The sequence below is a fragment of the Burkholderia sp. 22PA0099 genome, assembly GCF_047497165.1.
In the GTDB taxonomy this organism is placed as follows: Bacteria; Pseudomonadota; Gammaproteobacteria; order Burkholderiales; family Burkholderiaceae; genus Burkholderia.
Genome location: NZ_CP163165.1, coordinates 3,659,136 through 3,715,931 on the forward strand (window position 1 = coordinate 3,659,136; position 56,796 = coordinate 3,715,931).

Sequence of the window (56,796 nt, forward strand, 5' to 3'; positions counted from 1 at the left end):
ACCTGCTGTCCGCGCTGAAGGAGCCGGAGCCGCCCAAGCGCCTCGCCGACGCCGGCAAGCTGCTGTCGCTGGCCAAGGCCGTGTGGGACATGGCGCCGAAAACCGTGTCGTCGCCGCCGTGCCAGGAAATCGTCTGGGAAGGCAACGATGTCGATCTGGCGAAGCTGCCGATCCAGACCTGCTGGCCCGGCGACGCCGGCCCGCTGCTGACGTGGGGGCTGACCGTCACGCGCGGCCCGAACAAGACGCGCCAGAACCTCGGCATTTATCGCCAGCAACTGATCGGACGCAACAAACTGATCATGCGCTGGCTCGCCCATCGCGGCGGCGCGCTCGATTTCCGCGAGTTCGCGCTGGCCAACCCCGGCAAGCCCTACCCGGTCGCCGTCGTGCTCGGCGCGGACCCGGCCACCATGCTTGGCGCCGTCACGCCGGTGCCCGATTCGCTGTCCGAGTATCAATTCGCCGGCCTGCTGCGCGGCGCGCGCACCGAACTGGCGAAGTGCCTGACGCCCGGCGTCGACACGCTGCAGGTGCCCGCCCGCGCCGAGATCGTGCTGGAAGGCTTCATCTACCCGCAACAGGGCGAGCCCGACGCGGCGCCGGCCGGTGCGCCGCCGCGCCCGACCGGCACGCGCGGCGCGGCCGCCTACGAGCACGCGCTCGAAGGCCCGTACGGCGATCACACCGGCTATTACAACGAGCAGGAGTGGTTCCCCGTGTTCACCGTCGAGCGCATCACGATGCGCCGCGATGCCATCTATCACTCGACCTACACCGGCAAGCCGCCCGACGAGCCGGCCGTGCTCGGCGTCGCGCTCAACGAAGTGTTCGTGCCGCTGTTGCAGAAGCAGTTCTCCGAGATCACCGATTTCTATCTGCCGCCCGAGGGATGCAGCTACCGGATGGCGATCGTGCAGATGAAGAAGAGCTACGCCGGCCACGCGAAACGCGTGATGTTCGGCGTCTGGAGCTTCCTGCGGCAGTTCATGTATACGAAGTTCATCGTGGTGGTGGACGAGGACGTCGATATCCGCGACTGGAAGGAAGTGATCTGGGCGATCACGACGCGCGTCGATCCGGTGCGCGACACCGTGCTGGTCGACAACACGCCGATCGATTACCTCGACTTCGCCTCGCCCGTCGCCGGCCTCGGCTCGAAGATGGGCATCGACGCCACCAACAAGTGGCCCGGCGAAACCCAGCGCGAATGGGGCCGCACGATCGAGATGGATGCCGCCGTCAAGGCGCGCGTCGACACGCTCTGGACCGAGATCGGCCTGGGCTGATCGCCCGGTGGGCGGCGCGCGGCCAAGGCCGTGCCGCCCACCGCGTTACGTTTGCATACCAATCCGCCCACGCACTGAACGAAAAAATGGCGCTTCCCTCTGCCTCGATGCTGTCCGACGGCTTTTTCCTGTCGCTGTCGCTGTGTCTCGACATCGGCCTCGTCAACGTCGCGATCCTCTCGCTGACGCTGTCGCACGGTTTCAAGCCGGGCTTCTGGCTCGGCCTCGGCTCCTGCTTCGGCGATCTCGCCTATGCCGCACTCGCGCTGGCCGGCATGGCCGTGCTGCTGCAATTCGAGGCGGTGCGCTGGGTGGTCTGGCTCGGCGGCGGTGCGGTGCTGCTGTTTCTGACCTGGAAGATGGCGCGTGAGGCGCTGTTTCCGCCGAAGCCGGCCGAGGCCGGCGAGGCCGCCGCCGCATCGGGTGCGGCCAAGGCAAGCGCCCCGCGCAGCTTCCTGCGCGGCATGCTGCTGGCGATGTCGTCGCCATCGGCCATTCTGTGGTTCGCCGCCGTTGGCGGCGCGCTGATCGCCAAGGCCGGCGCGACCACGCCGGTCACGGCCTCGGTGTTCCTGAGCGGGTTCTTTCTCGGCGGCCTCGCCTGGACGCTGTTCCTGTGCGGCCTCGCCAGCCAGGGCCGCAAGCGCGCGGGCGCGGGCCTGATGCGCGCCTGCCACGTCGTGTCGGCGCTGCTGTTCGCGTACTTCTCATATAGCGTGATCGTCGGCGGCTATCGCGACCTGATCGTGCACGCGGCCGCCTGAGGCATCCGCCCCGTCTTTCGTTCACGCAAAAACAAACGGCGCGGCACGGTGTTCCGTGTCGCGCCGCGCGTTGGCGCGCGCCGGTCAGGCGCGCGAGCGATGCTTACCAGTGACGGCCGTAGTAGCCGTGATGGTAGTGATGCCAGTATGGGCGGCCATAGTAGCCACCACCGTAGACGACCGGCGGCGGGCCGTAGTAGGCCGGGGCCGGCGCATAGACGACCGGAGGCGGCGGCGCGTAGACAACCGGCGGCGGCGCGGCATAGACCGGATACGCAGGGGCGATCGGCAGGCCGATCCCGACGCCGATCGAAACGTGGGCCTCGGCGGCGCTTGCAACACCCAGGCCGAGCGCGGCGGCAGCGATGAACGGAACGAGTTTTTTCACTTCGGTTCTCCTGGCGGCAGGTTCGATTTGGCCGCCACATGAACAGCGACGAATGCGCTGCGGTACGGGATCCAATGTAGCGAAAACCCCTCCCGCGGGCCAACCGCATTTGTTGCAAATTGCAATTGCCGTGCCGGTTCGTACCACGCCCGGCGCGACATTCCGCGCCCTGCCATGGCCTGCCAGGCACGTGCGCCGGAGCGGATTGCGCGATGAAGCCGGCAAATCGGTCAGGATTTCCGATAGATAAAGCCGAAGATCCGAGCCGCTCGGTAATGATTGATTACAAATTCTGACCTCGGCGACACGGCTTGCGCGCAGGGCCGTCTCATCCGGCTGTACGTTCAAATGCAGGATACTGACGCCCTGCCGACTTTCCGCCCTCTTGCCATGCCGCTCCCGTCCACTCCCCGTCTCGGTTTCATCGGTGCCGGCCGGCTCGCCCGCTGCCTCGCACGCCGTTTCGCGCAGGCCGGCTTTCCGGTCACGGCCATCGCGAGCCGCACGCCGGCTTCGGCCGAAGCGCTGGCCGCCACGATCGACGGCTGTACGGCCGCCGCCACCCCGCAGGCGGTGGTCGAGGCGGCCGACCTGATCTTCGTGACCGTTTCCGACGACGGCATCGGCCCCATCGCCGCATCGTTGCGCTTCGATCCGGCGCGCGCGCCATCGCAGGCGCTCGTGCATTGCAGCGGCGCGTCGAGCGTCGAATTGCTGGCGCCCGCGCGCGACCAGCAGGTGCAGACGGGCGGCTTCCACCCGCTTTATCTGTTCGGTGGCGGCGACGCCGATCTCGAACGGATCACCGGCTGCTCCGTGACGATCGAGGCCGACGGCACGCTGCGCCCCGTGCTCGACGCGCTTGTTGTCGCGCTCGGCTGCCATCCGCTCGCGATTCCGGCCGGCGGCCGCATGCTGTATCACGCCGCCGCCAATTACGCGGCCAGCTTCGCGCTGTGTGGGTTGGCCGAGGCCGTGTCGCTTTGGCGCACGCTCGGCATCGACGAGGCCGATGCGCTGCGCGCGCTGCTGCCGATGCTCGCCGGCACCATCGAGACCGGCCGCGACAAGGGCCTCGCGAACGCGCTGGCCGGGCCGGTGTCGCGCGGCGACGCGGGCATCGTCGCGAAGCAGTTGACGCTGCTCGATGCGCTCGGCGGCGACCACGCCACGCTGTACGCGCTGATGACACGCCGCGCCGTCGAACTCGCCGGCCAGCGTGCCGTGCCGCCGGCCGGGCTCGACGCGGTCGGACGCAGCGTCGAAGCGCTGCTGGCCGCGCGGCTCTCCAAGGCCGCCCCCGATGGCCGCGAGCCGTGATAATGTGACGCCCGATGCAGGTCGCTGCCCGATGGCGGCTGCATGCCACGCTACCCGACTGTCTGACAAGGATTCCAACGATGCTCGGCGAGATCGCCCGCTTTCTGATCAATACACTGTTCACGCTATTCGGCGCCGCCCTGTTGCTGCGCGCCTGGATGCAGGCGGTACGCGTACCGCCGTACAACCCCGTCACGCAGGCCGTCCTGCAGGCGACCAACTGGCTCGTGCTGCCGCTGCGCCGCGTGATCAGCGGCACGCGCGGCATCGACTGGGCCAGCGTGGTGGCCGCGGTCGTCACCGCGTTCGTCTATGTCGTGCTGATGCTGTCGCTGGGCGGCTTCGACGTGATGTCGATCCTGCCCACGCTCGCGATCGTCGCGCTGCTGACCGTCGTGAAATGGGCGCTGAACCTGGTGCTGTGGATGACCATCCTGATGGCGCTGCTGTCCTGGCTGAACCCCCGCTCACCCGCGATGGCGATCCTGTTCCCGCTGACCGCGCCGCTGCTCAACCCGCTGCGCCGCGTGCTGCCGAGCATCGGCGGCATGGATCTGTCGCCGATCCTGCTGTTCGTGATCGTGCAGGTGCTGCTGATGGTCGTGACGCGTGCGACGATTTCGATGACGATGTTGACGCTGTAGGCGTCGATGGTGGTTTTTCGCACGCAAAGAGAAGCGCCGCCCTTGAGCGGCGCTTTTTTATTGCCGCGGCTCAGACCAGCCAGGTGCGGGCGGTCCAGATGCCGAGGAAGGTCAGCGCGAACGAGCCGACCAGATGCACGAAGGCAACCGCTGCCGCCCAGCCGAGCCGCCCGTCGACGACATGCGTGATGACTTCGGCCGAATAGGTCGAGAACGTTGTGAGGCCACCCATGAAGCCGGTAATCACGAACAGCCGCCACTCGGGCGCAAGGCCGGCCTTCGCACCGAAAAAGACGATCGCGACGCCGATCAGATAGCCGCCGATCAGGTTCGAGGCCAGCGTGCCGAGCGGCAGGTTCGGCACGACGAGGTTCAAGGCCAGGCTCAAGCCCCAACGGAGCAAGGCGCCGAGGCCAGCGCCGACGAAGATCGCAACGATCGAGGGGAACACGGGGAATCCTTGGGCGGAGAAGATGACGAGTGGCGTCACTGTAGGCGCTGAGGGGCGGAGGTGGCAATGCATGGCGGGATCGCACCCGGGATCGCGGGCTTGCCCTGCCGGGGCAAATCCCTGTAAAATCTCGCGTTCTGCGGGCGTCGTATAATGGCCATTACCTCAGCTTCCCAAGCTGATGACGTGGGTTCGATTCCCATCGCCCGCTCCAGCATCCCCGTATCGCAATCTCGGCGCCCAGCTTCGGCCCGAACCCCGCGCGAAGCCGCCTCACCGAAGGCGGCTTTTTCGTACCGGCATCCGGGCCACGCCCCATCCGGCCGAACGTGCGGCGCCGCGGTGCTGCGCACCGGCGCGATTCGCCCATTCAGAACACCATGAGCCACACTCCCGACGACACCGGCCTGCCGCAAGACGGCACGCCCGACGATGCCACGCCCGACACGCCGTCCGACGACAACAACCCGCTGCGCCTGCGCCGCATCCGCAGCTTCGTGACGCGCGCCGGCCGCGTGTCGACGGGCCAGCGTCGCGCGCTCGACGAATTCGGCCCGCGCTACGTGGTGCCGTACGCGCCCGAACAGCCCGACTGGGCCGCGGTGTTCAATCGCAATGCGCCACGCATTCTCGAAATCGGCTTCGGCATGGGCGCCTCCACGGCGGAGATCGCCGCGCATCGCCGCGACGACGATTTCCTCGGCGTCGAAGTGCATGAGCCGGGCGTGGGCGCGCTGCTCAAGCTGATCGGCGAGCAGAGCCTGACGAACATCCGCATCATCCAGCACGACGCGGTCGAGGTGCTGGAGAACATGCTCGCGCCGGACAGCCTCGACGGCGTGCATATCTTCTTCCCCGATCCGTGGCACAAGGCGCGTCATCACAAGCGCCGCCTGATCCAGCCGCCGTTCGTCGCGCAACTGGTGTCGCGCCTGAAGCCGGGCGCGTACCTTCACTGCGCGACCGACTGGCAGAACTATGCCGAGCAGATGCTGGACGTGCTGGCCGCCGATCCGCATCTCGAAAACACGGCCGACGGCTACGCGCCGCGCCCCGACTACCGCCCGATCACGAAGTTCGAGCGGCGCGGCCTGCGGCTCGGCCACGGAGTATGGGATCTGGTGTTCCGCAAGCGCATCCGCGCATAACGAACGCGGCGCACGGCAGGATCGCCAGGATTCCGAAACGAATCCGCATGAAAAAACGGCAACGCCTCGTTCGACGCGTTGCCGTTTTTTATCCCGCCAGGCCGCTTCAGCTCCAGTTCAGCCAGCCGCTATATCCCACCAGCAACACCAACAAACCGAACACGATCCGGTACCACGCGAACGCCGTGAAATCGTGCGAGGCCACATAGCGCAGCAGCCAGCGCACACAGGCGAACGCACTGACAAACGCCGCCACGATCCCCACCGCGAACAGCCCGATCGAATCGACCGAGAACGCGTGCCAGTCCTTCACCGTTTCGTAGAACGTGGCGCCGAAGATGATCGGGATCGCGAGGAAGAACGAGAACTCGGTGGCGACGCGCCGGTCGAGCCCGGCCAGCATCCCGCCGATGATGGTCGAGCCCGAGCGCGACACGCCCGGAATCAGCGCGCAGCATTGCGCGATGCCCACCTTCAGCGCATCGAGCGGCGTGAGCGCATCGATCGACATCACGCGCGCCGGCTCGCGGCGTTCGCGCTGCCGCGACTCGGCCCAGAGGATCACGGCGCCGCCGGCCACCAGCGCGAACGCCACCGGCACCGGCGAGAACAGCACGCGCTTGATGGCCTTCTCGAACAGCAGCGCCAGCACGATGGCCGGCAGCGTGGCGATCACCACGTTCAGCGCAAAGCGCCGCGCCTCGGGCCGCGACGGCAGCCCCGCGATCACCGTGCCGATCCGGCGGCGATATTCCCAGCAGACGGCGAGGATCGCGCCGAACTGGATCACGACGTCGAAGGTCTTCGCCTGATCCGCATTGAAATTGAGAAAGCTGCCGGCAACGATCAGGTGGCCGGTGCTCGACACCGGTAGAAATTCGGTCAGTCCTTCGACGACGCCGAGTATCAGCGCCTTGCAGATCAGTATCCAGTCCATCGTGGGCCCGTTCGTCAGAGTTGCAGGAAACGGGCCGCCCCCCATCACGACAACGCGCGGCCCGGCCGGCCGCACGACCGGAATCGTCACTTTTCGACGATTTCGACGCGTATGCCGTTTGTAAGGATCGTAATTGTACCGGGTTCGTAGTGAACCCCGGCAAATTGCAGTTGATCGGGCTTGAACGTGTAGATCGGATAGTTGGTCAGCAACTGCGTGGCGAGCAGGCCGGCGGCTTGTCCGACCTGCGGCGCGTAGGTCTGCGCGTCGCCCGCGAGGTTGACGCTGTCGACGGCCGGCGCGCGCAGCACGACCGACAGGCTGGCCGGATCGTAAGCCAGTTGTGCGGAAATGGTAAACGTGCCGCTGACCGGTTCGCGCAGGAACGGGCTGGTGAAATGCGCGTCGAGTTGCACGGCGATGCGGTTCTGCTCGGGCAGCATGCCCACCGCCGGGTTGGCGAGCGCGACGTCGAACACCTGCGACACGGTGCGCTGATACGGGAATTTGCGCGCCACCGCGCGCTGCACGTCGCCGCGCGAGAACGTGTAGTGATTGGGGATGAACGGAAACGTGGGCGTCGCGGCGCATGCGGCCAGCGACACGGATACGCCCAATGCCGCAAACGCGGCGGTCACGAAGCGGCGACGGCCGCTTGCGCGCGATGGATTCATGCGGATTCTCCTGCGGCCGGCGAGCCGGGCGACCGCGCGCCGCGGCCCCGCCCTCGGATTGCATTGCGGCCCGCCGCGACGTGGTAATGCCGCCGCAGGCCCGGGGGCACAAGCCTAGCATGACGCCCCCCGACGCATCCGCAACGGCCGATCGCCGGAAGGCACGCCGGTCGGTCGGTAGCGCAACGGCTCGACGCGGCGCCCGCGCAGCGCGACAATCGCCACGCCGGCATCTGCGGAGCGGCCGCGCGACACGCATCGCGCGGCGTCACTGGAGGGGACATGACTTATGAAGAAGCGTCGGAACTCGTGCCCTTCACCGCGGAGATCGAAGCCGCGCTCGTCGAACTGGCGCTGAGTCGCGCGCCCGTGCGGCTGGCCAAGCTGGCCAGCGCGGCGTCGGAGGACGAGCGCTTCGACCGCCTGCCGCGTGCGGCGGCCGCCGCGTTCCATCTCGGGCTCTACGCGGAAGCACGGGCGCACGCCGAGGAAAGCCTCGCACTCGCGCCACGCCACCCGGCCGCCTGGAACCACGGCAACGCGGTGCATCTCGGCAATACGGTGCTGGGCCTGCTGGCGCTGCGCGACGACCCGCACCGTCACGGCCTCGCCGTGACCGCACTGCTGGCCTCGGCCGCCACGCCCGGCTCGCCGCAACTCGCCAGCTTCGGGCCGACGATGCAACTGGCCAAGGCGTTGCTGCGCGAAGGCGAGGCCATCCCCGTGCTCGACTATCTGATGCGCTGCCGCGGCTTCTGGCCCGCCGGCGCGGCGTGGCTCGATATCTGGGAGCGCAAGATCGGCGCGGGCCAGGTGCCCAACTTCTTCGAGCACTCGCTGATGTAGCGCCTTGGGCATTCAACGCGGCGCGGTCAGCACCTCGAGTTGCGTGAGCCACGCCATCGCCTCGTGACGGCTTGCACCGCACATCTCGGCCGACGGCTGCAGGCCCGAGCAGCAGGCCGGCCGCTCGGGCTGCCCGAAGATCCGGCAGTTGAGCGCCGCGTCCAGTTGGACGCACGGGGTGCCGGCCGGCTTGCCGTTCGGCATGCCCGGGATCGGGCTCGTGATCGATGGCGCGGTGCAGCACGCGCCGCATCCCGCGCGGCACGCATGTGCGTTGTCCGGCCCTGATTGTCCTGCCGCTTCCACGTTTTCCCGCCTTCCCTGCCAATGCAAACCGGCATTGTGCCATCGCAAACTTCGACGATATCGGCCTATCTCGTTATCACCGGCAGCGACTAGACTGAACCGCGTCGCTCGTCGCCTGTCGGTCTACCTCATGACGTCCTGTTCCCCCGCCCCCTTGTTCCGCCCCGATCTGCTCGCGAAATATGCGGCGAACGGCCCGCGCTACACGTCGTACCCCACCGCGCTGCAGTTCGACGATCGCTTCGACGTCGCCGACTACACGCGCGCCGCAGCCGATCCGGGCGCCTCGAACGCGCTGTCGCTGTACGTCCATATTCCGTTCTGCGCCACCGCCTGCTTCTACTGCGGCTGCAACCGCATCGCCACCCGCAACCACGCGCACGCGCGGCCCTACCTCGACCGGCTCAAGCAGGAGCTGGCGTTGCAGGCGGCCCGCTTCGATCCGTCGCGCACGATCACGCAACTGCACTGGGGCGGCGGCACGCCGACGTTCCTGTCCGAGCCCGAGATCGCCGAACTGATGGCGGCCACGCGCGCGCAGTTCCCGATCGCGCCGGACGACGAAGCCGAAATCTCGATCGAGATCGACCCGCGCACGGCCACCCCGGCCACGCTCGCGCACCTGCGCATGCAGGGCTTCAATCGCCTGAGCCTCGGCGTGCAGGACGTCGACCCCGAGGTGCAGCGCGCCGTGAACCGCGTGCAGCCGATCGAGCGCACCGCGAGCCTGATCACGGCGGCGCGGCTGATCGGCTATCGCTCGGTCAGCGTCGACCTGATCTACGGGCTGCCGAAGCAGACGGTCGCGAGCTTCGCGCACACGCTCGACACCGTGATCGAACTGGCGCCCGACCGCATTTCGGTGTTCGGTTACGCGCACCTGCCGGGCCTGTTCAAGATGCAGCGCCGCATCGACGACGCCACGCTGCCCACGCCGGCCGCGCGCATCGCGCTGCTGGGCCTCGCGATCGAGACGCTGACGCAGGCCGGCTATGTCTATATCGGCATGGATCACTTCGCGCGGCCGACCGACGAACTGGTCGCGGCCCAGCGCAACGGCACGCTGCAACGCAACTTCCAGGGCTACAGCACGTGCGCCGATACCGATCTGATCGGCATCGGCATGTCGTCGATCGGCAAGGTTGGCGATGTCTACGTGCAGAACGAGAAGGACATCGCCGCCTGGAGCGCCGCGATCGACGCGGGGCGGCTGCCGATCGCGCGCGGCGTCAGGCTGAACGCGGACGACCGCCTGCGGCGCGACGTGATCATGCGGCTGATGTGCCATCTCTCGTTGCCGTTCGCCGAACTGGAAACCGTGTACGGCATCCGCTTCGCCGAGCGTTTCGCGCCCGAACTGGCCCGGCTGCGCGATTTCGAGCGCGACGGCCTGCTGTCGATCGAGCCGCGCCGCCTGACGATCCACCCGGCCGGGCGGCTGTTCGTGCGCAACATCGCGATGTGCTTCGACGCTTATCTGTCCGGCGCCACCGCCGGGCGCTGCTCGAAAACCGTCTGACCGTCCGCCCCCGACCGTCGGCGGGCGGAGGCCTTCTGCGCTACAGTGGCGGTTTCCGCCGATCCCCGCCCCGCCACGATGCGCACGACCAAAGCGACCCTCGCGGTCGAACGCCTGAAAACCCGCACGGGCAATGCGCGCTACGCCGCCGTCAGCCTGCCCGGCGACCTGTTCTATCTGACCGACCGCGCCAGCGGCACGGCCGAAAAGCTCTGCGCGCCGCTGCCGCTCGACGAGTTCGTCAAGTTCGTCAACGGCGTGGCGCCGCCCGCGCCGCGCAGGGCCAGCAAGCTCGATGAGGCCTTCGAGGAAAAGATCCGCAACGCCAAGCGCTAAAACCCGCGCCGCAGCAAGGCGCGGGCGTGTTCCGGCGCTCGAATCGCGGCTCGTTTGGTACAATCGCCGAGTTAATTTCCCCGCTGACGGCCGCCTCGCGGCATGACCACCATGAACATCGAAAATGCGCGCTTCAACATGATCGAACAGCAGATCCGGCCGTGGGAAGTGCTGGACCCGGAGGTCCTGAGCCTGCTGTCGGTCGTCAAGCGCGAACACTACGTGCAGGGCGTCTATCGCGACCTCGCGTTCGCCGATCTCGAACTGCCGCTGCCCGGCGGCCAGAAGATGCTGGCGCCGCGCGTCGAGGCCCGCATCCTGCAGGAACTGGCCGTCAAGAAGCACGAAACCATCCTCGAAATCGGCGCCGGCTCGGGCTACATGGCTGCGCTGCTGGCCCATCGCGGCCAACACGTGGTGACGGTCGACATCGCGCCGGAGCTCGTGCAGTTCGCCACCAACAATTTGCGCGACAACGGCGTGACCAATGCCGAAGTGGTGCTGGCCGATGCCGCACGCGGCCTGCCGGAGCAAGCCCCGTACGACGTGATCTGCGTGTCGGGCGGCCTGCCCGTGGTGCCGCAGGAGCTGCTCGAGCAACTGAAGGTGGGTGGCCGGCTCGCGGCGTTCGTCGGTTCGCGCCCGGTCATGAAGGCGCAGATCATCACCCGCATCGATGATAAACAGTTCCGGGTCGCCGACGTGTTCGAAACCTACGTCGATCACCTCGTCAACGCGATGGAGCCGTCGCGCTTCCGGTTCTGATCGCGTCGCACCTCTTCCTCTCACGCCTCACCCCGACACCGTCATGCCGATGCAAATCCTGACCGCTCCCGCCCTGGCCGCATGGCTCGGCGACGCATCCCGCCCCGCGCCCGTCGTGCTCGACGTGCGCGAACCGTGGGAAGTCGCCACCGCCAGCCTCGCGGGCAGCGTGTCGATCCCGATGCAGCAGATCCCCGCGCGCAGCGAGGAGCTCGACGACGAAGCCGAAATCGTCTGCCTCTGCCATCACGGCATGCGCAGCGCGCAGGTCGCGATGTTCCTCGAATCGCGCGGCTTCACGAAGATCTACAACCTGCAAGGCGGCATCGACGCGTGGTCGCGCGATGTCGATCCGTCGGTGCCGCGCTACTGATCCCCACCTGACGCACCGCCTTCTCTCGCAACGCCGCAGCTCCCCAGGCTGCGGCGTTGTGCTTTGCGGAGCCGGCAGATCGAGGCGGCATGCACCGATCTGCGGCCCGCTCCCTGGCCGATACGCCGTCACGCCCGCCTGCCAAGCCCACCCATGACCAGCCAATGGGCCGCCGCGACGCATCGCGGTGCGCGCCATGCGTCTCAAGCGTGCAACGCGCGGGCTGCCTGCACGACGCCCAAGGCCCGATGACCCGCCATCGTGCATCGCCCCGCGATGCACCACGAACGGCCGCCAGCCTGCACCGCGACGGACCACCCTCGCCAGGCGCCGCCACACCGCAACCGTCCGCGCGCGGCATCGCGTACACGTCGAGCCGCGCCGTACAAGGATTTCACGGCCCCTGGCACATGCCTTGCGTTATTCGCTTCCGAGGCGCCGCATCGGCGCACGCAAGCCAACAACGTCAAGGGGAACTCGATGAAGCGTCGCAGTCTGTTGAAGATCGGATCGATGGCGGGTGCACTCACGCTGGCAAGCCGCCTGCCGCTGGCCCACGCGGATGAAAAAGGTCCGATCAAGGTCGGCATCCTGCATTCGCTGTCGGGCACGATGGCGATCTCCGAGACCTCGTTGAAGGACACCGCGCTGATGACCATCGCGGAGATCAACAAGGCGGGCGGCGTGATGGGCCGCCAGTTGCAGCCGGTGGTGGTCGATCCGGCCTCGAACTGGCCGCTGTTCGCCGAGAAGGCGCGCGGGCTGATCACCCAGGACAAGGTCGCCGTCACGTTCGGCTGCTGGACCTCGGTGTCGCGCAAATCGGTGCTGCCGGTGTTCGAGGAACTGAACGGCCTGCTGTTCTACCCGGTGCAGTACGAAGGCGAGGAAATGTCGCGCAACGTGTTCTACACGGGCGCCGCGCCGAACCAGCAGGCGATCCCCGCCACCGAATACCTGATGAGCGCCGAAGGCGGCGCGGCCAAGCGCTTCTTCCTGCTCGGCACCGACTACGTGTACCCGCGCACGACCAACAAGATCCTGCGCGCGTTCCTGAAATCGAAGGGCGTTCAGGATGCCGATATTCAGGAGGTCTACACGCCGTTCGGTCATAGCGACTACCAGACCATCGTCTCGAACATCCGCACCTTCTCGCAAGGCGGCAAGACCTGCGTGATCTCCACCATCAACGGCGATTCGAACGTGCCGTTCTACAAGGAACTCGGCAACCAGGGCCTCAAGGCCACCGACGTGCCGGTGGTGGCGTTCTCGGTGGGCGAGGAAGAACTGCGCGGCATCGACACCAAGCCGCTGGTCGGCAACCTGGCCGCCTGGAACTACTTCATGTCGCTGCGCAATCCCGAGAACGCGAAGTTCAAGGCGATGTTCGCGGACTGGGTCAAGAAGAACAACCTGCCGGGCGGCGCCAAGCGCGTGACGAACGATCCGATGGAAGCGACCTTCGTCGGCATCCACATGTGGAAGCAGGCGGTCGAGAAGGCCAAGAGCACGGACGTCGACAAGGTGCGCGTGGCGATGATCGGCCAGAAGTTCAACGCGCCGTCGGGCTTCGTGCTGGAGATGGACGGCAATCACCACCTGCACAAGCCGGTGATGATCGGCGAGATCCGCGCCGACGGCCAGTTCAACGTGGTGTGGCGCACCAAGACGACGGTGCGCGCGCAACCGTGGAGCCCATATATCCCGGGCAACGCGGGCAAGCCCGACGTGGTCAGCTCGATCGGCGACTTCCTGCGCCGCCGCCGCGCCGCGCTCGCCTGAGCGGGCGGCCGCCCCCGAGGCGGCATGGGTGGCCGTCATGGCCTCCGCGCACCGCGCCTCGCGCGCCGTGCGCGGCCGCTTCTCCCCGCGCGGCCGGCCGGTCGCGCGGTTCACCCTGCGGTTCAACCGACAGCCAGGATTTTCCGATGCTCACGTTCTCACGCCGCGCCCGACACGGCCTTGCCGCGCTCGCCGCTTTCGTCGCGCTCGCGTGCGTCGCGCCCAGCCCAGCGTTCGCGCTCGATGCCGCCGACACGGCCGCGCTGGCCGGCGACGATTTCGATGCGAAGCTCGCCGCGATCGACCATCTCTCGACGGCAGGCGACGCCGCATCGGTCGCGCTGCTGCACGCGCTGGCCGACGGCGGCGTGCTCGCCACCGACGACGGCAAGCTGCTGGTGCAGGCCGACGACGGCAGCACCAAGGACGCCCTGAGCGGCGCCACCGTACAGCCCGGCGACGCGCAAGCCATCACGCTCAACAACCTGCTGCGCAGCAAGGTGGCCAACGCGCTGTCGGCGCTCGACCTCGCCTCGCCCGATCTCGCTGCGCGCACCGCCGCGGTCGATGCGCTGCTCAAGAATCCCGACGCCTCGCTCAAGCCGCTGATCGAAAAAGCGCGCGCGAAGGAAACCGATGCCACGCTCAAGCGCCGCCTCGACGCGCTGTGGGCGATCGCCGCGCTGCACGACAAGGACGCCGCCAAGCGGCTCGAAGCCGTGAAGGTGGTGGCCGCACGTAACGACCTCGACATGATCGAGCAACTGCGCCCGCTGGTCGCCAAGCAGCCCGACGGCCATTACGCCGAACCCGATGCGCAGGTGCGCGCGGCGGCGCAGGAAGGCCTCGACGCGCTGCATTCGCTGCAGGAACGCGGCGAGATCGCCAGCACGCTGTTCGCCGGCCTCTCGCTCGGCAGCGTGCTGCTGCTCGCCGCGCTCGGCCTGGCGATCACCTACGGCCTGATCGGCGTGATCAACATGGCGCACGGCGAGTTCCTGATGATCGGCGCCTACGCCACCTACGTGGTGCAGACGCTGTTCCAGCGCTACGCGCCGGGCGCGTTCGACTGGTATCCGCTGCTGGCCGTGCCGGCCTCGTTCGTGGCCGCCGCCGTGGTGGGCGTGGTGCTGGAGCGCACCGTGCTCAAGCATCTGTACGGCCGCCCGCTCGAAACGCTGCTGGCCACCTTCGGCGTGAGCCTGATCCTGATCCAGGCCACCCGCATGATCTTCGGCGCGCAGAACGTGCAGGTCTCGAACCCGTCGTGGATGAGCGGCGGCGTGAGCGTCATGCAGAACCTGATCCTGCCGTACAACCGCATCGCGATCCTGGCGTTCTCGCTGATCGTGGTCGGCATCGCCTGGGCCGTGCTGACCAAAACCCGCCTCGGGCTGTTCGTGCGCGCCGTCACGCAGAACCGCCGGATGGCGGCCTGCGTCGGCGTGAAAACAGCTCGTGTGGATTCCTACGCATTTGCGTTCGGCGCGGGCATCGCCGGGCTCGGCGGCTGCGCGCTCTCGCAGATCGGCAACGTCGGCCCCGACCTCGGCCAGAACTACATCATCGATTCGTTCATGGCGGTGGTGCTCGGCGGCGTGGGCCAGATCGCCGGCACGGTGGTGGGCGGCTTCGGCCTCGGCCTCGTCAGCAAGGCGATCGAGCCGTTCTGGGGCGCCGTGCTCGCCAAGATCGTGGTGCTCGTGATGATCGTGCTGTTCATCCAGAAACGCCCGCAGGGCATGTTCGCCCTGAAGGGCCGCAGCGCGGAGGCCTGAAACATGACTTCGACCTCTTCCCTCGCCGCCGCGCCGGTCACGCCGGCCACGCTGCCCACCCCGGGCGCGGGCGGCGCATCCGGCTTCGCGCTCGGCCTGCCGCCGCGCGCCGCGCTGCTGTCGCGCCGCGCCTGGCTCGCGCTGGTCGCGCTGTGCCTCGCGATCGGCATCGGCGTGCCGATCGCGGCGCTCGTCACGCCCGAATCGAGCACGTTTCATCTGTCGTCCTATGCAATGACGATCGCCGGCAAGTTCATGTGCTACGCGATCGGTGCGCTCGCGCTCGATCTGGTGTGGGGCTACTGCGGCATCCTGAGCCTCGGCCACGGCCTGTTCTTCGCGATCGGCGGCTATGCGATCGGCATGTACCTGATGCGCGAGATCGGCCACGACGGCGTGTACGGCAGCAACCTGCCCGACTTCATGGTGTTCCTGAACTGGAAATCGCTGCCGTGGTACTGGAGCGGCTCCGATCACCTGATCGTCGCATTGGTGTTGGTGGTGCTGGCTCCGGCCGTGATCGCCTGGGTGTTCGGCTTCTTCACGTTCCGCTCGCGCGTGAAGGGCGTGTACCTGTCGATCATCACGCAGGCCATGACGTTCGCCGCGATGCTGCTGTTCTATCGCAACGAAACCGGCTTCGGCGGCAACAACGGCTTCACCGATTTCAAGCGCCTGGCCGGCTACACCATCACCTCGCCCGGCATGCGCACGGTGTTGCTGCTGCTGACGTTCGCCACGCTGGTGCTCGCGTTCATCGCCGCGCGCGCGATCGTCACCTCGAAGCTCGGGCGGGTGGTCACCGCCGTGCGCGACGGCGAAACGCGACTGATGTTCCTCGGCTACAGCCCGCTCGCCTACAAGCTGTTCGTGTGGACCGTGTCGGCCGTGCTGTGCGGCATCGCCGGCGCGCTCTATGTGCCGCAGGTGGGCATCATCAACCCGAGCGAGATGTCGCCGGGCAACTCGATCGAGATGGCGATCTGGGTGGCGGTGGGCGGGCGCGGCACGCTGATCGGCCCGATCATCGGCGCGTTCGCGGTAAACGGCGCGAAGAGCTTCTTCACGGCCTATTTCGCCGAATACTGGCTGTTCTTTCTTGGCCTGATCTTCGTGCTGGTGCCGCTCCTGATGCCGCGCGGCATCGTGGGCGTGATCGAATCCGTCATGAAACGTGGAGGCAGCCGATGAACGAGAACGGCATGATGCCCGACCTGGCCCAACCGGATGGCAGCGACACGCTGACCGTCAGCGGCGTGGCCTCGATGTCGCGCGTGGTCGAACCAGGCGCGATCGATACCTCGCACGGCACGATCCTCTATCTTGAGGATATCGAAGTAAGTTTCGACGGCTTTCGCGCGCTCAAGAAGCTCTCGCTGACGATCGACGCAGGCGAACTGCGCTGCGTGATCGGCCCGAACGGCGCGGGCAAGACCACCATGATGGACGTGATCACCGGCAAGACCAAGGCCGATTCCGGCAAGGTGTTCCTCGGCCAGACCATCGACCTGTCGCGCATGAACGAGCCGGAAATCGCACGCACCGGCATCGGCCGCAAGTTCCAGAAGCCGACCGTGTTCGAAGCGCATCCGGTCTGGGAAAACCTCGAACTGGCGATGAAAACGGATAAAGGCTGGTTCGCATCGCTGCGCTCACGTCTGGATCGCCACGCTCAACAGCGCATCGAGGAAACCCTCGAACTGATCAAGCTCGAAGACAGCGCCTATCGGCTGGCCGGCGAGCTGTCGCACGGCCAGAAGCAGCGGCTCGAAATCGGCATGCTGCTGATGCAGCAACCGGCGCTGCTGCTGCTCGACGAACCGGCGGCCGGCATGACCGACCACGAAACCATGGAACTCGCGCAGCTTTTGAACACGCTGCGCGGCACCTGCTCGATGATGGTGGTCGAACACGACATGGAGTTCGTCGCGGCGCTCGCGGGCGACACTGGCCGCGTGACCGTGATGGCCGAAGGCGCGGTGCTCGCGCAAGGCACGCTCGACACGGTCAAGCGCGACGAAGCCGTGATCGAGTCCTACCTCGGTCGATAAGGAATCCCCAGCATGTTGAAGATCGAATCGCTGAATCAGTTCTATGGCGGCAGCCACATCCTGCGCAACGTCAACCTCACCGCCGAGGACGGCAAGCTGACCGTGCTGCTCGGGCGCAACGGCGTGGGCAAGACCACGCTGCTGCGCTGCCTGATGGGCGTGGTGGCCGCGAAGAACGGCAGCGTGGCGTGGCGCGGCAAGCCGCTCGATGCATTGGCACCGCATGCGCGCGTCGCCGCCGGGCTGGCCTACGTGCCGCAGGGCCGCGACATCTTTCCGCGCTTGACGGTCGAGGAAAACCTGCTGGTGGGCGCGGCGAGCCGCAAGGCGCCGTCGAAGGTGCCGGACCGCATCTACGAGCTGTTTCCGGTGTTGAAGGACATGCGCGCGCGGCGTGGCGGCGACTTGTCGGGCGGGCAGCAACAGCAGCTTGCGATCGGCCGTGCGCTGATGAGCGAGCCGCAATTGCTGATCCTCGACGAGCCGACCGAAGGCATCCAGCCGTCGATCATCCAGGACATCGGCCGCACGCTGCGCCAGCTCGTCGACGAAACCAACATGACGGTGCTGCTGGTCGAGCAGTACTACGATTTCGCGCGCTCGATCGCCGATCAGTATTGGGTGATGAGCCGCGGCGAGATCGTCACGGGCGGCGCCGGCAGCGAGATGGAAGCGAACGGGGTTAGAGAACTGATCGCCGTGTGAGCGTATAGCTGGCCGGCGCGGCGCGCCGGGCCACCCGCTCAGGCCACGGTCTGGATGACCTCGAAACCCTCGAACTCCGGATGGCCGAGGTAGAGCGGGCGGTTCGCGCCGCCCGCATTGCGATGAGCCGCGCGAAATGCCTCCGATTGCGTCCAGTCGACGAACGCCGCATGGTTCGCCCAGACGGTGTGGCTCGCGTAGAGCACGTGGTCCTCGCGCGTGGGGCCGCGCAGCAGATGGAATTCCACGAACCCCGGGACCGTTTTCAGTTGCGTGTCGCGATCGAGCCAGACCTGCTCGAAGGCGGCCTCCGAACCCAGGGCCACCTTGAAACGATTCATTGCGATATACATGCGCGGTTCCTCCTGATCGAACGATGCATCCGGCGGCCTGCCGGCACGCCGGAACGGAACCGGCAGTGTACCGTGCGAGGCGGCAGGCTCGCCGCCCGCCCGCTCGCGCCCCCACCGTGGTGTAGCATGGCGGCGCGCCACGGCGCCCGAATGCGTTGCGCCCCTTTCTCCGATGCCAGCCCCCCGATGTCCGCTACCGATTTGCCCGACCATCGCACCGCAGCCGCCACCGACCTGCCCGCCGCCCCGGTCGCCGCCACCAAGAAAGCCTGGCGCGCGATGCTCGAACTCGGCTTCGAGCGGCAGCGCACGGGGCGCTCGGCGCTCGTGCATCGCCGTCACGACGGCCCGCTGCGCATCCAGCGCCCGCTCTATCCCGAAGGCGACGCGATCTGCCACGCGGTGATCGTGCATCCGCCCGGCGGCGTCGCGGGCGGCGACAGGCTCGACATCGCCGTGCAGGTCGGCAGCGGTTCGCACGCGGTGATCACCACGCCGGGCGCCACCAAGTGGTACAAGTCGAACGGCCTCGACGCGCGGCAACGGATCGCCATCGCGGTGGCCGACGACGCGAAGCTCGACTGGCTGCCGCAAAACAACCTGTTCTTCGACGCCACGCAGGCCTCGCTGGAGTTCTCGCTGACGGTGGGCGAGCGCGCCAGCGTGATCGGCTGGGACGTCTCGCAACTGGGCCGGCAGGCGGCCGGCGAAACCTGGTCGGTCGGCCGGATCGCCTCGTCGGCGCGCATCGCGGGCGCCGACGGCGCACCGCTCTGGATCGAGCGCGCGCATCTCGGCGCGACCGAACCGCTGCGCGTCACGCCGCAGGGGCTGGCGGGCTTTCCCGTCTACGGCACGCTGTGGGCGATCGGCGACGCCTGCACCGATGCACTGGCCGAATCGCTGGCCCCCGCGCTGCCGTTCGGCGACACGCTGCGCGCCGGCGTCACCTGCGTCGCGCCGCGCGTGATGCTGATCCGCGCGCTGGCCGGCTCGGTCGAGGCGCTGCAGAACCTGTTCGTCGAGCAATGGACGCGGCTGCGTCCGCTGGTGCACGGCGTCGAGGCGCGAGCGCTGCGGCTCTGGCAAACCTGATCGCCCCTTTCCCCTGCACCACCGTGAGGCATCGCGCCGGCCGCCTCGCACCGAGGCGGTGAACGCACGCACGCAAACCCGACACACGACGCACTACCGCATGGCACACGGCTTGCGTTCATGAACTGCCGCCGTGCCGCGCACGGCACACGATGCTACGATCGGCCGGTTGCCGTGCATGCAACGCGCGGCCGAATTATTACGTCTAGCTAAACATCGGGCTTTCATGAAGCTGACTCCACGAGAGAAAGACAAACTGTTGATCTTCACCGCCGCGCTGCTCGCCGAGCGCCGCCGCGCCCGCGGCCTGAAGCTCAACTATCCGGAGACGATCGCGTTCATCACCGCCGCGCTGATGGAAGCGGCGCGCGACGGCAAGACGGTGGCCGAGGTCATGCACTACGGCACCACGCTGCTCACGCGCGACGACGTGATGGACGGCATCGCGGAGATGATCCCCGACATCCAGGTCGAGGCCACCTTCCCCGACGGCACCAAGCTGGTCACCGTCCACCACCCGATTCCCTGAGGCCCACGATGATTCCCGGCGAAATCCTCACCGACGACGGCGATCACGAGCTGAACGTCGGCCGCCCGACCATCACGCTGGCCGTCGCCAATACCGGCGACCGGCCGGTGCAGGTCGGCTCGCATTACCACTTCCACGAAGTCAACGATGCGCTGTCGTTCGACCGCGCCGCCGCGCGCGGCTTCCGGCTCAACATCGCGTCGGGCACGGCCGTGCGCTTCGAGCCGGGCCAGACGCGCACCGTCGAGCTGGTCGAGCTGGCCGGCGACCGCATCGTCTACGGCTTCCAGGGCAAGGTGATGGGCAAGCTCTGAGCGCCCGCGCCGTGGGTTCGCAGCCCGTAACCGTTGTTCAGTTGTTCGCTGCCCGGCGCATCGCCGGGCGCTCCAAGGATTCGACACCATGACACTACGCTTGAGCCGCCGCGCCTACGCGGAAATGTTCGGCCCGACCACCGGCGACCGCATCCGCCTGGCCGATACCGAGCTGCTGATCGAGGTCGAGCGCGACTGCACGATCTATGGCGAGGAAGTGAAATTCGGCGGCGGCAAGGTGATTCGCGACGGCATGGGCCAGTCGCAGCGCGTCGCCACCGAGGTGGCCGACACCGTCATCACCAATGCCGTGATCCTCGATCACTGGGGCATCGTGAAGGCGGACATCGCCCTCAAGGACGGCCGCATCCAGTCGATCGGCAAGGCCGGCAACCCCGACATCCAGCCCGGCGTGACGATCGCGATCGGCGCGGCCACCGAAGTGATCGCGGGCGAAGGCATGATCGTGACGGCGGGCGGCATCGACACCCACATCCACTTCATCAGCCCGCAGCAGATCGACGAGGCGCTGGCCTCGGGCGTCACCACCATGATCGGCGGCGGCACCGGCCCGGCGGCCGGCACCAACGCCACCACCTGCACCCCCGGCCCGTGGCACATCGAACGGATGCTGCAGGCCGCCGACGGCTGGCCGATCAACATCGGCTTTCTCGGCAAGGGCAACGTGAGCCTGCCGCAGCCCGCCGAGGAACAGATCGCGGCCGGCGCGATCGGCCTGAAGCTGCACGAGGATTGGGGCTCGACGCCCGCCGCGATCGACAACTGCCTCACCGTTGCGGACGCAACCGATACGCAGGTGGCGATCCACACCGACACGCTGAACGAAGGCGGTTTCGTCGAATCGACGGTGGCCGCGTTCAAGGGCCGCACGATCCACACGTATCACACCGAAGGCGCGGGCGGCGGCCATGCGCCCGACATCCTCAAGGTGTGCTCGGAGCTGAACGTGCTGCCGTCGTCGACCAACCCGACGCGGCCCTACACGATCAACACGCTCGACGAACACCTCGACATGCTGATGGTGTGCCATCACCTCGATCCGTCGATCGCCGAGGATCTGGCGTTCGCCGAATCGCGAATCCGCCGCGAGACGATCGCCGCCGAGGACATCCTGCACGACCTCGGCGCGCTGTCGATGATGTCGTCGGATTCGCAGGCGATGGGCCGGGTGGGCGAGGTGATCATCCGCGCCTGGCAGACCGCGCACAAGATGAAGGTGCAGCGCGGCAAGCTGCCCGAAGATGGCGCGCGCAACGACAACTTCCGCGCCAAGCGCTACGTCGCGAAGTACACCATCAACCCGGCGCTCACGCACGGCATCGCGCACGAAGTCGGCTCGATCGAGCCGGGCAAGTGGGCCGACCTGGTGCTGTGGGAACCGGCGTTCTTCGGCGTGAAGCCGGCCATGATCCTCAAGGGCGGCATGATCGCGGTCGCGCAGATGGGCGACCCGAACGCATCGATCCCGACGCCGCAGCCGGTGCATTTCCGCGAGATGTTCGCCACCCGTGGCGGCGCGCTCGGCCGCACCTCGCTGACCTTCGTCTCGCAGCTCGCGCTGGACAACGGCGTCGCGGCGCGCTACGGCCTGGCCAAGCGCGTGGTGCCGGTGCGCGGCTGCCGCACCGTCACCAAGGCCGACATGGTCCACAATGCGTGGCGGCCCGACATCACCGTCGACCCGGAAACCTACGACGTGGTGGCGAACGGCCTGTTGCTGACCTGCGAACCCGCCACCGTGCTGCCGATGGCGCAGCGCTACTTCCTGTTCTGATTCATGCGCACTCTCGACAAACGCATCGCCCCCAACGTCAAGCTCGCGGCCTCGCTGGTCGCGCGCGCGCCCACCCTCACGCTGGCCTACGACGCCCGCTGCAAGAGCCGCTTCGCCGCGACGCTCGACAACGGCGAGGAGGTGGGCGTGGTGCTGCCGCGCGGCACCGTGCTGGCCGACGGCGACGTGCTGGTGGCCGACGACGGCAAGCTGGTGCGCATCGTCGCGGCGTCCGAAGCGGTGATGCGCGTGCGCGCGCCGAATGCGCTGACGTTCACGCGCGCCGCCTATCACCTCGGCAATCGCCACACGCCGGTGCAGATCGGCGCGGACACGCTGGTGCTCGAATACGATCCGGTGCTGGCCGACATGCTGACGCGGCTCGGCGCGAAGGTGGAGCGCGTGGACGCGCCGTTCCAGCCCGAAGCCGGCGCATACGGCGGCGGCCACAAGCACGGCCACGACGCGACGTTCGCCGAGGATTACGCGCTCGCGCAGCAGGTGTACGGCGAGCATCACGGGCATGCGCATTCGCATGACCATGGGCACGATCATTCGCACCACGGCCATGTGCATACGGCAGCCTGCGGTCACGATCACGCGCATGGCGACGCCGCGCATTCGCACGATCACGGGCACGATCATTCACACGGCGGCCACGTGCATACGGCCGCCTGCGGTCATGATCACGCGCATGACGACGCCGCGCATTCGCACGATCACGGGCACGATCATTCACACGGCGGCCACGTTCACACGGCAGCCTGCGGTCACGATCATGCGCACGGCTACGCCGCCGCACATTCGCACGATCACGGCCAGCCCGGCCACGTCCACACCGACGCCTGCCATCACGACCATTCGCACGATCCCAAGCCCGTCGCCATCACGTTCCGCAAGCGCGAGCATGGACACGGCTGAACTCGTCGCGCTGCTGCACCTCGCCTCGCCGGCACTGCCGATCGGCGGCTTCAGCTATTCGCAGGGCTTCGAGGCCGCGCTCGACGCGAACCTGATCCACGACGCCGACAGCGCGCGCGAATGGATCGCCAGCGGCCTGGCCGACGTGCTCGCCGCCTGCGAACTGCCGTTCCTCGCGCATCAGCTCGAACGCTGGCGCACGCACGACACGGCCGCGCTCGCCGAGGCCAACGCCGAATTCATCGCCAGCCGCGAATCGGCCGAACTGCGCCGCGAAACCGAGCAGATGGGCTGGTCGCTCGCGCAGTTGTGCGCCTCGCTCGAATGGGGCGACGCGGCACGGCGCGCCACGCTCGCGGCGATCAGGCCGGTCGCGCTGCCCACCGCCTACGCATTCGCGGCCGCCGCGCACGACGCCACACCCGACGCGGTGCTGACCGCCTACGCGTTCGGCTGGGTCGAAAACCAGGCCGCGGCCGCGCTGAAGGCGGTGCCGCTCGGCCAGCTCGCCGGCCAGAAGATTCTCGTCGCGCTGCGCGGCGCGATCGCCGACGCCGTGCGCCGCGCGCTCGCCACCCCGCCCGAGGCCATCAACACGTTCGCCCCGCTGCTCGGCATCCTGTCGGCGCGGCACGAAACCCAGTACTCCCGACTGTTCCGCTCCTGAACGCCCGACCATGAACACGCCCTCCGCTTCCTCCCGCCGCACCAAGAAACTGCCACCGCTGCGCGTCGGCATCGGCGGTCCCGTCGGCTCCGGCAAGACGACCCTGCTCGAAATGCTGTGCAAGGCCATGCGCGAACGCTACGACCTCGTCGCGATCACCAACGACATCTACACGAAGGAAGACCAGCGCCTGCTGACGGTGGCCGGCGCGCTGCCCGAGGAACGGATCATGGGCGTGGAGACGGGCGGTTGCCCGCACACGGCGATCCGCGAGGATGCCTCGATCAACCTGGAAGCCGTCGACCGCATGCTGGGCCGCTTCCCCGACGCCGACATCGTCTTCATCGAATCGGGCGGCGACAACCTCGCGGCCACGTTCAGCCCCGAACTGTCGGACCTGACGATCTACGTGATCGACGTGGCCGGCGGCGAGAAGATCCCGCGCAAGGGCGGCCCCGGCATCACCAAGTCGGATCTGCTCGTGATCAACAAGACCGATCTCGCGCCGCTGGTGGGCGCGAATCTCGACGTGATGGCATCGGACACGAAGAAGATGCGCGGCGAGCGCCCGTACGTGATGACGAACCTGAAGGCGCTCGAGGGCGTGGCCGAGGTCATCGCGTTCATCGAGAAGAAGGGATTGCTGACGGCGTGATGCGTCAGCGGTAGCGGCACGCGGCGGGCGGCGGACGACACGCCGCCGCGCGCCGAAGGCGCCTCAGGCCGGCTCGCCCTCGTCGCGCGCCGCCGGCAGCAGCGCAGTGAGCACGTCCACCGTGCGTGCCGTCGCGCCACGATGGCGTGCGGCAAACGCGGCCCCGGCCGCGCCCATCGCGATGCGCCGCGCCGGATCGGCGAACAGCACGTCGAGCGCCGCCGCCAATGCTTCGGGGTCCTGAACCTGCTCGGCCGCGCCCGTGGCCACCGCGTCGGCCGTCGCCTGCGTGAAATTGAAGACGTGCGGCCCGATCAGCACCGGTACGCCCACGGCACATGCCTCGATCAGGTTCTGGCCGCCGAGCGGCAGCAGGCTGCCGCCGATGAACGCCGCGTCGGCCGCCGCGTAATACGCGCCCAATTCGCCCATCGAATCGCCGAGCAGCACCGTGACCTCGCCCGGCACCGGCGCGCTCGCGCCGCTGGCGGCTGCCGCCGCACCGGGCGACCACAACACCGAACGACGCGCCACCGCATGCCCTTCGCGCTCGGCCAGCGCGGCCACTTCGTCGAAGCGCTGCGGGTGACGCGGCACCAGCATCAGCAGCGCGCCGGGCGTCTTCAGTGCCGCGAACGCGCGCAACACCAGCACCTCCTCACCCTCGCGCGTGCTGGCCGCCACCCACACCGGACGCGCGCCGATCGCCGCGCGCCACGCATGGCCGCGCGCGGCCAGCTCGGGCGGCGTGGTCATGTCGAACTTGAGATTGCCGAGCACGGCCAGGTTGCGCGCGCCGAGCGCGCCGAGCCGTTCCGCATCGGCCGGGCTTTGCGCGAGCACGCGCGAGAACCCGCCGAACACCTCGCGCACGGCCGAGCCGAAGCGCGAGGCGCGCCGGAACGAACGCGCCGACATGCGGCCGTTGGTCAACACCAGCGGCACGTCGGCGCGCCGGCATTCGTCGATCAGCGTGGGCCACACCTCGGTTTCCATCACGAGGCCCAGCGTGGGCCGCCAGGCGCGCAGGAAGCGGCGCACCAGATGCGGCATGTCGTAGGGCAGATAACAACGCAGCACGCGCGCACCGAACAACTGCTCGCCGGTGGCGCGGCCGCTCGGCGTCATGTGCGTGATCAGCAGCTTCGCGTCGGGCCGCGCCGCCAGCAGCGCGTCGATCAGCGGCTGCGCCGCGCGCGTCTCGCCGACCGACACCGCATGCACCCAGATCAGCGGCGCCGGATCGTCCGGGCCGCGCAACGCGCGCATGGCCGGCGCGATATGCCCGAAGCGCTCGCCGATATGCTCGCGATAGCCGCGCTCCCGGCGCGAACGCCAAAACAAACGCAGCACCGCGGCGGGCGCCACGATCCACCAAAGCGCGCGATACACCGCTCTCAACATGACACCACCGTGATTGATTCCGTGCGTTGGCGCGGCCGCTCAGACGAGCGCGCGCCGTTGCAGCCGTTCGAGAATGCCGAGCGGTGCGCATTCCGGCCGCGCCATCGCGCCGACCGGCAGGAAGAAGGTTTGTTCCATCATGAACTGCCCCGACATCACCGCGTGCGAGGTCTGGTCCGAGAAGCAGATCCAGACGCTGCCGGGCGGGAACGGCATGGTTTGCTGCGGGCAATCCTGCTGATAGCCGAGATCGGCCTTCATCGCATCGTGCAGATGCAGCATCAGATGGTCGTAGGCGCTGCGCTTCGATTTCGTGACGTGCAGCAAATTCAGCAGCCACGCCGCGCCGGGCAGTTGCGGGCGGATCGACGGCAGGAAGCGCTTGGCGACATCCTCGAACGGCTCGCCGACGCGCCACACGCGCGGTGCGCCGTTCGGGTTCACGTTCGTGAACACGCGCAGGATGCGCTCGCCGTAGTTGGGCCGCGACGGGAACGCGTCGACGTGCAGCCGGCTGTCGTCCTTGCGCCACGAGGTTTCGCGCGTCTCGACCTGGCGCAGCCGCAGGCTGGTGGGCGCGACGCGCATCTTGCCGCGATATTCGGGGAACAGGCCGTCGACGAGCGAGGCCGCCTGCTGCTGATAGCGCGCCACCAGCGCGCGCACGGCCGATTGCGTGACCGCATCGCCGAGCACGCCGGCCACCGCGCCGCCATTCGGCGCGAGGCTGATGTTCTTGCGCTGCGGATCGGCCAGCGCCGGATCGAGCAGCGCTTCCTCGCCGCCTTCGATGGCGAACCGCAGGTTCGGGAAATACAGCACCTTGCCGGTTTCGACCGCCGCGAGCAATTGCTCGCGCGGCACGGACAACTGCTGGCCGTGCCAGTCGGCCGACTCGATATCGAGGATTTGAGACCCGGGCTGCGCGCCCGACAGGGGTTCGGTCATGATCGCACCGTTACAGAAGGCCGAACGACGCGAGCGCGCCCTTCACCTGAGACAGGGTGGGCGGCGCGCCGGCCGAGCCGAGATTGACGACGTTCGGCGACCAGTAGCCGCCCGTGCGCCACGCGGTCGCGAAATTGTACAGTTCGACGGTAGGCCGCTTGAGCGCCGCGGCGATATGCACGAGGCCCGTATCGACGCCGACCGTGGCCGCCGCGCCGTCGATCAGCCCGACCACCGCCGGCAACGACAGCTTCGGCGGCACGATCGCGGCCGCGCCGAACTCCTTCGCCAGCCGCTCGCTGGTTGCGCGCTCGGCTTCGCTGCCCCACGGCAACACCAGCGATGCACCGCGCCGCACCAGCGTCTGGCCGAGTTCGATCCAGGCGGCATCGGGCCATTGCTTGTCGGCGCGGGACGTCGCGTGGACGAAAACGACGTAGGGTACCGGAAGATTCAGATCGGTCGCGGCGAGCGCCCGCGCGGCCTGATGCGTGTCAAGGCCGAACTCGAGTTCGCCCTCGGGCGTCGGCACCGGATCGCCGAGCGCGGCGGCCGCCAGTTGGCGCGTGCGCTCGACCACATGAGTGCGCGGCGCGATCGGCACGTGGCGCTTATAGAAGAAGCGCGCCGGCCATTCGTAGCCGGCGCCGTCGGTTCGATTGCCGAGCCCGACCAGCGGGCCGCGCGCCCAGCTCGCCACCCAGGCGCTCTTGATCAAGCCCTGGCAGTCGATCACGAGGTCGTAGTGTTCGCCGGCGATCTGGCGGCGGAAGGCGCGGATCTCGCGCCAGGTCTTCGCGCTGCCGAGCGACTTGCGCCAGCGCCGCAGCGAGAACGGCAGCACGCGGCGCACGCCGCGCACGAGCTTCACGAGCTCGACGAAACTTTCCTCGACGAGCCAGTCGATCTGCGCGTCCGGGTGGTGCCGGTGGATGTCGGCGATCACCGGCATGTTGTGCACGACGTCGCCCAGCGACGACACACGCACGATCAGAATTTTTTGCACGCTGAAAAAACCGGGACAGGCCGGTACGGACCCAAAGACGCGATTTTATCGCGTCGGCGGACTTATCTCGTAAACGGGGAATGGCGGAGGGATTCGGGAGGACACGGAACGAGGCAAGCAGCCGGAGCGGCCGCACAGCAAGCCGCTCCGTTGCCCCATCCGTTTAGAACGGCAGCTTTGCGTCCGGCTTCGCCGCCGTCAGTGCGCGGCGGAAATCGTCCTGGATTCGCGCCAGCCCTTCGGCGGTGTTCGCCTCGAAGCGCAACACCACCACCGGCGTGGTGTTCGACGAACGGGCCAGACCGAAGCCGTCCGGATACTCGACGCGCAGGCCGTCGATCGTGACGATCTCGTCGGCGCCGTCGAACTTGGCGTTCGCGCGCAGCTTCTCGATCAGCTCGACGTTCTCGCCTTCCTCGAGCTTCAGTTGCAGCTCGGGCGTCGATTCGGCGTTCGGCAGGCCGTTGAGCAGCGCGCTCGGGTCCGTCTCGCGCGACAGGATCTCTAGCAGGCGCGCGCCGGTATAGAGGCCGTCGTCGAAGCCATACCAGCGATCCTTGAAGAAAACGTGGCCGCTCATCTCGCCGGCCAGCGGTGCGCCGGTTTCGCGCAGCTTGGCCTTCACGAGCGAGTGGCCCGTCTTCCACATCAGCGGCTCGCCGCCCTTCTCGCGAATCCACAGCGCCAGATTGCGCGTGCACTTCACGTCATAGATGATCTGCGCGCCCGGGTTGCGCGACAGCACGTCCTCGGCGAACAGCATCATCTGGCGATCCGGGTAGATGATCTGGCCGTCCTTCGTGACCACGCCGAGGCGGTCGCCGTCGCCGTCGAACGCGAAGCCGATCTCGGCATCGGTTTCCTTCAGCGCACGGATCACGTCCTGGAGGTTTTCCGGGTGCGCCGGGTCCGGGTGGTGGTTCGGGAACGTGCCGTCGATCTCGGTGAACAGTTCGACCAGCTCGCAGCCGAGCGCCTTGAACAGGCGCGGCGCCAGCTCGCCGGCCACGCCGTTGCCGGCATCGACGACGATCTTCAGCGGACGCGCGAGCTTGATGTCGCCGACGATGCGCTGCAGGTAGGCATCCGCCACGTCGTGCTGCTCGTAGCTGCCGCTGCCTTCGGAGAAGTTGCCCTCGACGATGCGACGGTACAGCGCCTGGATCTGCTCGCCGTAGATCGCCGCGCCGCGCAGCACCATCTTGAAGCCGTTGTAGTCGGGCGGGTTGTGGCTGCCGGTCACCACGATGCACGAATCGACGCGGCGTTCGCCGCCGGCCAGCGGCAGCGGCACGCTGGCCGCGAAGTAACCGACCGGCGTCGGCACCATGCCGACATCGACCACATCCACGCCGGCCGCGCGCAGCCCGTCCGCCAGTGCGCCGATCAGTTCCGGGCCGGACAGGCGGCCGTCACGGGCCACCACCACGGCGTCGCCACCCTGGGCGCGCACTTCGCTGCCGAATGCCTGACCGATGGAGCGGGCGGTGGCCGCGTCGAGCGTCTTGCCGATCACACCGCGAATGTCGTACGCCTTGAAAATGGATTGGGAAATCATCGATTCACTCTCTGTCGTGCTTGGAAAAATTGGCGCCGCATCGCCCGCCGGCCTGGCCGGCGCGTCGCCTGCGCCCCAGCGGGCGGCGGCACGCTCCCCGTGAATGTCGGGTTGGAGCCCGGACCACTTATAATCGCCGGTTTCGACCCGGCCGCTCAGCGCGGCAGGCCGCTTAAGCGCGGCCCGGGCTTCGTCCGCAAGCCGCCCATTCTAATGCGTGGATGTTTCAGCGCCGCAAATTAGAAAATCGGCGTGCCGGGCCGAACCGGCGTCGGCCCTATTTTCATTCGAATTTTTTCATGCTGAAGCTTTCGCGCATCGCAAACCCCGATGTCGCCCGGGCCGCCCGGAATCTCGTCTGGCTCGGCCTCGAACGCCTGACCCAGATCGGCGTCGCGATCGTGATCAGCGGCCTGCTGGCGCGCGCGCTCGGCCCCGACGCGTTCGGCAAATGGCAGTACGCGAACACGCTGCTGCTGGTGCTCGCGCCGCTCACCTGGGTGTGCGGCGCGGAAATTCTCGTGCCCACCATCGTCCAGCGCCCGCCCGACCAGCTCGGCGCGGTGCTCGGCAGTGCGTTCGCGCTGCGCTTTTCGGTATCGGTGGTGGCGCTCGGTCTGACCTGGGGCGGCATCGCCGCCGGCTTCGTCGACCCGCTGGTGGGCGCGATGCTGGCCGGGCTGGCCGTGACGATGGTGCTGCGCGAGCCGTTCGTCGGGGTGGTCAACGCCTGGCTGCAGAGCATGACGTACAGCAAGCCGCAACTGATCGCCAGCATGTTCGCCGCGCTCGGCAAGGCGCTGCTGGTCTGGCTGCTGGTGCGCGCCGCCGCCGCACCGGCCAGCTACGGCTGGCTCTGGGCGCTGGAAGCCGGCGCGATCGCGGTGGCGCTGATGCTCTATTACCGGCGCCGCCACGGCGGCCGGCTCGGCTGGCGCATCGAAGCCCCGCTGTTCCGCCATTTCGCCTCGGCCGGCACGGTGTTCTGGATCGGCCTGGTCTGCATGTATCTGTTCCTGAAGCTCGACCGGCTGATGCTGCAGCAGCATGTATCGTTCGCCGAGCTGGGCCGTTATGCGGCGGCTCAACAATTGAACGAGAACTGGATCACGCTGGCGCTGCTGCTCGCGCAGACCATCGCGCCGGCCTTCATCTACCGCGTGACCGAGGTGCCGCGACTGCGCCGCAACGTGTGGCGCCTGATCGGCATGACCAGCGCGCTGATGATCGGTGGCGCGGCCGTGCTCGACCTGCTCGCGCCGCTGATCATCGGCCGCGTGTTCGGGCCGGGCTTCGAGCAATCGGTGTCGATCTTCCGCTGGGCCGTGTGGCTGTCGGTGCCGGCCGGCGTCGAGGCGATCGGCAATCTGGTCGTGCTCAAATATCAGGCGAAATTCGTGCTGCTCGCGAAATGGGTGCTGGCGCTGGCCGTCGCGGCCGTGACCAACGCCATGGCGATTCCCGCGCTGGGCCTGTACGGCGCGCTGGTCGGGCTGGCCGCCGGCTATCTCGCCGCCGCCTCGGTCAATTTTTATTACATCCGCCAAAAACTGCGCTCATGACGCCCTCCTCCACGCCCGCCGGCGCCCTCGACGACGTCGCGGTGCTGATTCCCGCCTACAACGGCCACGAGGATCTCGAACGCACGCTCGCCTCGTTCGACGAGCCGGCGCCCGTGCACGTGCTGGTGGTGGACGACGGCAGCACGCCGCCCGTCGCGCCGGGCGAGCACGCGGGCCTGCGCATCGAGGTGCTGCGCATGCCGCAAAACGGCGGCATCGAGCGCGCGCTGGCCGCCGGCATGGAAGCACTGGCCGCGCGCGGCTTCCGCTACGCGGCCCGCATCGACGCGGGCGACCTGGCCGCGCCGCGGCGGCTCGTCAAGCAGCGCGCGTTCCTGGCCGCCAACCCGCGCGTGGCCTGCGTCGGCACCTGGACCCAGGTGATCGCGCGCGACGGCCGCCCGCTGTTCATGCTGACGCCGCCCGCCGATCCGGCCCGGCTGCGCCGCACGCGTTTCGCGCGCTCGCCGCTGGTTCATCCGTCGGTGATGCTCGATATCCCGCGGGTACTGGAGGTCGGCAACTATCGCGTCAAATATCGGGCCGCCGAGGATCTCGACATTTTTTTGCGCTTAATGGAACGCTACGATTGCGCGAACCTGCCCGAACTCGGCCTATATTACGAGCTGAACGAAGGCGGCATCAGCGCCACCAAACGGCGTCGGCAGATCCAGTCGACGCTGGCCCTCGTGATCCGGTATTTCGACGTGCGCAACCCCTACGACTGGTGCGGCCTGGCGAAATACCTGCTGCATCTCGTCACGCCGTATTCGCTGCTGCACAAGCTCAAGCGCCGCTCGTTCGCCTCGCGCCGCGCCGCCTGATGCGCGCGCCCCGTTCCCCTTTCATCGCCTCGACATGAGTTCCGTTTCCGCGCTGCGCATCGTTCTCGTCTGCAATACCGCCTGGGCGATCCATACCTATCGTCACGGCCTGATCCGGATGCTCGTGGCGAGCGGCGCCGAGGTGACCGTGCTCGCGCCGCGCGACCGCACCGTCGAGCCGCTCGAACAGATGGGCTGCCGCTATATCGAGCTGCCGGTCGCCTCGAAGGGCACCGATCCGGTGGAAGACCTGCGCATGCTGGCCGCGATGCGCCGCCACTACCGCGCGATCCGGCCACACCTCGTGTTCCATTACACGATCAAGCCGAACATCTACGGCTCGATCGCGGCGTGGCTCGCGCGCACGCCGTCGGTGGCGGTCACCACCGGCCTCGGCTACGTGTTCATTCGCGAGAGCCGCGCGGCGAGCGTCGCCAAGCTGCTGTACCGGTTTGCGTTCCGCTTCCCGCGCGAGGTGTGGTTCCTGAACCGCGACGACCTCGCCACCTTCGAATCGCAGCGCCTGCTCGCGCATCCCGCGCGCGCGCGGCTGCTGCACGGCGAAGGCGTGGACATCGCGCAATTCGCGCCGGCCCCGCTGCCCGAGCGCGACACTTACACGTTCGTCCTGATCGGCCGATTGTTGTGGGACAAGGGCGTGCGCGAATATGTCGACGCCGCGCGCGCGCTGAAGCCGCGCTATCCGCATGCGCGCTTCGCGCTGCTCGGGCCGGTGGGCGTGGACAACCCGAGCGCCGTGTCGAGAACCTATCTCGATGAATGGGTGCGCGACGGCGCGATCGAGTATCTTGGCGAGGCGCACGACGTGCGTCCGCATATCGAGGCCGCCGACTGCGTGGTGCTGCCCTCGTATCGCGAGGGCGTGCCGCGCACGCTGATGGAGGCCTCGGCGATGTGCCGGCCGATCGTCGCCACCGACGTGCCGGGCTGCCGCGATGTGGTGGCCGACGGCGAAACCGGCCTGCTCTGCACGGCGCGCGACAGCGCGAGCCTGGCCGAAAAAATGGCGGCCATGCTCGATCTGCCGGCCGAGGCGCGCCGCGCGATGGGCGAACGCGGCCGCGAGAAGGTATTGAAGGAATTCGACGAAGCGAACGTCGTCGATCGTTATCGGGAAACCATTCGTGCCCTGACCGGCACGGCACTCTGAGGGAGGGCAACGCAATGAGCAACAAGGGCACGATCCTCGTGACGGGCGGTGCGGGCTTTATCGGCTCGCATACGGTCGTCGAACTGCTCGGCAACGGCTACGACGTCGTGATCGTCGACAACCTGGTCAACAGCAAGCGCGAGGCCGTCGAACGGATCGCGAAGATCGCCGGGCGCGCGCCCGCGTTCCACCAGATCGACGCCTGCGACGAAGCCGCGCTCGGCAAGGTGTTCGACGCGCATCCGATCACGGCCGCGATCCACTTCGCCGCGCTGAAGGCGGTGGGCGAATCGGTCGCGAAGCCGGTCGAGTATTACCGCAACAACCTCGACAGCCTGCTGGCCGTGCTCAACGTCATGCGCGCGCGCAACGTCAAGCACTTCGTGTTCAGCTCGTCGGCCACCGTGTACGGCGTACCCGAGCGCTCGCCGATCGACGAATCGTTCCCGCTGTCGGCCACCAACCCGTACGGCCAGACCAAGCTGATCGCCGAGCAGATCCTGCGCGACGTCGAGATTTCCGACCCGTCGTGGCGCATCGCCACGCTGCGCTACTTCAACCCGGTCGGCGCGCACGAAAGCGGCCTGATCGGCGAGGATCCGGCCGGCCTGCCGAACAACCTGATGCCGTACGTCGCGCAGGTCGCCGTCGGCAAGCTCGACCAACTGCGCGTGTTCGGCAACGACTACCCGACGCCCGACGGCACCGGCGTGCGCGACTACATCCACGTGGTCGATCTCGCGCGCGGCCACCTGAAGGCGCTCGATGCCTTGCGCCAGCGCGATGCGAGCTTCGTCGTCAATCTCGGCACCGGCCACGGCTACAGCGTGCTCGACATCATTCGCGCGTTCGAGGCCGCGAGCGGTCGCAAGGTGCCCTACGAAATCGTCGCGCGCCGCCCCGGCGACGTCGGCGAGTGCTACGCGAACCCGGCGCGCGCCGCCGAGCTGATCGGCTGGCAGGCCGAGTACGGCATCGAGCGGATGTGCGCCGACCACTGGCGCTGGCAGGAACGGAACCCGCGCGGGTTCGCCTGAGCGACGGGGTGGCGATTCCACCCCGATTGAACGGCCTGCTGAAAGCCCCGCTCCGGCGGGGCTTTTTACTGGGCGGAACACGCCCGAACGCTCCGCCGCACCGGCCCTGGCCAACGCACGCAAGTCCTTGTCGAATAAGGAAAACGCGAACGCCGACAGGCTAACGGCCGCGCGCATCGCTCCGGTATAATCCGCTGGCTCGAATTCCGGCCCGCCCCGGTTCGCCCCTGCCTCGTTTCCCGGCCCGTCCATGCTCAGCTTCGCCGTCGCGTTCCTCGCCTCCCTGCTCGTCACGCTGCTCATCATCCGCTATGCGCATCTGCACGAGAAATTCTCGATCGACCACGATCTCGCCGGCGTGCAGAAATTCCATGTGCATCCGGTGCCGCGCGTCGGCGGCCTCGGCATCGTCGCCGGCCTGCTGATCGGCTGCGTGCCGCTTGCGCTGCGCTACCCGACCGTCGCCGGCAGCATCGCCGGCCTCGCCGCCTGCGGCATTCCGGCGTTCGGCTCGGGGCTGATCGAGGATCTGACCAAGAAGGTCTCGCCGCGCGCGCGGCTGCTCTGCACCATGGCCGCCGCCGCGATCGCGTTCGCGCTGGTGGGGGTCGCGATCACGCGCATCAGCGTGCCGCCGCTCGACTTCCTGCTCGGCTACACGGCGATTTCGGCCGTCGTCACCGTGCTGGCCGTGGCCGCGCTCGCCAATGCCGTCAATATCATCGACGGCTTCAACGGCCTGGCCTCGATGGTCGCGTTCATGATGTTCGCCTCGCTCGCCTACGTGTCGTTCCAGGTGTCCGAGCCGGTCGTGCTGTCGGCGTCGCTGCTGATGATGGGCGCGATCATGGGCTTCTTCATCTGGAACTTCCCGGCCGGCCTGATCTTCCTCGGCGACGGCGGCGCGTACTTCATCGGCTTCATGCTCGGCGAGTTGTCGATCCTGCTCGTGATGCGGCATCGCGAGGTGTCGGCCTGGTATCCGGTGCTGCTGTTCATGTACCCGATCTTCGAGACGTGCTTCTCGATCTACCGGAAGAAGTTCATTCGCGGCATCTCGCCCGGCATTCCCGACGGCGTGCACCTGCACATGCTCGTCTACAAGCGGCTGATGCGCTGGGCCGTGGGCACGCGCGCCGCGCACGAGCTGACGCGCCGCAATTCGCTGACGTCACCCTATCTGTGGCTGCTGTGCCTGATCGCCGTGATCCCGGCCACGCTGTTCTGGCGGCACACCGTGCATTTGTTCGCGTTCGTGCTGGTGTTCATGTTCGCGTACGTGTGGCTGTACGTCAGCATCGTGCGGTTCCGCGTGCCGCGCTGGATGGTGGTGCGCAAGACGCGCGCGCAGCATCATCAGTAGCCCGATCGTGGATGTGAAAAAAGCGCCTTCGGGCGCTTTTTTGTTGGGCTCTCCGCGACGCCGGCCGGCTCAGGCCTGTGCGCGCGTCGGCACGCTCTGCAAGGTCGGCCCGCACGCCGGCGCATATTCGGGCACCCAGCGGCGCAGGTCGCGGCGCACTTCGTCGTCGGCCAGCACGCGGTGCTGCATGAGCCACGGCAACAGTTCGTCGAGAAGGTTTTCGGGCACTTCGCGCGCCTTCGCGGTACGCAGCTTCGGATGCGGCGTGCGCGTGGTGGTTTCGTCGTCGGCGAGCAGTTCTTCATACAGCTTCTCGCCAGGCCGCAGGCCGGAGAATTCGATGCGGATCTGATCCTCGTCGAAGCCGTACAGGCGGATCAGGTCGCGCGCGAGATCGACGATGCGCACCGGCTCGCCCATGTCGAGGATAAAGATCTCGCCGCCCTGCCCCATGCTCGACGCCTGCAGCACGAGCTGCGACGCTTCGGGAATCGTCATGAAGAAGCGCGTGATTTCGGGGTGCGTGACCGTCACCGGGCCGCCCTTGGCGATCTGCTGCTGGAACTTCGGGATCACGCTGCCGGCGCTGCCAAGCACGTTGCCGAAGCGCACGGTTTCGAACTGCGTGTTCGGGCTCGATTGCTGCAGGGCCTGGCAGGCCATCTCGGCGAGCCGCTTGCTTGCGCCCATCACGTTGGTCGGATTGACGGCCTTGTCGGTCGAAATCAGCACGAAGTGGCGCACGCCATGACGGATCGCCGCGCGCGCGACGCGGTAGGTGCCGAGCACGTTGTTGCGCAGCGCCTGCCACGCGTTCAGTTCTTCCATCAGCGGCACGTGCTTGTAGGCCGCCGCATGGAACACGATGTGCGGCGTGTGGGCCGACATCACGTGATCGAGCAGCAGGGAATCCTTCGCGTCGCCGATGAGCGGCACCACGCGGCTGTCGGGGAAGCGCTCGCAGAGGTCTTCGGTCAGGCGGTAGATCGCGTACTCGGACAGGTCGAACGCGATCAGTTGCGCCGGTGCGAACTTGAGGATCTGGCGGCACAGCTCGGAGCCGATCGAGCCGCCGGCGCCCGTCACCATCACCACGCGATCGCGCAGCAAGGCGTTGACGTGGGGGGTGTCGATGGTGATTTCGTCGCGGCCGAGGAGATCTTCGAGGTCGATCTGGCGGATCTGGGACAGCATGCCCTGCCCCGGCATGGTGGTCAGCGACGGCAGCACCATCGCGTTCACGCCGGCGCGCACGCACAAGGTCGCGACACGGCGCTGCACCTCGACCGAGGCGGAGGGCATCGCGATGATCACGTGCTCGGCCTTGGTGATGTCCGCCCAGTGCTCCAGCTCGGAAATCGGCCCGAGCACCTTGTAGCCGTACACTTCGCGGCCGCGTTTGGCCGCTTCATCGTCGAGCAGGCCGACCAACCGCCATTCGCCGGAACGCGACAGCTCGCGCGCGAGGCTCGCGCCCGCGCCGCCGGCGCCGAGCACCAGCACCGGCTTGCCTTGCCCGACCAGGCCGCCATAGCGGTAGAACTCCTTGGTCGCGCGGTAGAGCGCACGCGCGCCGCCCATAAACAGGAACAGCAGCATGGGCGAGAGCAGCAACACCGAACGGGGAATCAACGGCATCGGCTGAAACATGACAGCGCAGGCCATCACGATGCCACCGCCCGCCACCACGGCCTTGGAGATGCGCAGCAGGTCGGGCAGGCTCGCGAACACCCAGAGGCCGCGGTAGAGGCCGAGGGCGCGGAACAGCAAGGCGTAGATAGGGAGGACCCAGATCAGCGCCAGCAATGCACCGTGAGCGAATTCGATAGGCACGCTCCCGTTGAAGCGAACCAGATACGCAAACAGCCATCCGACCAGCACAGCAAGCAGGTCGAATAGAAACGCGCTCAACGACAGCCAAGATGACTTGCGTCGCAACATCGTCGGGAGACCTCAGGAATTATTATCAGTACGCGCCTGGAACCGGCGCCAACGCATATCGATTGCCAACCCGAATCCGGCCAGAACGCCATACCATGCGAGCAACGCCACCCATTGCTGCATCTCCGGGCGGCCCTTCGCCCACTGGGCGACAATTATGCCGACGAACATTACAAGGTACCAGCAGATCGCCGTATGCCCGTGACCCACCCCGGCTCGAATCATCCGCTGATAGTAATGCTCGCGATGGGCCTGCCAGAACTTTTCACCCCGCGATAGTCGTTTCAGAAGTGTTACAGTTGCGTCGGCAATAAAGGGCGAGAACACCATCGCCGGGAACCAGATCGGCCAGACGTCGTCGCGCCATCCCCAATAGCCGAGCGCACCGGCCAGAAAACCGAGCGGAATCGACCCCGCATCGCCTAGAAACAGCCGAGCGGGGTGGAAATTCAGCAGCAGGAAGCCCAGCGCGGCTCCTGCAACCGCCGCGCCCGACATGGCGAGATCGAGGGAGGGATGGTTTCCGTACAGCGCCGCGAGCGAATAGGCGCCGAAGCCGAAACAGGCCATGCCGCCAGCCAGGCCGTCCGCGCCATCCATGAAGTTGTACAGGTTGATCAGCCAGATCATCGCGAAGCCGAGCGCCGCGAGCAACCACCATGGCACGCCGGCTACCGGATACGCCGACAGCAGCGCGGCGATGGCCGCAAGGTGAGCCAGGAAGCGAACCCGGGCCGGCAGGCCGCGACGGTCGTCGATCTGCGATATCGCCGCCAGCGCGGCGGCCGCCGCCGCAATCAGCCAAAGCCGTGGGGCCAATATCAGCGAAGCCAGTACGCAGACAGGCAGTATCCCCCATCCACCGACGCGAGGCGTCGGGCGGGTGTGCATCGAGCGGGCGTTCGGGATATCGGTGGCCAAGCGCCACGCCCATCCGGTGGCCAGCAGGATGCGGAGTATTGTCGTCGAGACAAAGGCTGCGATCAAGGCAACCCCCGCCACGACGAGCCACGCGGAAATCGCGAAGAGCATGTTATCTATTTTTGGTTGTCGCGCGAACGATACCATGCGGCCGTCGCGTCCAGGCCCTGCTGTGTTGTATAAGGGGCACGCCAATCCAACACACGGCCGATCCGGCTGCAATCGAGCCGCAAACTCTCGGTCAGCCGGGAGATTGTCGCGCTTCGCCCGGTCAATTTGCCCAGCGTCGTCAACGCGGCCACCGGCACCGGAAACAGCCGAGCGCGCCGGCCCAACGCGTCGCCCACCATGCGCAACAAACCCGGCACGGTCGGCGCGTCGTCGTCGGCAACATGGAAGCACTCGCCGACGGCACGCGCGTCGAGAGCGCAATGCAGCAGGGCATCGGCGAGGTTGTCGACATAGACGACACTGCGCCGCGTTTGGATCGCCGCCAGCGGCAATGGAACGCCGTTTGCAACGGCATCCATCATTTGAAGAAAATTGGCCCGCACGCAGGGGCCGTAGACCAGAGGCGGACGCACGATCACGAACTCGAGGCCGCTCGTGCCTGCATAGCGGGCAAGCTCGCGTTCGGCGCGCCATTTCGAACGGCCGTAGGCATCCTGAGGATCGGCTTCGGCGTCCTCGGCAACGGGCACGCCTCGATCCACCTCCGCCATCGCCTTGATGCTGCTCGCGAACACCATGCGGCGGACGCCGCGTGCCCGCGACGCTCCGGCGACGCGCAGCGTACCCATGACATTGGTGTCATCGAACGCGGCATCGGGATCGGGTGCCTCATCGTGCATCACATGCACGCGCGCCGCGAGATGGATCACGGAATCCACGGCCAGCCCGGCAGGCCAGGCGCCCTCCAGGCCATCGAAATCGGCGGTATCGTGCACCCATTCATGAACACCATCGACACACCCACCCGGACGCCGCACCAGCCCCCAGACGGTATGCCCCGCCTCCAGCGCACGGCGGCAAAACGCGCGACCAACAAACCCGTTCGCGCCAGTCACTAGCAGACGACTCACCAGCACCTCCAGCCGAAGCGACGATAGAACTTGAAGGCCGATGCCGCGAACATGCGGATATGGGCGAAGCCCTTGCGTGCCGCCCCGCCGCCGTGATGGACGACGCGCACGGCCGGCACATACGCGAGACGCGCGACCTTGCCCGCACGAAGGCTCAAATCGTAATCCTCGAAATAGAGGAAATAGCGCGAATCGAAGCCGTTCAATTGCTTGAGCGTGTTGGTGCGAAACAGCATGAAGCAGCCGCTGACGATCGGCGGATCGCGGAACACTTCCGTACCTGTCATGCGGTCTCGCATTTCGTAGCGGACGAGCCGCGCCTCGAAGTGCTGCCTGAGCGAGCGCGGCAGAAAACCTCTTACAAACAGATCCAGCAACGCCGGGTAACGTCGGCAGAGAAATTGCAGATGACCGTCCGCATCCTCGACGCGCGGCGACAGCAGGCCGACGTCGGGATGCGCATCGAGAAAATCGAGTGCGGCGACCAGCGCATCGGCATCGAGATCGATATCGGGATTCAGCACGAGGTGATAACCGCTCGACACCCGCTCGATCGCGAGATTGTGACCGCGTCCATAGCCGACATTGCCGTGACCGGCCATCACGATGCAATCGATCCCGTGCGCGCGAAAAGCGTCCAACACGGGCAACGATGCCGGCGAATCGCCGTTATCGATCAGCCACAGTTCCGACCGCTGACCAGGTCGCGCGGCATCGAGTTGCCCGAGCGCAACCAGCAGGCTCGATAGCGTCTGCGTCAACTGCGCCGGACCCATCCGGTAGACGACGATCGATACGGTCAGGAGATTCGTGGGGACGATATGCACCAGGAGTTTTTCCGCTAAAAATGGGGTTCGGCAGCGCCGGGGCAACACATGCCCCTGCCTGGCCGCAAGCCCTCAAGCGCGCGGCGACAGACGGCGGCGCAGGATTCGAATGGCTCGCCACCAGCTTGCCTCGGTCGACAGTAAAGGACGCAAAAACGGCGCACGGACCAGCGCCTTGCGCACCATGCGGCGAACCGTCAACGTCAAACCCTGCCGCCAGGATGGCGCCGTGTCCGATTCGGATTCGGCAGGGCTGAACGTCACGTGCATCGCCCGCTGCCGCTCCAATGCGACGCCATAGGCCTCCTGCAACCTGGCCTGACGGCCCAGCGCGACCTTGCTCGACATCGGCACACGATAACGCGACGTGACGCGCAGAACCGACGTGAAATCGGTCGCGCAGGAGTAACGAACCCACAGCACCCAGTCCTCGAGCTGATCGAGATCTTCATCGAAACCGCCGAACGCTTCATGGAGGCTGCGATGAAACAACACGGCCTGAATCGGCACCAGATTTTCCTGCCAGAGCACCCGCCGCGAATACGGGCGGTACCTGAGCGAAACCGGGCCTTCCCGATAACTGACCGATTCGGCCGTCGATTGCAGGAATTCGGTCGGCACTTCATGCGATGCGCTGTAGACGAGCCGATTCGTGCCCTGCCCGGCAGTTTGCATCAATGTCTCGACGTGATCGGCGTAGAACTGATCGTCGTCGTCGAGAAAGCCGAGCCATTGTCCCTTCGCCAGCGACAAGCCGAGATTGCCGGCCGCGCTGCGGCCGACATGCGCCTCCGTCGCGACGTAACGCACGTTCAGATGTCCGACGAATTCCCGCTCCACCATCTCCCGGCTGTGATCCGGGCCATCCTCCACCACGATGACTTCGAGTTGGGGATAGGTCTGGTTCTGCAGCGACTTCAGCGCCTCGCGCAGCAAAGCCGGACGGCGATGGGTACGTACGACGATCGATACCAGCGGTGCCGACCGCCTGTCCACCGGGTCGGTTGCCAAGGCGAAGAAAGCACCGTCACGTCGGTCGCCGTAACCCCAGAAGCGAAATTCGGGACGAAAGCCGCGTGCGCGATAAGACACTCCGGTCCGTCGGAAATAGGCCGCACTTTCGAGATAGCGAGCCAGTACGGCAATCAGCTCACGTCGTGCCCCGGGGAATCGTGGCCGCCTCGCGAATTCAGCCAGCCAGCACACGAAACCTCGCAGCACATCGCCCCACGAGCCGAAACGGGTGCGCAGTTGCAACGATGCCAGAACGCCCTGCGTGATCTGCAATGGCTTGACCTCGGCGGCCGTCGAATAGGTCAGGTGTACGGCCACGGCACGCGGCACGTAGCAAAGCGCCCAGCCCTCGGCCCTCTGCCGCCATGACATGTCGACATCCTCCCCGTACATGAAGATGCGCGGCTCGAACCCGCAAACCTGAGCGAACGCCGCGCGTCGGAACACGACGGCAGCACCCGTCACCCAATCGGTACGCAGCGTGACAGGATCGTAGAACTTGGGGTGCTCGTACGGCACCTGGCGCAATTCCCAGGCACCGACATCGGCAGATGACGCATCGATCGACGCGCGCAGCTCCGCCAAAGCATCGGGCCATAGGCGCGTGTCGGGATTCAAGACAAAGAAGAACGGGGCATCCGACGATTCGAACGTGGCGTTGTGTCCGACGCCGAACCCCAGATTCCCTGTTGAATGAACCAACCACAGGCCGAACGGATAGCCTGCGCTGGTCTGCACGAATCGATCCCAGCGCTCACTGTCGGCGGGATCGTTATTGCGAAGCAGGACACGTACTTCGAGATCCCCACCGCACGTTTGCGCAGCCAGGCTGTCCAGCAGGTCGGCGACTACGGCCTCCGCCTGCCGGTACACCACGATGGAAATATCAAAGCGCATGTTTCTTCCTGCTTGCGCGTCAGCCCAACCGGCGGACGATCCGGCGAGCAACGATCTTCAGGTTGTCATAGCCCTTGCGAGCAATCCGGTACAGCCTCGGATGACGAATGAAAAACCGCCGCAAGATATCGAGTTGCGCTGTCTGCTGCAATGTCGCGACGTCGTAACCGAGCTTGCGGATCAGGTTGCGCTGATCAACAATCAGCTTGATCGTACCCGGCGGGAAGATGTGATATTGCTCGTTGTGCTTCGCGATGATTCTGTCGTAATCGCGCTGCCATTCCTCCGGCGAATGAATCGAGAACGACGATTCGCCAGAACGCCATTTGCGATAGATCCCGGTGATTTCCGGGCTGCTTTCGACACCGCAAACGAACGCCGTCCGCATCTCGAAATCCCAGTCCTCAGCCGTATCGAGTTCCTCGTCGAATCGAATGCCCAGATTCTGAAAGGCCGCGCGCGGAAACGACAGCGAGACCGGCGGAGAATAGTTCTGCGACAGGTGGTTGAAGAAATCGAAATGCGCCGGATAAGGCGTCGTGATCGAGGAAGTGGTCCGGTATCCGAGCGCACCGTCGGGCCGCACGCCCGTGGACGTGATGTCCTGCTCCGCCGCCGTGGTACGCAGCACGCATCCTGCGGCACGTTCGGCCAGTTGCTTGAACGTCTCGACCCAGTGAGCGAACACCAGTTCGTCGTCGTCGAGAATCGACACGTACTGCCCTCGTGCTGCCGCGAAACCGGCATTCAGCGGCGCGGTGCGCCCGCCATGATCACAGCGAAGCAGGCGAACGCGATTGCGCATGGATTCGGGCAGATCCTCCACGATCCGCGCCACCGCAGCATAAGGTTCGGCTTCAACCTTGTGCGCGACTATGATCACCTCGAAATCCTGACAGGTCTGGGCCGTCAGGCACAACAAGGCATCGCGCAGATTGCCGAGGCGCTTGCCCTGGGTACGGGTCACGACCGACAGGAAGGTGCTTTGTGCCTTGGAGTCGAGCAGCATCGGCACATCCTGACGCGCGCCCGGTAAATAGGCACGAACCAGCTCGTTGATCGTGCCGAACGGATCCGCCGCGCTGCGCAGTTGCCGCAGATACCGCGATACCGCCGTTTTGCCGGTCAACAGCGGGTGCGCTTGCGGAAACGACTGATCGCTCACCTCGAGGTGATAGTCATGCGCGCCCACCTGATGCCAGCCGGCGCGCTTGGCCATCGCCGCCAGCAGGCTGTCAGTGTGATGGATCACATGCGTATGATCGAGCAAGCCGACTTCGGTGTAGTCCCAACGCCCGGCCAGCAGCTTCGCGCCCAGATCCCGGTGGCCGACGTTCGGCACGGCAATCACGAGGAGAATCGCGCGCTGCGCGGCATAATCATGCAAACGATCGAGCAGCAGCGGCCCGTTCGTCACATGTTCGAGAATGTCGATCATCGAGATCGACACGACCTCGCGCCCGGCAACGACGTCGTCGATTGCCGCAAACACCGCGTCAGGATCATGCAGGTTGATCTGACGCCCGTCGAAACCGCGCTCCTTCAAATTCAGCAGCGAATTCTGATCCGCGTCGAACCCGATGTAGGTGAGGCCGAGATCGCGCACCGGCTCGGCAATGGCGCCATATCCGCAACCGATATCCAGGTGCACGCCGCTATTCGCGCCGAACTCCTGAACCAGGTCAACGACGTTGGCATACACCGAATTCTGGTGGTAGTGGAACTGATAAGTTGCATTCATGATTTAGAAGCGGTGTTTCGCGTAATAGCCGCCGACAAACTGGGCCACGCGGTGGTCTCGGTCGATCTGGGCCGGCAATTGGCCCGCAGTCTTGAGTTCACGATATTTTTTTGCCGCCTTCTGCTCGAGCTCACTGCCCGCTGCCAGCAACTGGCGCTCGATACGATCCGCCAGCGCGCCGTTCGAGAACTTGTGCGCGAGGATCATCGCGGCTTCGGCCGAGTAATACTCTTCCGCGCCACCGACGATCCACTTGCCCGCCGTCGACAGGCGCTTGTCGTGAAACAAGGCTGCCGAAGGTTGAAACACGACCTTGTAGCCTGCCAGACGAACCCGCCACGAAAAATCCACGTCATCGCAGTACAAGAAGAACGATTCCGGATCGAATCCGTTCACCTCTTTTGCAACGGCGGCCGAGACCAGCGCACAGGCCGTGGTGGCCCAGCTCGTCTCACCCGTCACCGCGTCGTAATCCTTGGCATGTTCGATCGGCACTTGCCGCGCTTCGACAATACCCACGTCCGGCTTGTGCATCGGACGAACCAGTTCGACGAAGATGTTCGGCGCCACCAGCGTGTCGGGATTCAGGATCAGCACGAGCTCCGTTTGCAGATCCTCCAGCAACCGGTTCTGTCCGGCCGCCGAACCGAGATTCGCGTTGAAGAACGTGTATTGAATCCGGGCGACACCTTGCGGAAGGAATTTGGCAGCCCGTTCCTCGATTTGTTCGGGTGTGAACACAGGCTCCGGCGAGCAATCACCCAATGCGACCTCGACCGAGGACAGCACGCCCGCGGCAACCGCCAGGTCGGCCGCACGCGCAATGCTCTCAAGCGCCGAATCAATGTGCGCTTGCGCGTTGTTATACAGAACCGACTGAATCCGCAGCGAAGCAGGGCCGGTAATAATCGTGTCGTGCAATGGCACCGTTCACCTCTGTGATGGGGATTAGTTCTTTCGATTGAGTTCTTCTGCGATCCAGCTCTGTAATGCATCGATGCCGCGTTTCAACGACCACTGCGGCTCCCAGGCGAGATGCGTCAGCGATTCACTCAGATCGCAAGCCGCATGTCGTACGTCGCCGTCGCGGAATGCACCATTGACCTGCGGTTCGGGCGCACCGTAATGCGCGGCCACCACGCGCGCCATCTCCAGGATGCTCGTGGCCTCACCGGAGCCGATGTCGAACACGGACAGCGGAGCCGGCTCACGCGCCAACCCGGCCACAATGGCATCCGCCACATCGTCGATGCTGACGAAATCGCGCGTCACATGGCCGTCCTCGTAGAGCGGGATGACCTTCTTTTCACGCGCCAGCCGCGAGAAAAGCGCAACGATGCCGGTGTAGGAATTGGTCAGCGACTGGCCAGGGCCATAGACGTTCTGCAAGCGCAAAACCGTCAACGGCGTCTTGGTCGCCAGCGTCCAGGCCGACAGCGCGTGCTCCTGGGTCAGTTTGGTCGCGCCATAAACACTGGTGGGGCGCGGCTCGGTCCGATCGGCGCGCGACGGCTGCATCGTCAAGCCCGGGAAATCCCACTGCGCAGCCTCCAGCTGTGCACGCCCGCGTTGCCCCGGATAGACCACCGTGCCGTCTTCTTTCTGCCAGGCGCCTTCGCCATAGATCGCGCGGCTGCTGGTCAGCAGGATGTGCTCAACACTGACGCCGTGTCGGACCAGCGCATCGGTGAGGCGCGTCGTGCCGACCACGTTGACGAGCGCATGCCGGCTCGCTTCGGTCAGCGACTGGCCCGTACCGGTTTCGGCAGCGAGATGGATAACGATGTCGGGATGAAAATCCGCCAGCAACACATCCCATGCCTGTGCATCCGTCACGTCGGCCACGACAAGTTCCGCATTGACATCGAGTGCAGCCGGACGCACCGCCTGCGCGTGAATCTGTGGATGCAGGTTGTCCATGACCACATAGCGCGACGCGAGCGGCGCGAGACGTTTGGAAATCGCACAACCGATAAAACCCGCACCACCCGTCACGAGGATCTTCTTGCCGTCCACCCGGCTTACGTTTACGTCGCTCATCACACTCCCTCTTTTTTCATACCGAATCTGGCCCGAAATAACTTCCATCCCTGGCCCGGCCCCCAATTTTTCAACTCAAGCGCGCGCTTCTCGACCAGATGCCAACTGAACCATGCGCACACATAGGTCAGGACGACAGATGCCGCCAAGAAGAATACAAACCCATGCAGATAGGCGCCTACGTACGCCAGCAACTGCTGCACCAAAAATCCGAACACGTAGATGCCATACGAATAATCGTTCTTCGAGCCGATCCGTCGCGCCCACTGCGGCAACCGGCAAGCGAGCCACAGAATCGTGTACACCATGGCAGGATACCCGAGCAGCAGATAGCCCCCCTTGAACAGCGACAACAGATAGACAGCCAGCGCAAACGCACCGAGCTTGTCGGAAATCGGCAAGGTTTTCGAACATACCGCTGCACTCGAACCGATCAGAAAAATCGTACCGTATTGCACGAGGTGGGGATCGCCGGCCCAATGCACGAGTTTCGCCGACATCGCCGGATCAATCGTCTGCACCGCCAGCACGAGCCAGGAAACCAGTGTGGCAGCCAGCAGGACCCGGCGATGCTCGGTCAGGAGTCCAAACACCGCAAACACGCCGATCATCACGTAACACTTCGCTTCGTAGACCAAGGTCCAGATCGATCCGTTGAAGACGCTCTCGGAAATCGACTGACCATACGGTGTGGTATCGCGCAGCAGGTTGTTGATGCCGTACTGGCCGATCGACAGTCGCCAGTTGTTCGTGAGATATCCGAACGCGCCGCCCACACCGTGAGTCCAGTAGCCCTGCAGCGTCCCCATCTCGATATAGTGAATGACGGGCCCCACGCCCAGCGCCGTGACGATCAACACCGCCCAATACGCCGGAAAAATCCGCACACACCGCCGCCACGCGAACTGCATCAGGTCTGCGTGCATGCCGCTCTTTGCAATGAGGAAACCGCTGATTGCGAAAAAACCCGATACGCAAATGCCCCCCATCGAATCCTGGCCCTGCGTCAAGCGCCACATCGGGTCCGATCCGAAACCGCCCAGTGGGAACGCGTGGTCCCAGAGCACCAGGGTGGCGAAGATAAGGCGCAGCAGGCCGAACGCATTGTCATGATTCGACAGGCGCTGCGAGGCCGTGAACGGAGCTTCGAATGTCATGCCTTTGCCTCTGAATCTTTGGAGTCTTTTGATTCTTCCGACGCATCGCGCTCGAGTGTGATTTCATGCATCGGAATGCCGATCAATCCCGTGCTGACACTGGTCGAATGCGATTTGAGCAACACCGCATCATGTAGCCATTGGTGAACCACATGCTCTGCTTGCGAGCCATCGGCAATCGCGATGCTCACCGCGTAATCGCCGACCGGCAACACCGGCATCCGGAACAGGAAGCGTACGGTGAAGTGCTCGCCCGCCGCCACGGAGAACGGCTCCTGCAGCGTCGTGAGGTAGGTGTTGTCACCAAACAGATTCTGCCCGAGCCGATCGCGGACGATAAACCCGACAATCGCACGAGAGAGATCCTGCAACGCCCTGACACCGACGCAGATGCACACCAACTCACCGCCGACGACCCAGTTCAGCGGCCCGCCCGTCGAATCCTCCACGCGCGCGTACTCGATCGCCGCGCCGCCCAATCCGAAATGCTTGGCGTCATGGTTGAACTGAAACAGTTCGATGTCATTGCGCAAGGCCGAGGCATTGACGAGCTCCGCGCGCTGATCGCGCACATCGCCTTCGGAGATCGTACGCACGACCTGGCTGCGCTCGGTCGACCGCCCGGCTCGGCCCGATGTCTGGTGCTGTTCGTCGTAGAACGCCTCGAGATAGGCATCGCATACGTCCTTCGAGGGGCCGACCGCACGCACCTGCCCCTTGTCGAGCCAGACAACACGCGTGCACAGATTGACCACGGCGTTCGTATCGTGACTGACGAACAGGATCGTCCCACTCTCCATGAACGCGCGCAGGAAGCGCATGCACTTCTGCGTGAAAAACGCGTCGCCGACCGCCAGGGCTTCGTCGATCACCAGCACATCGGCGTCGACGTGCGCGATGACCGCGAAAGCGAGCCGCACATACATACCGCTCGAATAGGTCTTGACGGGCTGATCGACGAAATTGCCGATATCGGCGAACGCGAGGATGTCGTCGAGCCGCTCTTCGATTTGCGCCTTCGACAACCCAAGCAGGGCGGCATTCATGAACACGTTTTCGCGCCCGGTGAACTCGGGGTTGAAGCCGGCGCCGAGTTCGAGCAGTGCGGCAACCCGCCCCTGTATCACGACCTGCCCTTCCGACGGCGTCAAGGTTCCGCAGATGATCTGCAGCAGCGTCGACTTTCCCGAGCCGTTGCGCCCGATGATGCCGATCGTCTCGCCCTTTTGCACCCGAAACGACACGTTCTGCAAGGCGTGAAATTCGCTCGGCCCTTCGCTGCCGAGCAGCCGCGCCGGCAACAGCTTCGCCATGCCGCCCAGACGATGGCGCAACGCAGCCTTGAGCCGGTCGGCCGGCCGGGCGAATACGCGAAAATGTTTGCTGACGCGCTCGACAGCGATCGCCGACGATTCAGAGAACATCGGCAAACCCCTTGCGCATCAGTTGGAAATACTTGAAGCCGGCGCAGGCAACCACCGCACCGCCCAGCACCGCCACGCCCAGCGAGGCAAAATCCGGCGCCTGACCGGCCAGCAAGACGGCCCGCGATTGCTCGATGAACAGCGTCAACGGATTCAGTTCAAGCCAGAAGCGATACTTTTCCGGCAAAGCCGACGCCGGATAAAAAACCGGCGACAGGAACATCAGCACCATGGTGAACAAGCCGGTAATCTGCCCAACGTCTCGTACGAAAACACCGGTTGCCGCCAGGAACCAGGCAACCCCTAAAGACAGCAGCATCAGCGGCAGCAATACGAGCGGCAGATACAGCGCCGTCGCGAAAATGAAATGCCGGAAAATCGCGAAACCGGCCAACAACACCACGAGGCTCACGAGCGTGTGGAAGAACGCCGACAGCAACGCGACGATCGGCAGTATTTCCAGCGGAAATACGATCTTCTTCACATAGCTCGGATTATTCAGAATCAACGTAGGCGCACGGTTGACGCATTCCGCGAACAATCCGTGGATCGTCATGCCGACGAACAGCATCATGGCGAACTGCGCGCGATCCTGATCGACCCCGCCCGCCCCCCATCGCGACTTGAAGACGAACGAGAAGACGAACGAATAGACCGCGAGCATCAACAGCGGATTGAAGAACGACCATGCCAGGCCGAACATCGAGCCGCGATAGCGGCCGACGACTTCGCGCTTCGTCATTTGCCAGATGAGCGGGGCGTTACGTGCGATCGAGCCGAAGAGGCTGTGGGGCGTGGTGAGAAATGCTCTGATTATCGGCATTGTTGGAAGCTGTCTCGCTTCTTTCCTGGTTTCATTGAGGCAACAAATCTTTGACACACAGCTCGACAGCATATCGCCAGTCGGGCAGTTCGACGCCAAAACGGGTCTTCAGCGCAAGGTTCGAAAGCGACGAATTGGCAGGGCGCTGCGCCGGCACCGGATACGCGCTGGCCGGGATCGGCAGAACCGTCTTGATGGCCAGAGACGTTGCGCCCGGCGCGCTGCGCCATGCATCAAATACGGCCTCGGCAAAGCCGTGCCAGGACGTCCGGCCCGACGACGTCATGTGATAGAGCGCCGATTCGAATGTGCCAGCCTGGCGCTCGTGCATCGCCACTGCAACTGCCTGGGCGGTACCGTCCGCGATCGAGCGCGCCCAGGTCGGGGCGCCGAATTGATCGGCCACCACGCTCAACTCCTCGCGCTGCGCGCCCAGCCGCAACATCGTCCGCAAGAAATTCTTGCCGCGCGCAGCGAACACCCAGGTCGTGCGGAACGTGAGCCAATCGCCGCCTGCTTCAGCAATCGCGCGCTCGCCGTCGAGCTTGCTCGATCCGTAGACGTTAACCGGACAAGTCGGATCCGACTCGACGTACGGCGCGGTCTTGGTGCCATCGAACACATAATCGGTCGAATAGTGCACGAACAGGCCACCTACGCGTTTCATCGCTTCGGCCATCACGCCGACCGCTTCCGAATTGACCGTGTTCGCGCCTGCCACATCGGCTTCGGCGGCATCGACGGCGGTATAGGCCGCAGCATTGATCAGCACGTCCGGCCGCTGGTCGTCGACCATGCGCACGAGGCTGTCAGGACGCGTCAAATCCGCGCCATCGCGGCCGAGCGCAACCACCTGCCCGAGCACGGACAGGCTGCGAGACAACTCCCAGCCGACCTGCCCGCTTGCACCGGTGACAACGATCTTCATGCGTAGACCTCGGCTTCGCTCAAACGCTTGCCGGCAATATCCTTGGCGGCCAGTTGCGGTTCGCCATCGATCGGCCATTCGATGCCGATCTCCGGATCGTTCCAGATGATGCTGCGCTCGAACTCGGGGAACCAGTAGTCGGTTGTCTTGTAGAGGAACTGCGCAGCGTCCGACAGCACGACGAAACCGTGTGCGAAACCGGGCGGCACCCACAGTTGCCGATGGTTCTCGTCCGACAGCACGACGCCCACCCACCTCCCGAAATTCGGCGATTGCTTGCGGATATCGACGGCCACGTCGAATACGGAGCCCTCGACCACGCGCACGAGTTTGCCTTGAGCATGCTCGATCTGATAATGCAGGCCACGCAGTACGCCTTTCGCCGAACGCGAATGATTGTCCTGCACGAACTGGACGCCCGCCTCGACCTGCGCATCGAATTCACGCGCCGTGAAGCTTTCGTAAAAGTAGCCACGTGCGTCGCCGAACACTTTCGGCTCAATGATCTTGACTTCGGGAAGCGCCGTTGCTGTTACCTGGATGGCCATGCCACATGATCCGTAAGAAGGTTTTTGAGGTACTGACCGTAGCCGTTCTTGGCCAGCGGCTGAGCGAGCTTCATCAATTGCTCGGCATCGATCCACTGTCGGCGATACGCGATCTCTTCCGGGCAAGCCACCACGAGCCCCTGACGCTTCTGCAGCGTCGCGATGAAGCTGGCTGCCTCGATCAGCGAATCGTGCGTACCGGTATCGAGCCAGGCATAGCCGCGGCCCATGATCTCGACGTTCAATGCGCCATCTTCAAGGTAGCGCGAATTCACATCGGTGATTTCCAGCTCGCCTCGCGGCGACGGCTTGATATCGGCCGCGATGTCGCACACCCGGTTGTCGTAGAAATACAGGCCCGTCACGGCGTAGTTCGAGCGCGGCTTCACCGGCTTTTCCTCGATCGACAGCGCGCGGAACGACTTGTCGAATTCCACCACGCCGTAGCGCTCCGGATCGTGCACGTGGTAGGCAAACACCGTGGCGCCGGCTTGCCGTGTATTGGCGCCTTCGAGCTGCTTCGCCAGATCGTGCCCGTAGAAAATGTTGTCGCCGAGGATCAACGCCGACGGATCGTTGCCGACGAACTCCTTGCCGATGACGAACGCCTGCGCGAGACCATCGGGCGACGGCTGCACCGCGTACCGGAGGTTCATGCCCCACTGCGAGCCGTCGCCGAGCATCGCCTCGAAACGCGGCGTGTCCTGCGGCGTGGAGATGATCAGCACCTCGCGGATGCCGGCGATCATCAACGTCGACAGCGGGTAATAGATCATCGGCTTGTCGTACACGGGCAGCAGTTGCTTCGACACCGCGTGCGTGATCGGATACAGCCGCGTGCCGGAACCGCCGGCCAGAATGATGCCCTTGCGTGCCATCGCTTCGCTCCTCGTCAAGCGCGTTGCGCGTAGTTCATCTCGACCCACTTGCGGTACTCGCCCGAAGCCACTTCGGCAGCCCACGCCTGATTGTCGAGATACCAGCGCACCGTCTTCGCCATGCCGGTTTCGAAGGTTTCGGCCGGCTTCCAGCCGAGTTCGCGTTCGAGCTTGCGCGCGTCGATCGCGTAGCGGCGGTCGTGGCCGGGGCGATCGGTCACGAACGTGATCTGCTCGCGGTACGAGCCGCTCGCCTTCGGCTTCTGCTCGTCGAGCAAATCGCACAGTACATGCACGACATCGAGGTTCTTCTTCTCGTTCCAGCCGCCGACGTTGTATGTCTCGCCGGGCAGGCCGCGCGCGAGCACTTCGCGGATCGCCGAACAGTGATCGCCGACGTACAGCCAGTCGCGCACGTTCTGGCCGTCGCCGTACACCGGCAGCGGCTTGCCGGCCAGCGCGTTGGCGATGATCAGCGGGATCAGCTTTTCGGGGAATTGATACGGGCCGTAGTTGTTCGAGCAGTTGGTGGTCAGCACCGGCAGCCCGTACGTGTGGAAATAGGCGCGCACCAGGTGATCGGAGCCGGCCTTGGTGGCCGAGTACGGGCTGTTCGGCGTGTACGGCGTGGTTTCGGAAAACTGCGGATCGGTGGCCGACAGCGAACCGAACACCTCGTCCGTCGAGACGTGCAGGAAGCGGAACGCGGCCTTGGCCTCGGCATCGAGCGTGTTCCAGTACTGGCGCGTCGCCTCGAGCATCGTGAAGGTGCCGACCACGTTGGTCTGCACGAAATCGGCCGGGCCGTGGATCGAGCGGTCGACGTGGCTTTCGGCCGCGAAGTGCAGCACCGCGCGCGGACGATGCTCGGCCAGCAGCGCGTCGATCGCCTCGCGGTCGCAAATGTCGACGCGGGCGAAGATATGGTTCGGATTGTCCTGCAGCGACTTCAGGGTGCCGAGGTTGCCGGCGTAGGTCAGCTTGTCGACATTCACCACCGGCTCGCCCGATTGCGCGAACCAGTCGAGCACGAAATTGGCGCCGATAAAACCGGCACCGCCCGTCACCAATATCATGGGAATCCCTTGTCGAAAACGGAGTCTGGATTGGCCGAAAATGCGGAAAGTCCGCATTCGACCCCTCGGAATGCGCGCCGTGAATCGCGAGTATCTGTAGTTCTCTGGCTCATGGCCGTGCTGTAGGCCACATACCGCATAGGGCAGCAATTATAAGGCCTGTGTCATGCCAAAAAACACGCCACTAACAACTTGCAACAGCTTGACAAACGTCGAAACGAGCGCATTTTTCTCGTTGAATCATCTCAAAATAAGTCGAATCTGCGCAAATTCCACTCGCGACTCCGGCCTGTCGAGGGGTCGACCGACTTGTGATACCGTCTGTCGCAAGTCAGTCAAGAATCGTCAAACCGTCACCTCGTTTCCAAGCAATGACCTACGTGTCCGGTCCAGCCGCGCCCATCGCGTTCGGCGACCTCCAGGGCTGCCATGCCCCATTCCTCGAATTGCTGTCCCGCCTGTCGCCCGCCGCCGATACCCCGCTCTGGTTCGCCGGCGATCTCGTCAACCGCGGTCCGGCGTCGCTCGCCACGCTGCGCGCCGTGATCGCGCTCGGCGAACGGCGGGTGGCCGTGCTCGGCAATCACGATCTGCACCTGTTGGCCGCCGCGGCCGGTATCCGTCAGCTCAAGTCGGGCGACACGCTCGCCGAGATCCTCGATGCGCCCGATGCCGGCGAACTGCTCGATTGGGTTCGCCACCTGCCGTTCGCGCATTACGACAGCGGCAAGCTGATGGTGCATGCGGGCGTGCTGCCGCAATGGGATGTGACGCTGGCGCTCGAACTGGCCGACGAATTGCAGCGCGCGCTGCGTGCGCCGGACTGGCAGGACACGCTGCGCACGTTCTACGGCAACGAGCCGAATCGCTGGAAGGACGGGCTGACCAAGACAGAGCGGCTGCGCGTGGCATTCAACGCGTTCACGCGAATCCGCTTCTGCACACCCGACGGCGCGATGGAGTTTCGCGGCAACGGCGGCCCGGAATCGGCACCGGACGGGTATCTGCCGTGGTTCGACGTGCCGGGCCGGCGCACCGCCGACACGACCGTCGTGTTCGGTCACTGGGCCGCGAACGGGCTGATGCTGCGCGAGCGGCTGGTCGCGCTCGACTCGGGCTGCGTGTGGGGCAATCAGCTATCGGCCGTCGCGCTGGCCGACGATCCGGCCGCGCGGCGCGTCACGCAGGTCAGTTGCGCGCATTGCCAAGTCGGCAAACGCTGAACGGCGCTTGAACGGGTGCAGGATTGCGCCCCGCGGAAACGACACAGGCCGCGCCGGTATCCGGCGCGGCCTGTTGTCCGTGATCGATCCGATCGAAGCAACGATCAGGCGTCGCGTCGCGCAGCCGTCTCGGCGTCGGGCGCGGCGGCCACCACGGTTGCGGCCTGCGCCTCGGCGGCGGCATCGGCGCCCTCGCTGCCTTCCGGCGGCAGTTCGTCCTGCGCCAGCAAGGCCAGCGCTTCGGCTGTCGGCTTGCCGGAAGCGGCCTGCATTTCGGTCAGCGCCGCCATCACGGACGCCCGCGCGAGCGCCGACAGCTCGCGCCGGTCGGGGCCGGCCTCGATCGGCTTGCCCACGTACAGATGCGCCACCAGCGGCCGATCGCTCAGAACCCGGTCGAGCGAGCGCCCGAGCGACATCTTGCCGGTGTAGGCCGGTGCCAGCGACTGCCGCCCCTGCCCGTCCTCGTACATGATGCACACCGGCTGCACCGGGCACCCGGCCTCGACCGCGGCCTGAAGCAGGTTCGCGTGGAACGGCAGCAGGTCGAGCCCGTTCGAGGTGGTGCCTTCGGGAAACACGCACATCAGTTCGCCGCCATTCAGCCGCTGCGCCAGCTCCTGCATGATCCGCAGCGCCTCGCTGCGCTTCTCGCGCTTGAGGAACACGGTGCCGAGCTTCTCGGCGAGCCAGCCCACCACCGGCCATTGCCGCACCTCGGCCTTCGAGACGAACGGCGTCGGCCGCCACGCGTTGATCACGTAGATGTCGAGCCACGACACGTGGTTGCCGACCACCAGCGCGCGCGAATCGAGCCGCGCCTCGTCGTGATGCACCACCAGCCGCAAGCCGCACAAGCCCAGCATCTTCACGGTCCAGTCGCGCGTGAGCGCCTGCTTGCGGGCCGGGCTCACGCGCCCGAACAGCAAGGCGATGGTCGCCATGCCGCGCAGCAGATGCAGGATCAGGCGCGCTTTGCGCAACGCTTTCATGGGCAGGCTCCGGTCAGCGACGCTCGAACGCCACCTGGCCGGCCACGATCGTGGCCAGCACGCGGGCCGGCAGTTCGTAGCCGAGGAACGGCGTGTTGTGGCCCTGGCTCTTGAGCACGCGCGGCTCGACCTGCCAGTGCGCGGCCGGATCGAACACCACGATGTCGGCCACGCCGCCCACCGTGATGCGGCCGGCCGGCAATTGCAGCACGTCGGCCGCGCCGGCCGTGATGCGGTTCAGCGCGAGCGCGAGCGGCAGCTTCGCCTCGTTGGCCCACTTCACGGTGAGCGACAGCAACAGCTCCAGGCCGGTCGAACCGGGCGTGGCTTCCGCGAACGGCAGCAGCTTTTCGTCGTCGTCCACCGGGGTGTGATCGGAGCAGATCGCGTCGATCGTGCCGTCGGCCACGCCGGCGCGGATCGCCGCGCGATCGCGCTCGGCGCGCAACGGCGGATCGAGGCGGAACTGCGCGTCGAAATAGCCGATGTCGATGTCGATCAGATGCAGGTGATTGGCGCTGACGTCGCAGGTGATCGGCAGCCCTTCGGCCTTGGCCCCGCGCATCAGCTCGATGCCGGCCGCCGACGACAGGCGCGCGACGTGCACGCGCGCGCCAGTCACGCGCACCAGCTCGAACAGCGTGTGCAACGCGATCGTCTCGGCCGACACCGGCACGCCCGACAGCCCGAGCCGCGACGCGACCGGCCCGCTGGCCGCCACCCCGCCCTTGGCGAGGAACGCATCGACCGGGCGCAGCCACACCGTGAAATCGTAGGTTTTCGCATACTGCAGCGCACGCAACAGCACCTGCGTGTCGCGAATCGGCGAATCGGCCTGCGTGAAGCCGATGCAGCCCGATTCGGTCAACTCGACCATCTCGGTGATGACCTCGCCCTTCAGGCCGACGGTCAGCGCGCCCAGCGGATAGACGTGCGCCTGATGCAGCTTGCTCGCGCGGAACTTCAGCATCTCGACGAGGCCCGGCTCGTCGAGCACCGGATCGGTGTCGGGCGGGCAGACCAGGCTCGTCACGCCGCCGGCGACGGCCGCGGCCATCTCCGATTCGAGCGTGGCCTTGTGTTCGTAGCCCGGTTCGCGCAGTCGCGCGGACAAATCGACGAAGCCCGGCGCGACCAGCTTGCCGCTCGCGTCGATGGTCTTCGCCGCGTGGAAATCGGCCGGCGCCGCGCCGATCGCGACCACCTTGCCGGCCGCGACGTACACGTCGGCCTGTTGTTCGGTGCCGGCGACCGGATCGATCAGCGTGCCGCCCTTGATATGAATCTTCATGCGCTGCCTGTAAATGCGTTGGATGCGTTGAGTGCGAAGGCCGGCCATCGCGGCGCCGCGATGGCGCGGCCCCGCCGGCCGGGCCGCGTCAGTCGCTGTTGCCCGCGACGATGCCCATCACGGCCATCCGGACCGCGATGCCGAACGTCACCTGATTGAGAATCACCGATTGGGGGCCGTCGGCCACCTGCGAGTCGATTTCGACGCCGCGATTCATCGGCCCCGGGTGCATCACGATGGCGTCGGGCGCGGCCAGCGCGAGACGCTCGGGCGTGAGGCCCCAGCTCTTGAAGTATTCCTGCGCGGACGGCAGCAGCGCGCCGCTCATGCGCTCGTTCTGCAGGCGCAGCATGATGATCACGTCCACCCCCTTCAGGCCTTCGTCGAGGTTGTGATAGACCTTCACGCCCATCTGCTCGAGCCCGCCCGGCAACAGCGTGCGCGGGCCGATCGCGCGGATCTCGGGCACCCCGAGCGTGGTCAGCGCATGGATGTCGGAGCGCGCCACGCGCGAGTGCAGGATGTCGCCGACGATCGCCACGCGCAGGTTCGTGAAATCGCGCTTGTAGTGGCGGATCGTGTACATGTCCAGCAGGCCCTGCGTCGGGTGCGCATGGCGGCCGTCACCGGCATTGATCACGTGCACGTGCGGCGCGCAGTGCTCGGCGATCAGGTAGGGCGCGCCGCTCGATGCGTGACGCACGACGAACAGGTC

54 protein-coding genes, 1 tRNA gene and 2 pseudogenes (2 of these 57 running past the window's edge) are annotated in these 56,796 nt (G+C 66.2%); 29 read left to right on the plus strand and 28 right to left on the minus strand.

Features of this window, described 5'->3' with window-relative positions:
• Nucleotides 1-1,289 carry the 3' portion of a UbiD family decarboxylase gene (locus AB4851_RS31610; protein ID WP_414450204.1) on the plus strand. It extends 283 nt beyond the left edge of the window, so 1,289 of the gene's 1,572 nt are visible here — the last part of the coding sequence; its start codon lies beyond the left edge, outside the window; it ends in the stop codon at nt 1,287-1,289.
• An 86-nt stretch (nt 1,290-1,375) separates the two neighbouring features.
• Entirely contained in the window at nt 1,376-2,053 is a 678-nt protein-coding gene (locus tag AB4851_RS31615; RefSeq protein WP_414444128.1) for a LysE family translocator, read from the plus strand.
• Between the two features lie 103 nt (nt 2,054-2,156).
• On the opposite strand, the gene AB4851_RS31620 is transcribed toward AB4851_RS31615, so the two are convergent.
• Nucleotides 2,157-2,441: a hypothetical protein gene (locus AB4851_RS31620; RefSeq protein ID WP_414444127.1), complete on the minus strand. Its 285-nt coding sequence runs from the start codon at nt 2,439-2,441 to the stop codon at nt 2,157-2,159.
• Between the two features lie 390 nt (nt 2,442-2,831).
• Here AB4851_RS31620 and AB4851_RS31625 point away from each other — a divergent pair, with 390 nt between their 5' ends.
• Both AB4851_RS31625 and AB4851_RS31630 read left to right on the plus strand, forming a co-directional pair.
• Nucleotides 2,832-3,761 (plus strand): Rossmann-like and DUF2520 domain-containing protein, encoded by a 930-nt coding sequence (locus tag AB4851_RS31625; protein ID WP_414450205.1) that lies wholly within the window; start codon nt 2,832-2,834, stop codon nt 3,759-3,761.
• An 80-nt stretch (nt 3,762-3,841) separates the two neighbouring features.
• Complete coding sequence (locus tag AB4851_RS31630) at nt 3,842-4,405, plus strand: YggT family protein (protein ID WP_414444125.1); 564 nt, start codon at nt 3,842-3,844, stop codon at nt 4,403-4,405.
• Nucleotides 4,406-4,475: 70 nt separating this feature from the next.
• On the opposite strand, the gene crcB is transcribed toward AB4851_RS31630, so the two are convergent.
• Nucleotides 4,476-4,856, minus strand: a complete 381-nt coding sequence (crcB, locus tag AB4851_RS31635; protein WP_414444124.1) for a fluoride efflux transporter CrcB — start codon at nt 4,854-4,856, stop codon at nt 4,476-4,478.
• Nucleotides 4,857-4,995: 139 nt separating this feature from the next.
• On the opposite strand from crcB, the gene AB4851_RS31640 reads away from it, so the two are divergent.
• Both AB4851_RS31640 and trmB read left to right on the plus strand, forming a co-directional pair.
• Nucleotides 4,996-5,070: transfer RNA gene (locus AB4851_RS31640), tRNA-Gly, on the plus strand.
• A gap of 166 nt (nt 5,071-5,236) precedes the next feature.
• Nucleotides 5,237-6,004 (plus strand): tRNA (guanosine(46)-N7)-methyltransferase TrmB, encoded by a 768-nt coding sequence (gene trmB, locus AB4851_RS31645; protein ID WP_414450206.1) that lies wholly within the window; start codon nt 5,237-5,239, stop codon nt 6,002-6,004.
• Between the two features lie 106 nt (nt 6,005-6,110).
• Here the strand turns inward: trmB and AB4851_RS31650 are convergent, their stop codons facing one another.
• Together AB4851_RS31650 and AB4851_RS31655 are read right to left on the minus strand one after the other, a co-directional pair.
• Nucleotides 6,111-6,941 carry an undecaprenyl-diphosphate phosphatase gene (locus AB4851_RS31650; RefSeq protein WP_414444122.1) on the minus strand — a complete coding sequence of 277 codons (831 nt, stop codon included), beginning with the start codon at nt 6,939-6,941 and terminating at the stop codon, nt 6,111-6,113.
• A gap of 86 nt (nt 6,942-7,027) precedes the next feature.
• Nucleotides 7,028-7,615, minus strand: coding sequence for a DUF1439 domain-containing protein (locus tag AB4851_RS31655; protein ID WP_414450207.1), 588 nt, complete (start codon nt 7,613-7,615; stop codon nt 7,028-7,030).
• A 282-nt stretch (nt 7,616-7,897) separates the two neighbouring features.
• Here AB4851_RS31655 and AB4851_RS31660 point away from each other — a divergent pair, with 282 nt between their 5' ends.
• Nucleotides 7,898-8,461 (plus strand): hypothetical protein, encoded by a 564-nt coding sequence (locus tag AB4851_RS31660; protein ID WP_414450208.1) that lies wholly within the window; start codon nt 7,898-7,900, stop codon nt 8,459-8,461.
• A gap of 12 nt (nt 8,462-8,473) precedes the next feature.
• On the opposite strand, the gene AB4851_RS31665 is transcribed toward AB4851_RS31660, so the two are convergent.
• Nucleotides 8,474-8,767 (minus strand): YkgJ family cysteine cluster protein, encoded by a 294-nt coding sequence (locus tag AB4851_RS31665; protein WP_414444119.1) that lies wholly within the window; start codon nt 8,765-8,767, stop codon nt 8,474-8,476.
• Between the two features lie 130 nt (nt 8,768-8,897).
• Here AB4851_RS31665 and hemN point away from each other — a divergent pair, with 130 nt between their 5' ends.
• The 9 genes from hemN (at nt 8,898) to urtE (ending at nt 18,076) form a co-directional block, all read left to right on the plus strand.
• On the plus strand, nt 8,898-10,286 hold the full coding sequence (hemN, locus tag AB4851_RS31670; RefSeq protein ID WP_414450209.1) for an oxygen-independent coproporphyrinogen III oxidase: 1,389 nt from the start codon (nt 8,898-8,900) through the stop codon (nt 10,284-10,286).
• Between the two features lie 78 nt (nt 10,287-10,364).
• Nucleotides 10,365-10,622 carry a hypothetical protein gene (locus AB4851_RS31675; protein ID WP_414444117.1) on the plus strand — a complete coding sequence of 86 codons (258 nt, stop codon included), beginning with the start codon at nt 10,365-10,367 and terminating at the stop codon, nt 10,620-10,622.
• Between the two features lie 111 nt (nt 10,623-10,733).
• A complete protein-coding gene (locus AB4851_RS31680; RefSeq protein WP_414450210.1) occupies nt 10,734-11,387 on the plus strand; it encodes a protein-L-isoaspartate O-methyltransferase family protein in 654 nt (217 codons plus the stop codon).
• 49 nt (nt 11,388-11,436) lie between these two features.
• The gene (locus tag AB4851_RS31685) at nt 11,437-11,760 is read left to right on the plus strand and encodes a rhodanese-like domain-containing protein (RefSeq protein WP_414445534.1); all 324 of its coding nucleotides are present in this window, start codon (nt 11,437-11,439) and stop codon (nt 11,758-11,760) included.
• Between the two features lie 480 nt (nt 11,761-12,240).
• A complete protein-coding gene (gene urtA / locus AB4851_RS31690; RefSeq protein WP_414450211.1) occupies nt 12,241-13,542 on the plus strand; it encodes an urea ABC transporter substrate-binding protein in 1,302 nt (433 codons plus the stop codon).
• A 146-nt stretch (nt 13,543-13,688) separates the two neighbouring features.
• Nucleotides 13,689-15,320 (plus strand): urea ABC transporter permease subunit UrtB, encoded by a 1,632-nt coding sequence (gene urtB, locus AB4851_RS31695; RefSeq protein ID WP_414450212.1) that lies wholly within the window; start codon nt 13,689-13,691, stop codon nt 15,318-15,320.
• 3 nt (nt 15,321-15,323) lie between these two features.
• On the plus strand, nt 15,324-16,511 hold the full coding sequence (urtC, locus tag AB4851_RS31700; protein ID WP_414450213.1) for an urea ABC transporter permease subunit UrtC: 1,188 nt from the start codon (nt 15,324-15,326) through the stop codon (nt 16,509-16,511).
• Complete coding sequence (urtD, locus tag AB4851_RS31705; RefSeq protein WP_414450214.1) at nt 16,508-17,371, plus strand: urea ABC transporter ATP-binding protein UrtD; 864 nt, start codon at nt 16,508-16,510, stop codon at nt 17,369-17,371. The genes urtC and urtD overlap by 4 nt, the downstream gene beginning before the upstream one ends.
• Nucleotides 17,372-17,383: 12 nt before the next feature.
• Complete coding sequence (gene urtE, locus AB4851_RS31710; RefSeq protein ID WP_414442280.1) at nt 17,384-18,076, plus strand: urea ABC transporter ATP-binding subunit UrtE; 693 nt, start codon at nt 17,384-17,386, stop codon at nt 18,074-18,076.
• Nucleotides 18,077-18,114: 38 nt separating this feature from the next.
• Here the strand turns inward: urtE and AB4851_RS31715 are convergent, their stop codons facing one another.
• Nucleotides 18,115-18,429 (minus strand): antibiotic biosynthesis monooxygenase family protein, encoded by a 315-nt coding sequence (locus AB4851_RS31715; protein WP_414450215.1) that lies wholly within the window; start codon nt 18,427-18,429, stop codon nt 18,115-18,117.
• Between the two features lie 279 nt (nt 18,430-18,708).
• Here AB4851_RS31715 and AB4851_RS31720 point away from each other — a divergent pair, with 279 nt between their 5' ends.
• From AB4851_RS31720 to ureG, 7 genes and pseudogenes are all read left to right on the plus strand, one after another.
• Nucleotides 18,709-19,524, plus strand: a complete 816-nt coding sequence (locus tag AB4851_RS31720) for an urease accessory protein UreD (protein ID WP_414451992.1) — start codon at nt 18,709-18,711, stop codon at nt 19,522-19,524.
• A gap of 226 nt (nt 19,525-19,750) precedes the next feature.
• Nucleotides 19,751-20,053 carry an urease subunit gamma gene (gene ureA, locus AB4851_RS31725; protein WP_414444107.1) on the plus strand — a complete coding sequence of 101 codons (303 nt, stop codon included), beginning with the start codon at nt 19,751-19,753 and terminating at the stop codon, nt 20,051-20,053.
• Nucleotides 20,054-20,061: 8 nt separating this feature from the next.
• Complete coding sequence (locus AB4851_RS31730; RefSeq protein ID WP_414450216.1) at nt 20,062-20,367, plus strand: urease subunit beta; 306 nt, start codon at nt 20,062-20,064, stop codon at nt 20,365-20,367.
• 88 nt (nt 20,368-20,455) lie between these two features.
• The gene (ureC, locus tag AB4851_RS31735) at nt 20,456-22,162 is read left to right on the plus strand and encodes an urease subunit alpha (protein WP_414450217.1); all 1,707 of its coding nucleotides are present in this window, start codon (nt 20,456-20,458) and stop codon (nt 22,160-22,162) included.
• A gap of 3 nt (nt 22,163-22,165) precedes the next feature.
• Nucleotides 22,166-22,858: pseudogene (gene ureE, locus AB4851_RS31740) on the plus strand (urease accessory protein UreE); the annotation flags it as partial.
• Between the two features lie 211 nt (nt 22,859-23,069).
• Complete coding sequence (locus AB4851_RS31745; protein ID WP_414450218.1) at nt 23,070-23,750, plus strand: urease accessory protein UreF; 681 nt, start codon at nt 23,070-23,072, stop codon at nt 23,748-23,750.
• 10 nt (nt 23,751-23,760) lie between these two features.
• A complete protein-coding gene (gene ureG, locus AB4851_RS31750) occupies nt 23,761-24,405 on the plus strand; it encodes an urease accessory protein UreG (protein WP_414444103.1) in 645 nt (214 codons plus the stop codon).
• 63 nt (nt 24,406-24,468) lie between these two features.
• Here ureG and waaA read toward each other — a convergent pair whose 3' ends face one another.
• From waaA to AB4851_RS31770, 4 genes and pseudogenes are all read right to left on the minus strand, one after another.
• Nucleotides 24,469-25,809 carry a lipid IV(A) 3-deoxy-D-manno-octulosonic acid transferase gene (waaA, locus tag AB4851_RS31755; RefSeq protein ID WP_414450219.1) on the minus strand — a complete coding sequence of 447 codons (1,341 nt, stop codon included), beginning with the start codon at nt 25,807-25,809 and terminating at the stop codon, nt 24,469-24,471.
• A gap of 39 nt (nt 25,810-25,848) precedes the next feature.
• The gene (locus AB4851_RS31760; protein WP_414450220.1) at nt 25,849-26,757 is read right to left on the minus strand and encodes a Kdo hydroxylase family protein; all 909 of its coding nucleotides are present in this window, start codon (nt 26,755-26,757) and stop codon (nt 25,849-25,851) included.
• Nucleotides 26,758-26,767: 10 nt separating this feature from the next.
• A pseudogene (gene waaC, locus AB4851_RS31765) lies at nt 26,768-27,807 on the minus strand (lipopolysaccharide heptosyltransferase I).
• A 119-nt stretch (nt 27,808-27,926) separates the two neighbouring features.
• The gene (locus AB4851_RS31770; protein ID WP_414450221.1) at nt 27,927-29,321 is read right to left on the minus strand and encodes a phosphomannomutase/phosphoglucomutase; all 1,395 of its coding nucleotides are present in this window, start codon (nt 29,319-29,321) and stop codon (nt 27,927-27,929) included.
• 299 nt (nt 29,322-29,620) lie between these two features.
• Here AB4851_RS31770 and AB4851_RS31775 point away from each other — a divergent pair, with 299 nt between their 5' ends.
• The 5 genes from AB4851_RS31775 to AB4851_RS31795 all read left to right on the plus strand — a co-directional run bounded on the left by AB4851_RS31775 (nt 29,621) and on the right by AB4851_RS31795 (nt 35,278).
• Nucleotides 29,621-30,883 carry a lipopolysaccharide biosynthesis protein gene (locus AB4851_RS31775; RefSeq protein ID WP_414450222.1) on the plus strand — a complete coding sequence of 421 codons (1,263 nt, stop codon included), beginning with the start codon at nt 29,621-29,623 and terminating at the stop codon, nt 30,881-30,883.
• Nucleotides 30,880-31,707 carry a glycosyltransferase gene (locus AB4851_RS31780; protein WP_414450223.1) on the plus strand — a complete coding sequence of 276 codons (828 nt, stop codon included), beginning with the start codon at nt 30,880-30,882 and terminating at the stop codon, nt 31,705-31,707. Before AB4851_RS31775 ends, AB4851_RS31780 begins: the two co-directional genes overlap by 4 nt.
• 34 nt (nt 31,708-31,741) lie before the next feature.
• Nucleotides 31,742-32,878, plus strand: a complete 1,137-nt coding sequence (locus AB4851_RS31785; RefSeq protein ID WP_414450224.1) for a glycosyltransferase family 4 protein — start codon at nt 31,742-31,744, stop codon at nt 32,876-32,878.
• Nucleotides 32,879-32,892: 14 nt separating this feature from the next.
• Complete coding sequence (gene galE, locus AB4851_RS31790) at nt 32,893-33,915, plus strand: UDP-glucose 4-epimerase GalE (RefSeq protein ID WP_414450225.1); 1,023 nt, start codon at nt 32,893-32,895, stop codon at nt 33,913-33,915.
• Between the two features lie 250 nt (nt 33,916-34,165).
• Nucleotides 34,166-35,278, plus strand: coding sequence for an MraY family glycosyltransferase (locus AB4851_RS31795; protein WP_414450226.1), 1,113 nt, complete (start codon nt 34,166-34,168; stop codon nt 35,276-35,278).
• Between the two features lie 69 nt (nt 35,279-35,347).
• On the opposite strand, the gene AB4851_RS31800 is transcribed toward AB4851_RS31795, so the two are convergent.
• The 15 genes from AB4851_RS31800 to rfbB all read right to left on the minus strand — a co-directional run bounded on the left by AB4851_RS31800 (nt 35,348) and on the right by rfbB (nt 52,575).
• Nucleotides 35,348-37,219: a polysaccharide biosynthesis protein gene (locus tag AB4851_RS31800; RefSeq protein WP_414450227.1), complete on the minus strand. Its 1,872-nt coding sequence runs from the start codon at nt 37,217-37,219 to the stop codon at nt 35,348-35,350.
• Nucleotides 37,220-37,231: 12 nt separating this feature from the next.
• Nucleotides 37,232-38,251 (minus strand): MraY family glycosyltransferase, encoded by a 1,020-nt coding sequence (locus AB4851_RS31805; RefSeq protein ID WP_414450228.1) that lies wholly within the window; start codon nt 38,249-38,251, stop codon nt 37,232-37,234.
• A gap of 5 nt (nt 38,252-38,256) precedes the next feature.
• Nucleotides 38,257-39,222, minus strand: coding sequence for an NAD-dependent epimerase/dehydratase family protein (locus AB4851_RS31810; protein ID WP_414450229.1), 966 nt, complete (start codon nt 39,220-39,222; stop codon nt 38,257-38,259).
• Nucleotides 39,219-40,049, minus strand: a complete 831-nt coding sequence (locus AB4851_RS31815; protein ID WP_414450230.1) for a glycosyltransferase family 2 protein — start codon at nt 40,047-40,049, stop codon at nt 39,219-39,221. The genes AB4851_RS31810 and AB4851_RS31815 overlap by 4 nt, the downstream gene beginning before the upstream one ends.
• Nucleotides 40,050-40,121: 72 nt before the next feature.
• Complete coding sequence (locus tag AB4851_RS31820; protein ID WP_414450231.1) at nt 40,122-41,960, minus strand: glycosyltransferase family 2 protein; 1,839 nt, start codon at nt 41,958-41,960, stop codon at nt 40,122-40,124.
• A 19-nt stretch (nt 41,961-41,979) separates the two neighbouring features.
• Nucleotides 41,980-43,704, minus strand: coding sequence for a glycosyltransferase (locus AB4851_RS31825; protein ID WP_414451993.1), 1,725 nt, complete (start codon nt 43,702-43,704; stop codon nt 41,980-41,982).
• Nucleotides 43,705-44,628 carry a glycosyltransferase family 2 protein gene (locus AB4851_RS31830; RefSeq protein ID WP_414450232.1) on the minus strand — a complete coding sequence of 308 codons (924 nt, stop codon included), beginning with the start codon at nt 44,626-44,628 and terminating at the stop codon, nt 43,705-43,707.
• Between the two features lie 21 nt (nt 44,629-44,649).
• Complete coding sequence (gene wbiB / locus AB4851_RS31835) at nt 44,650-45,741, minus strand: dTDP-L-rhamnose 4-epimerase (RefSeq protein WP_414450233.1); 1,092 nt, start codon at nt 45,739-45,741, stop codon at nt 44,650-44,652.
• Complete coding sequence (locus AB4851_RS31840; protein ID WP_414450234.1) at nt 45,741-46,898, minus strand: acyltransferase family protein; 1,158 nt, start codon at nt 46,896-46,898, stop codon at nt 45,741-45,743. The genes wbiB and AB4851_RS31840 overlap by 1 nt, the downstream gene beginning before the upstream one ends.
• Complete coding sequence (locus AB4851_RS31845; protein ID WP_414450235.1) at nt 46,895-48,322, minus strand: ABC transporter ATP-binding protein; 1,428 nt, start codon at nt 48,320-48,322, stop codon at nt 46,895-46,897. The genes AB4851_RS31840 and AB4851_RS31845 overlap by 4 nt, the downstream gene beginning before the upstream one ends.
• Nucleotides 48,312-49,145, minus strand: coding sequence for an ABC transporter permease (locus AB4851_RS31850; protein ID WP_414450236.1), 834 nt, complete (start codon nt 49,143-49,145; stop codon nt 48,312-48,314). Before AB4851_RS31850 ends, AB4851_RS31845 begins: the two co-directional genes overlap by 11 nt.
• A gap of 31 nt (nt 49,146-49,176) precedes the next feature.
• Nucleotides 49,177-50,073, minus strand: coding sequence for a dTDP-4-dehydrorhamnose reductase (rfbD, locus tag AB4851_RS31855; protein ID WP_414450237.1), 897 nt, complete (start codon nt 50,071-50,073; stop codon nt 49,177-49,179).
• On the minus strand, nt 50,070-50,621 hold the full coding sequence (gene rfbC / locus AB4851_RS31860) for a dTDP-4-dehydrorhamnose 3,5-epimerase (protein ID WP_414450238.1): 552 nt from the start codon (nt 50,619-50,621) through the stop codon (nt 50,070-50,072). The genes rfbD and rfbC overlap by 4 nt, the downstream gene beginning before the upstream one ends.
• Nucleotides 50,606-51,499 (minus strand): glucose-1-phosphate thymidylyltransferase RfbA, encoded by an 894-nt coding sequence (rfbA, locus tag AB4851_RS31865; protein ID WP_414450239.1) that lies wholly within the window; start codon nt 51,497-51,499, stop codon nt 50,606-50,608. The genes rfbC and rfbA overlap by 16 nt, the downstream gene beginning before the upstream one ends.
• A gap of 14 nt (nt 51,500-51,513) precedes the next feature.
• A complete protein-coding gene (gene rfbB / locus AB4851_RS31870) occupies nt 51,514-52,575 on the minus strand; it encodes a dTDP-glucose 4,6-dehydratase (RefSeq protein ID WP_414450240.1) in 1,062 nt (353 codons plus the stop codon).
• Between the two features lie 371 nt (nt 52,576-52,946).
• Between rfbB and AB4851_RS31875 the strand changes: the two genes are divergently transcribed.
• Nucleotides 52,947-53,798 (plus strand): symmetrical bis(5'-nucleosyl)-tetraphosphatase, encoded by an 852-nt coding sequence (locus tag AB4851_RS31875; RefSeq protein WP_414450241.1) that lies wholly within the window; start codon nt 52,947-52,949, stop codon nt 53,796-53,798.
• A gap of 104 nt (nt 53,799-53,902) precedes the next feature.
• Here the strand turns inward: AB4851_RS31875 and AB4851_RS31880 are convergent, their stop codons facing one another.
• The 3 genes from AB4851_RS31880 to AB4851_RS31890 form a co-directional block, all read right to left on the minus strand.
• Nucleotides 53,903-54,790, minus strand: coding sequence for a lysophospholipid acyltransferase family protein (locus tag AB4851_RS31880; protein WP_414450242.1), 888 nt, complete (start codon nt 54,788-54,790; stop codon nt 53,903-53,905).
• A gap of 13 nt (nt 54,791-54,803) precedes the next feature.
• Complete coding sequence (locus AB4851_RS31885; protein ID WP_414450243.1) at nt 54,804-56,081, minus strand: dihydroorotase; 1,278 nt, start codon at nt 56,079-56,081, stop codon at nt 54,804-54,806.
• An 88-nt stretch (nt 56,082-56,169) separates the two neighbouring features.
• A protein-coding gene (locus AB4851_RS31890) for an aspartate carbamoyltransferase catalytic subunit (RefSeq protein ID WP_414444080.1) crosses the window boundary here: on the minus strand, nt 56,170-56,796 show its 3' portion. It continues 405 nt past the right edge of the window; only the last 627 of its 1,032 coding nucleotides appear in the window; its start codon lies off the right edge, out of view — the gene reads right to left on this strand; it ends in the stop codon at nt 56,170-56,172.

Coding starts and splice junctions, on each gene's coding strand:
- AB4851_RS31615 (WP_414444128.1), top strand. CDS start 1,376: ATGGCGCTTCCCTCTGCCTCGATGCTGTCCGACGGCTTTTTCCTGTCG.
- AB4851_RS31625 (WP_414450205.1), top strand. CDS start 2,832: ATGCCGCTCCCGTCCACTCCCCGTCTCGGTTTCATCGGTGCCGGCCGG.
- AB4851_RS31630 (WP_414444125.1), top strand. CDS start 3,842: ATGCTCGGCGAGATCGCCCGCTTTCTGATCAATACACTGTTCACGCTA.
- trmB (WP_414450206.1), top strand. CDS start 5,237: ATGAGCCACACTCCCGACGACACCGGCCTGCCGCAAGACGGCACGCCC.
- AB4851_RS31650 (WP_414444122.1), bottom strand. CDS start 6,941: ATGGACTGGATACTGATCTGCAAGGCGCTGATACTCGGCGTCGTCGAA.
- AB4851_RS31655 (WP_414450207.1), bottom strand. CDS start 7,615: ATGAATCCATCGCGCGCAAGCGGCCGTCGCCGCTTCGTGACCGCCGCG.
- AB4851_RS31660 (WP_414450208.1), top strand. CDS start 7,898: ATGACTTATGAAGAAGCGTCGGAACTCGTGCCCTTCACCGCGGAGATC.
- hemN (WP_414450209.1), top strand. CDS start 8,898: ATGACGTCCTGTTCCCCCGCCCCCTTGTTCCGCCCCGATCTGCTCGCG.
- AB4851_RS31675 (WP_414444117.1), top strand. CDS start 10,365: ATGCGCACGACCAAAGCGACCCTCGCGGTCGAACGCCTGAAAACCCGC.
- AB4851_RS31680 (WP_414450210.1), top strand. CDS start 10,734: ATGAACATCGAAAATGCGCGCTTCAACATGATCGAACAGCAGATCCGG.
- AB4851_RS31685 (WP_414445534.1), top strand. CDS start 11,437: ATGCAAATCCTGACCGCTCCCGCCCTGGCCGCATGGCTCGGCGACGCA.
- urtA (WP_414450211.1), top strand. CDS start 12,241: ATGAAGCGTCGCAGTCTGTTGAAGATCGGATCGATGGCGGGTGCACTC.
- urtB (WP_414450212.1), top strand. CDS start 13,689: ATGCTCACGTTCTCACGCCGCGCCCGACACGGCCTTGCCGCGCTCGCC.
- urtC (WP_414450213.1), top strand. CDS start 15,324: ATGACTTCGACCTCTTCCCTCGCCGCCGCGCCGGTCACGCCGGCCACG.
- urtD (WP_414450214.1), top strand. CDS start 16,508: ATGAACGAGAACGGCATGATGCCCGACCTGGCCCAACCGGATGGCAGC.
- urtE (WP_414442280.1), top strand. CDS start 17,384: ATGTTGAAGATCGAATCGCTGAATCAGTTCTATGGCGGCAGCCACATC.
- AB4851_RS31715 (WP_414450215.1), bottom strand. CDS start 18,429: ATGTATATCGCAATGAATCGTTTCAAGGTGGCCCTGGGTTCGGAGGCC.
- AB4851_RS31720 (WP_414451992.1), top strand. CDS start 18,709: ATGCTCGAACTCGGCTTCGAGCGGCAGCGCACGGGGCGCTCGGCGCTC.
- ureA (WP_414444107.1), top strand. CDS start 19,751: ATGAAGCTGACTCCACGAGAGAAAGACAAACTGTTGATCTTCACCGCC.
- AB4851_RS31730 (WP_414450216.1), top strand. CDS start 20,062: ATGATTCCCGGCGAAATCCTCACCGACGACGGCGATCACGAGCTGAAC.
- ureC (WP_414450217.1), top strand. CDS start 20,456: ATGACACTACGCTTGAGCCGCCGCGCCTACGCGGAAATGTTCGGCCCG.
- AB4851_RS31745 (WP_414450218.1), top strand. CDS start 23,070: ATGGACACGGCTGAACTCGTCGCGCTGCTGCACCTCGCCTCGCCGGCA.
- ureG (WP_414444103.1), top strand. CDS start 23,761: ATGAACACGCCCTCCGCTTCCTCCCGCCGCACCAAGAAACTGCCACCG.
- waaA (WP_414450219.1), bottom strand. CDS start 25,809: ATGTTGAGAGCGGTGTATCGCGCGCTTTGGTGGATCGTGGCGCCCGCC.
- AB4851_RS31760 (WP_414450220.1), bottom strand. CDS start 26,757: ATGACCGAACCCCTGTCGGGCGCGCAGCCCGGGTCTCAAATCCTCGAT.
- AB4851_RS31770 (WP_414450221.1), bottom strand. CDS start 29,321: ATGATTTCCCAATCCATTTTCAAGGCGTACGACATTCGCGGTGTGATC.
- AB4851_RS31775 (WP_414450222.1), top strand. CDS start 29,621: ATGCTGAAGCTTTCGCGCATCGCAAACCCCGATGTCGCCCGGGCCGCC.
- AB4851_RS31780 (WP_414450223.1), top strand. CDS start 30,880: ATGACGCCCTCCTCCACGCCCGCCGGCGCCCTCGACGACGTCGCGGTG.
- AB4851_RS31785 (WP_414450224.1), top strand. CDS start 31,742: ATGAGTTCCGTTTCCGCGCTGCGCATCGTTCTCGTCTGCAATACCGCC.
- galE (WP_414450225.1), top strand. CDS start 32,893: ATGAGCAACAAGGGCACGATCCTCGTGACGGGCGGTGCGGGCTTTATC.
- AB4851_RS31795 (WP_414450226.1), top strand. CDS start 34,166: ATGCTCAGCTTCGCCGTCGCGTTCCTCGCCTCCCTGCTCGTCACGCTG.
- AB4851_RS31800 (WP_414450227.1), bottom strand. CDS start 37,219: ATGTTGCGACGCAAGTCATCTTGGCTGTCGTTGAGCGCGTTTCTATTC.
- AB4851_RS31805 (WP_414450228.1), bottom strand. CDS start 38,251: ATGCTCTTCGCGATTTCCGCGTGGCTCGTCGTGGCGGGGGTTGCCTTG.
- AB4851_RS31820 (WP_414450231.1), bottom strand. CDS start 41,960: ATGCGCTTTGATATTTCCATCGTGGTGTACCGGCAGGCGGAGGCCGTA.
- wbiB (WP_414450233.1), bottom strand. CDS start 45,741: ATGAGCGACGTAAACGTAAGCCGGGTGGACGGCAAGAAGATCCTCGTG.
- AB4851_RS31840 (WP_414450234.1), bottom strand. CDS start 46,898: ATGACATTCGAAGCTCCGTTCACGGCCTCGCAGCGCCTGTCGAATCAT.
- AB4851_RS31845 (WP_414450235.1), bottom strand. CDS start 48,322: ATGTTCTCTGAATCGTCGGCGATCGCTGTCGAGCGCGTCAGCAAACAT.
- AB4851_RS31850 (WP_414450236.1), bottom strand. CDS start 49,145: ATGCCGATAATCAGAGCATTTCTCACCACGCCCCACAGCCTCTTCGGC.
- rfbD (WP_414450237.1), bottom strand. CDS start 50,073: ATGAAGATCGTTGTCACCGGTGCAAGCGGGCAGGTCGGCTGGGAGTTG.
- rfbC (WP_414450238.1), bottom strand. CDS start 50,621: ATGGCCATCCAGGTAACAGCAACGGCGCTTCCCGAAGTCAAGATCATT.
- rfbA (WP_414450239.1), bottom strand. CDS start 51,499: ATGGCACGCAAGGGCATCATTCTGGCCGGCGGTTCCGGCACGCGGCTG.
- rfbB (WP_414450240.1), bottom strand. CDS start 52,575: ATGATATTGGTGACGGGCGGTGCCGGTTTTATCGGCGCCAATTTCGTG.
- AB4851_RS31875 (WP_414450241.1), top strand. CDS start 52,947: ATGACCTACGTGTCCGGTCCAGCCGCGCCCATCGCGTTCGGCGACCTC.
- AB4851_RS31880 (WP_414450242.1), bottom strand. CDS start 54,790: ATGAAAGCGTTGCGCAAAGCGCGCCTGATCCTGCATCTGCTGCGCGGC.
- AB4851_RS31885 (WP_414450243.1), bottom strand. CDS start 56,081: ATGAAGATTCATATCAAGGGCGGCACGCTGATCGATCCGGTCGCCGGC.